Raw genomic sequence first — 57,671 nt, forward strand, 5'->3', positions numbered from 1 at the left:
GGACTTCAGGAAGCTAAGGTCAAAGCCATTATGGGCGGCAATGCATTGACCAGTGATCAAATTCGTGAGATTAGCACACCTGTAATAGTGGACAGCAGGGAAGTAGACGGTTCGTCTGAGGCAGGGGGAGCTGTGGGGACAGAGGAAAAAGAGACCTCTATGATTAACTATGGTTTGGTCTATGTACTGATGATTTTATTCTTCACCTCCTCCATGATGACGGGGAATATGATTGCTGCAGAGGTGACATCGGAAAAAAGCTCACGTATCATGGAGATTCTCATCACAAGTGTCTCACCGTTGACCCAGATGTTCGGAAAAATTATCGGCATTTTCCTGGTCGGCCTGCTGCAAATTGCTGTCTTTGCAGCCGTTGTATGTGCCAACCTTATGCTGCCGCATAATAATGTCATTCTTAGCTCAGCCGGGCTGGATCTGTCGCAACTGAATATCGCGGTGTTGGGTTATGGTCTGGTATTCTACATCCTCGGCTACTTTCTCTACGCAGTACTGTTCGCCGCGGTGGGCTCCATTGTTAGCCGTACCGAGGAGTTGGGACAGGCGATCATGCCGATTACCGTGCTGTCACTAGCAGCCTTTTATATCGGTATCTTCAATATCGCCGCATCTGATACGATTTTCGTAAAGGTTGCCGGGTACATCCCATTTTTCTCGCCAACCGTCATGCTGTTGCGGATTGGTCTGGAACGGGCGAGCCTGCTGGAAATCTGGCTGTCACTTGGTATTCTGGTCGCCTCCATTTTGCTGTTCGGTTGGCTGGCCGCCAAGATCTACCGTACGGGTGTCTTAATGTATGGTAAACGTCCTTCGTTCAAAGAGCTAAGAAAAGCTATGAAGGCTTACAAGATTTAAATTTTTAGCAATACATGTGAGTGTGTGGTGTCATAATTAATGAGAATGTATTCATAATTAATGAGAAATGAATATTTATACACTAGTATACATCGGTGGAGTTATTGTATGGTGTCCGAATATAAGAAGATGGCGAAGAAATAAACTATTTGAGGGGAATGATTTAAAATGACAAAAGAAAAGGATTAGTACTGTAAAAATAAAGTAATAGACTGGAGTCGTTGACTTAACAACGTTTTCGGATTGAAGAACCGTCAACTTTTGAGAAATAAGTTTTAGACTAATCCATTAAATGAAACAGCGGCAGAACAAGACCTGATAAATAAGGTCTTAGACTGCCGCTGTTGTTGTTAAACTAACGTTTCCCGTTAGTCTAACATTACATATTTAACTATTTATAAAGTTTTTTAAATCATTTTCTATAAAGTGATTTGGTTTCCATCCTTTTATTAGCTTATCTACTAAAAATGTATCTACCGCACTCAATGAAATTCCTAATAAAGTGCCAGCTCCTGAGCCACCTACTGTATTAAGTAAACCTGCACCTGTAAACAGCCCAACCTGATTGTTTTAGATGGTAATTTCTCAGCCCAAGTATTTGCATTATTAGCATTAAAGTATTCCTGTATTAAATTAGCTTCTGGGGGTAAATCACCAATAAACTCCTTGAATTTTCTACTATTTTCATATATAGATATATACTCTGAAAAAGTCTTTTCCCCGGAATTCAAAACTCCTCTAACATTTCCAGTTTTCAGTACAAAATTATTAAATGTTTCTATACTATTACTTCCACTAACGATTTTGTTATAAAGGGAATCAAATCTGTTCGCAATTAAGATAGAAGATGATGGGCTTAATTGGAAATCCGATGAGTGCTTTGACCATACTTCAAAGCTAGAAAAAGTCGAAAAATAACTTCCTAGAAATGAGAGAGGGTCAATTATCTCTTTACTAATATTATGTTCTAATTCATATCTTTTTAAAAGAGCATCATCTTCTATGATGTGTAATTTTAACTTAATATCTTTTGGAAGTTTCTTTAAAAGTAAAGGAGAGGACTATTCAACCCACCTTTTTCCCACAAGTAATCTAAGTATGGGTCTACATCATCTTCATCCATTGAGGTAAACATTATTTCTGTTTTATCATCGTGGTGGAAAGTTCTAGTAACTGGTACAACCCAGAAATAAACTAATTCAATATTTTCTTTATGTTCTTCTAAAAATGGAATAAATTCAGCGGGATGGACTTGTGAAAACAAACGATTTAACAGATTCTCATTGACGATTATTTTTACCTTATCATAAAAAATTGCTTTCTCTGCTATTGTCCCTAAATCGCAATCACTAGAAACACATATACTTTCAAACATTACAGCAACCTCCATATAATCCACATGGTATAATCTACCATTACTAATCTGCTGCATTAATTCAAGTACATTTATTCACAATCCATATAGTAATTTTAACATAAAGACTCAATAATAAATCACTCCCCCCTTATGAGGGATCAATATTTTTTACAATGCTACAACCATACTAGTTATTGAAATCTCATGGTTAACCTATCTGTCCGTTAGCTTAATGAAGCATCGTCAGTCTCTCTATTTTCTCAGTCTACAACTTTATTTGCTGAGTCTAACACTTTATTTTTTAGTCTAGAACGTTATTTTCTCCTGACAATTAAAATGCGCTGATGTTATTGAGTATTGTGGTACTACTGATTCTTTGGGATGGCTAATGAGTACAACAGGTTCAATACTAAAAGAAGCCAGGATAATGATGGGCTCGGAGTCTTAAGTAGGATAAGAAAGTAAATAATATGTAATTTCTCCGAATAGGTAGGTTCAATTGCGAACCTACCTTTTTTCATTGAATACAGTTATAGCTATTTCTATAAATAAAAAAATTATTTGTATTATGCGACATAAGGACAATTTATTTTTAAATATATCTTTTAAGAAAATCTAATATAAACGTATTATTTATATCAGATTCATTTAAGTATAAACTGCTACTTATAAGCCTAACTTTACGCAAATGCAATAATTAGAAAGGAGATAGGGCTGAATTGTGAAGAGGTTTTTCGTCTTTTTAAAAATGAGATCTACGCTAAATGCTTCTCTTAACTCATTTTAATTTAGTTACCAAAATACCTTCTACAGTTCGGGCGCTTACTCATCTGAAAAATTCATTACACATCAAAACTTAATTAACGCGAAAAACATAACTTATTTGGAGGAATATCATTGAAAATCAAAGTGCTGATTCAATTTCTTATTTATTTATGTCTATATTGTAATGATAGAAGTACACTATGGTTATTAACTATAAGGAGCAAAAAAATAAAACATAAGAATGTGAGAAAGATTAATTTTTTAGTTTTGCTATCTCTCTCATTCATACTACCTTGGTATCTGAAAATCTTATTCATCTTACCTTGCTTAAAAATAACAGTGTATATGCTCTGAATAAAAATGGTTCCCTGTATCTTTGTTACATACAACTTGATTAGGAAGACTTCGTGGAGCCTCTATGAACGATGCATGTCTCAAGATGAATGGTCTCATTCCGTCGATCCGGCTGCTCCAATCGAGCCAACAAGGACTCAACGACGCGTGTACCGAGTCCGTACGGATAAGTATGTACGGTCGTGAGCGGAGGATCGATAATCTTGGCATTAGCAATATCGTCAAAACCTGTTACCTCGATTTGTCCAGGAACATCGATGTGCAACTCCTTTAGCGCACGAATAACCGAAATTCCAATATCATCGTTGGCACAAACAAATGCTGTCGGAAGCTTTGGAAGCTGCTTCAACTGTTCAAGCATCCACTCAACAGATAGATAAGGATTGTTGTCCTCAAGCTTGATGCTGAACGTCTCTCCAGATGAAGCGCGATGCATCCGGAGGGCTTGATCGTAACCAAGCCAACGCTCATAGAAGCTTCGACAGTGATTGTGGTCTCCGATAAATCCAATCTCCGAATGGCCGCGTCCAATGAGAGAACGAGTAAGATTGTATGTCGTGCGGTGATTCTCCATCAAGAGGATGTCGAATTTGTGTGGAGAGTTCAACGACTCTGGCAAAAAATCGATAAATACCGTTGGAATGCCCGTGTTTAGAATAGTTTCAATATAGGCTTCTTGGAAGATCTCAATACAAACAATTCCGTTCACATTTGATTGGTTAATATTGGAGGGCAGTGTGCATGAATGGATATCCTCAGGATTGACAAGAGATAAGATCAGATTAAAGCCTTCAGCGCGCAGGGAGGTTTCCATTCCTTTAATCGTTTCAGAGTAGAAGCTGATGGCGTTAATGTCCCCTCGTGTAAGAAGAGCAATATTGCCTCCATTCATAAAACTGTAGTTTTTATATTTCATCTCCGCTGCTTTTTGGATTACTCTCTTTTTTGTGCCCTCTGGAATTTGCGGATGGTTGTTGAGGGCTTTGGATATGGTATTTCGAGACAGCCCCATTGCATCCGCGATGTCTTGAACCGTTACTTTCTCAGCCATAATAAGCTCCTTTTTATCCTGCTTCATAAAATCTTAAATGATAAACAAAAATTTATTCAAATGTAAATGTGAATGTGGTTTTTAGCTTGAAAACAATTCTTTGATCTTGCATACTGCTAATAAACATTCCCCTCTTATACTACACTACTCTTTGCCTTTTTTGTAGTAAGAGTTAGATAAAAAAGATTCTATACTATTAGGATAAATCGGTGTTCTTCTAAGAAAAGAAAGAGAGCTAGACCCCTTCTCGTGAGGGTTTGCTATCAAGGAAATATATAAACTTAAACAAGTAACAGAGTGAGTGGGATTTTCATTGCTTTTTATTTTTGAAAGCGCTATACTTTTGGCTGTATAAATTAATGTTTATAAATATTGATTATAAATGTAAACTTGATGAACAATTAAATGCACAAGTATAAGTATTTTGAGGGTAAGGATGGAGGTAAACTAAAATGAGCTCTGTATAACCGGCTGTGATTTTATTGAGCTTTTCCGCCGGATAGCCAAATTACAGATTCGCTACACAACTCCTAAGACGGGGTCGAAAATTACAAACACTGAGTATTCTGCGGCGGGTCTTGCCGTTCCCGTTGGCTGGGAAACCGATGTCAATGCAGCAGTTTATAGCGAGATTTAAATGGGGTGCTGCGTAAGGATTCCTACTGCTTGTAATATATCGTAGGTACGGGGGGGCGGTGTTAGTGTTTATTCGGAAGGTGAAATTATACATATACTTGTATATCCGAAGAGTGGACAAATGCTGACCAGACGGCATTCTGAAGATGAATTCGTTAACATAGGGACGCCTTGAAGGCCATTGAAGCCAGATGAGAAAAAGGACCACGAGCTGCCGTTGAACCATATCGCATTAGATATGGAAGCCTTCTATATTGCTGGTCCATAAACCCGTGTCATTTTACTTTTGTCAACTCACAAAATTTTTTGGGCGGCGTTATGCAGCTGCTGCTGATTTTCCCGCTGAACCGGTAGGTTGTGCTCCGGAACCTGAACGGTTATGTCAATTTAAGTGCCATTTTAGAGCATAAGGATGAGTATAGTGTTCCACCGGGCTCGGATATTATTGAAAATTAACAAAAAGGGAAAGAAAGAGGGGAGTCGGAGTTTGAACATTCCCAATAGTCTCGTTCAGATCCTAAAATAGAAATCACAAGTTCAAGCTCTATATATTTTATAACAAATTTAATATGCTATCCCGGCCAGTTACTGTGCTGTAACTGGCCGCCTTCTACTTTTTTGGTAGAAGATGATTATTCCGTAGAGTAGAAATGGAGGGGAATCGATGAAAAAGAAATTCAAAGCTGTGCTGCACATCCTCATGGTGATGGCTATTATTATGACTTCATCTGGAGTTTACGCCGCTAGTCCTGATACCGGCTGGGCTGCACGGGCGGAAGGTAACACAGGAAAATCGGAAAAGGAGGGTCTTTCTATTTTTGAAAACGTTATAAATCTAAATACAAATTTGACAGGATGGCAGGTAAAAGGAAATGGCAAGTGGGGAGATGCCGCAGAAGGGCTCCTGCTGACATCTGATCCGCAGGAGGACGTGATGGCCATCTCAGAAACAATAGCAGATGATTTCCTGTATGAAGCCGATGTTATGATCAAGGATATGCAAGCGGATGCTTCTTTGCTCTTCCGTTCCAATGAAGACGGATTGAATTCGTATATGCTTCAAATTGCACCGCAGTCCGGTATTATCCGTTTAAAAGATGCGGGCAGTGGAGCAGGTAAATTAAATGAAGAGCATCCGGTTTCGCTCAAGAAAGGGGAGATCTATCATCTCAAGGTAAAAGCTGAAGGGGCCTCGCTGAAAGTATATTGGGGAACTCAATATAAGCCTGTGATTGATGTTCAAGACAGTTCATACCGATCTGGCCGCCTTGGACTTCACGTCTGGGATGGGTCAGCCTTGTTCCAAAACATAACCGTTAGCGATCTGAAAGGGAATCTGGGTTTGGTACTTGTGAAAAAAGGACAGTGGCAGCCTGACCTCAGCGGCCAAAAAGGAACGTCTGTGAACCAGAGCAAGGCTCAGCAAATCTATAGCAGGCAAGCTGCTGACTTTGTATATGAAGGAACAATCGTTTTCCGCTCCGATGCTGCTGCCGCTCTAGCTTTCCGGTCCTCTACCGATGGAACACGTGGATATGAAGCTACTCTGGTGAAGGAAGGAGAGCAGGTCCGCGTATCGCTGACGAAAGCGGATGGAACTGCAATTGCAGGCTCAGAGCGACCTTATCCGAGCTTAGCGGGGGCGAAGCATTATGTGGAAGTAAAGGCAATGGGTAACCGGATTCAAGTTTTCGTGGACGGTTATACTCCACCAGCAATCGATGTAACGGATCATTCGTATTCAACAGGAAACGCCGGTCTTGTTGTGAAAAAGGGAAGCGCTTACTTTCAGGATGCCTATGTCACGGAGTCTAATAATTATTATACTGAAACCTATCGTCCCCAGTATCATTATACACCGATCCGTGGGTACGCCAGTGACCCGAACGGGTTGGTCTATTTCGAAGGTGAATACCATCTTTTCCATCAGGATGGAGGCACATGGGCCCATGCCGTCAGCAAGGATATGCTGAGCTGGAAACGTCTGCCGATTGCACTTCCGTGGAATGATTACGGGCATATCTGGTCCGGATCTGCTGTGGCGGATGTAACGAATACTTCAGGCTTATTTACGGATTCGGGCGGCAAAGGTCTGATCGCCTATTATACTTCCTATAACCCAGATGGTCCTAATGGCAACCAGCGCATTGGCCTTGCTTACAGCAAGGATCAGGGGCGTACGTGGCATTATGCCAAGAATCGTCCGATCGTGGTTGAGAACCCCGGCAAGAACGGGGAAGAACCGGGGGGATGGGATTTCCGCGACCCTAAGGTGATTCGCGATGACGAGCATAATCGCTGGGTCATGGTAGTGTCCGGTGCTGATCATATCCGGTTCTTTACATCGGCTAATTTGCTGGACTGGACGTTGACCGACAATTGGGGTTATGGAGATTATGTTCGTGGCGGTGTGTGGGAATGCCCTGACCTGTTCCCACTGGTCGTGCAGGAAACGTCAGAGAAGAAGTGGGTTCTCATGATCAGTACAGGGGCGAATTCGGCAACAGGAGGATCGGATTCTGAATATTTTGTGGGAAGTCTGACTGCAGAGGGGAAATTCGTAAATGACAATCCGGCAGGAAAGGTGCTGAGAACGGATTTTGGCAAGGAGTATTATGCATCCATGTCTTTCTCGGACATGACGGATGGGCGCAGAGTGATGTTGGCGTGGATGTCCAACTGGGATTATCCGTTCGCTTTTCCGACTTCGGGCTGGAAGGGGGGACTGACTGTTCCGAGAGAGGTTGCTCTGGTCATGACCCCCGACGGACTCCGTCTCGCCCAGGGTCCGATCAAGGAGATGGAACATCTGCGCAGCAGGCTGTTCTCTGTAACTGACAAGATGATCAATCCATCTTCTCCAAACCTGCTGAAGGGACTTGTTTCTGGAGCATATGAGATTGAAGCCGAACTGGAGATTCCGGCTGGAAGTAACGTAACAGAGTTTGGTTTTAATCTACGTGAAGGTGCGAATCAGAAGACTGTGGTGGGTTATAAGCCAGGCGAAAGTAAATTGTTCGTGGATCGCTCTGCTTCCGGAGCTACGGATTTCTCCAATCTGTTTACCACAAGACATGAAACGGGGATGAAAGCCGAGAACAAGCGGATCCAGATGCGGATTTTGGTGGATGAATCCTCTGTTGAGGTCTTCGCTAATGGAGGCAAGGTGGTTTTCTCCGAGGTCATATTTCCTGATCCGGCCAGTAGGGAGATGAGCTTCTATAATCAGGGTGGCAATGTGAAGATTGTTTCTCTGTCGGTAAACAAGCTTGGATCAGTGTGGAATTCGGATAACGATTCGCCACTACGGATTGCAATGGACACGGGTGACCGTGAACTAGGGATAGGGCAAAGCGAAACGCTGCGGGCGGCAGTGGAGAATGGGCCTGGCAATGGTGTTCACCCGCTGGAGTGGAAATCCAGTAATGCCAAGGTGGTAGGCATAAAGGGAGCCGGCGCTTCTCAGGCAACTCTTATGGCCAAAAAAGAGGGCGAGTCCGTCATTACTGTATCCACCCCGAATGGAAAGGCATCCGCCAGCCTTCTTGTAAAAGTCTCTGGCGGCGAGTTTCATACCAGTCTCAGCGGCTGGACCCCAGATCCGTCAATGGCTTCATGGGTACTCAGCAAGGATGGAATTCGTGGAAGATACTCAAGCGACGCGAATTATATGGCCCAGGAGCAGGCTGGGGATTTTACTTATGAAGCTGAACTGAAGCTTGGCACGTCCGGCGGGGCTGGTTCACTTCTGTTCCGTGCAAGCGAGGATGGGCACAGCGGCTACTACCTGAATCTAGATCCTAACATGAAGTCTATTCGCCTGTTCTACAAAATAGATGGACGATTCGAGGAACGACAGGTTCTGGCGAAAGTCCCGGCCTTCATCCAGCGAGGCCAAACCTATAAAATAAAGATTCAAGCGGAAGGCCCGCATATCGTGGTACATATGGGAGGACTGAAAATAATGGATCTGAAGGATGGGACCTTTGCCGAAGGTCATTTCGGACTTCATGTCTTTGGCGGCTCTGTCTCTTATCAGAATGTAAATGTGACAGGAGGGAAACCGGCCAAGTTGAGGGTATCAAGCCTCGTGAACGTAGCATTCCAAAAATCCATATATACAGCCCGCCTGGCAAATGGCGAAGCAGTTAGTGTACAGGATGCAAATGAAGCCGCGGATCAAAAATGGGTGTTTGTGCCGACCGGAGATGATGCAGGTTCCTATTCCATCCGAACGACCTCCGGACAGGCGCTGGATCTGGACGCGGAGCACAATAAAATTCAGCTCTATTCTTATTTGGGCTACAATAATCAGCGGTGGATTGTCCACAAAAATAGGGATGGTTCGGTTGTCATTATCTCAGTTTATCATAATAGGGCTTTGACCATATCCGAGGATGGTTCAAAGCTTACGTTAGAGACTCCTCCAACGGATGAAATGCGACGAAATAGGTGGAAAGTAAGCTCTGATTTTTAGTTCTATCCTGTAGAAAAGCCCCTTCGCTTGGCGTAGAGGGGCTTTTGGCAAAAGGCGGATTTGTTATTGTGTTCATGCAGCTTCAGCTTACTTCTGTCAGGTTAGGAAAATCAATTTCTTGCTGGCCAGGAAAGCGTCGAGCTTCTTTCGCTTTTCGTATCGCCAGCGAGTGATAGAGACTGAGTGATAGAGACATATGAACAAGACCCGTTGAGATGTCCATGCTGCAAGCACCAGATGTTGCTTGTGGTGATTTGGCATGCCGATTTGGACGGATTTTATTATTATGTGCAACGAGAATATAAAAAATCAAAAGAAATGGTGGTTAATAAATGATGATAAACCACGAGGCCAAGGGAACGAATAGGATAAAATGAAATGGATTTGTAGGAGCCAAGGGAAAAGAGCTTTAGGTATGGATAGACTTTGTGTGGAATGTGGGACGGAATCGAATAAACCAAACATAACTTAATGATGGGGGCATTATTAATGAATATGGATGATGAGAAATTACTGTAGTGCTTTCAGAATGAGACTTTTCCCCTTGTAAGAAACAATTTTTAGACAGGGGAATGATGTACTTTGAAAATTTCAGATCGAGTATTAAGGCTTTATCTAAATCACACTTACTTGGATTTGTGGCGGGGGCCTTACGGCGGTAAAAAGCACTATGACTAAGACGAAAGCCTCCAAGTGGGGAGTATTATTCTTCTGATGACCATACCTTTGATTATCAGGGCAAAGCTAACCCTCAGGACCATCCGGCAATTTTAAGTCACTTTATCGATTGGGAGTGGTTTTTCTTAGGTTGTGGGAACGATAGAGTCAATGGTTCTTCGGTCTTTGATGAAAGTGTTGAGTTCATTATTTTAGAGTTATAACAAATGGGTAAAAAGAAGCCCATTATCGTCGATACCTTTATGGAACCAGCATTTTTAAGAGGAATTTCTGCCTACAACCAGGTTTTCTTTGTGTTTGCCGAAGATGGACTAATTCGATCAGAGTATTTAGATCGAGATCACCTGAGAGGCATGGAGGATTTATTTCCTGTTTTATTTGATCCACAATGTACAAGAAGTGAAACACTAAATACAGTTGTTAAAGCTTCAAATCACTACCTACAATAAGCACAGCAATGTGAATTAAAATGTTTTATGAAAACATCTGAGTCAAATAAAAATGGAATATTATCGGCAATCGAAAATATTTTGGTCTGTCTTAAATACAAGGAGCTACTACATAGGATAGTAGTAGTTTCCTTTTGATTAAACTCCCTTGATATGATTTAGTTTCCTCACTTCACTTTCCAAGGAATAACTAAAAAGGTGCCAGCGACCCTAGGATCGTCGGGACACCTTTGCTGTTCTTACAGTTCGATTTTTGTTTCACCCTGTTGCTCTATGAAATGCTTAACTTCTTCCAACGATGGCAAGGCTGCAATCGCTCCAACTTTAGTGCACACGATAGCGCCGACTTGATTGGCAAGTGTTATAAATTCCTGCTGTTGCTCCCAATCGGAGGTAAATGCCTTGGGCTGACTCAGCTGGCTGATTTGATACAGCATAGCTCCGACGAAGGCATCACCGGCACCGGTAGAATCGATCGATTTAACAGTAATACTGCTGATTAGCGAACGGGAGGTACCGCTTGAGATGAGAGTACCTTCTTTCCCCAAGGTAACTGCCACCGTTTTGGCTCCCAACCCATGCAAAAGATCCAATGAAGCATTGCGGTCAGTCAGCCCCGTAATGATATTTAATTCCTCTTCGCTTACCTTTACGAAATCCGCATTGTGTATTCCTCTTCTGGACAATGTTATAAACTCCTCCAGCCTATCTTTCCAGAGGTCCCCCCGGTAATTGGGATCAAAGGAGGTAAATTGCCCATTGGCTTTCGCTTCGTCCAATAAAGACAAATACGCTTCCCGGAAAGGATCGGCGAGCAAGGCCGTTGCCGAGCCAAAATGCAGAATGGCAGCCTGTCGAGTCCATTCTCTATCAATGTCCTGCAGAGACAGCTGACGGTCAGCTCCGCGGTTGAATACGAAATCTCGTTCGCCGTTAGCGGCAAGGGAAACAAAGGCCAGTGTAGTCGGTGTTTCCGGATCAAAAAGAAGCATGGAAGTATCCACATGCTGCTCCTCCAGCGTTTGCTTCAGGTAGATACCGAAGGGATCAGCACCGATTTTCCCCAAGAATGACGCTTTTCCTCCGAGTTTGGCTACGGCTGCGCTTACATTTGCCGGAGCACCTCCAGCCTGCTTGGAGAAATGCTGACCCTTGGCAAGATTAACATCAATATCCGTGCAGAAAAAATCAATGAGCAACTCGCCCACACAAAGAACCGTTCTGTCATTTTTCACTTTGATTCACCTCTTGGTAGATTTAGTTTAGAACAGGGGTCGAGTCCCGGTATACGATATCCGTTGCAACATGAGTCACTCGGTATGGCATGGTATTGTCTTTGATTCTGGACAATAACATTTCGGCTGAAATAATACCCATCTGACTACTGTAAATATGCACGGTTGTAAGATGAGGCTCGACAACCCGGGATTCCGAAGCATCATCGAACCCGCAGACAGCAACATCTTCTGGGACTTTAATCCCTTTGTTTTTTAAAGATTTGATCACGTTGATGGCAATGAAATCATTGGCGCAAATAAAGACGGAGGGACACTCCCTCAGAGCATCCAACTGCTGTTCCATCCAGTTCTCCTCTATAAAGAAGTTGCGGTCAGGCGCTACAATGCTATGGGCAGGATCTACGGCGATTCCTGCTTCTGCTAAGGCCCTATTAAATCCGGTCCAGCGTTCATTGAAGCTTTTGCAGTGATTGTAATCGCCTACAAAACCGAAGCTTTCATAGCCATGATCGATTAATTTCCGGGTAACACAGTATGTGCTGTGTTCATTTTCCATTAATACCAGATCCGCCTTCAATTCTGGATACATCATATCCGCAGCGCAATCAATAAAAATGGTTGGGATGCAAAGATCTGTGATCAGCTTGCTGTATTCCTTGCTGAACATTTCGATGCAGAAAATGCCAGCCACATTCGAAGGTTCAAAATTGCCGGGTAGGGTCATCGAATTGATATCATTCTCACGGACAAAATAAATGGATAAAGTATAGCCCTGTTTGCTGATTTCCTTCTCCAGTCCGCTGATCAACAAAGATCCAAAGTGTGAGCTATTAGGAAGATTACAGGTCAAAAGTGCGATATTGCCTTGTTTTTCAGAAGCTGTTTCCATATAAGAAAATTGTTTGTATTTAAGCTCCATTGCTTTTTTGACCACCTTGTCCCTAGTAACGGTGGGAATACTCTCCACTCCATTAAGCGCCTTGGATGCAGTGTTTCTGGAAATTCCCAAGGCATCAGCGATATCTTGTATCGTAACCTTTGACTTTCTCGTCATATTGTTCACCTTATTCTCCGAATTAAGATTCTTCATATTTCTAAATATATAGTATTTTCATGTTTTTAACAATGTATTTATTCAAATGAACAATAAAGGTTTACGTTTGTTTATTTATATTGTGTATTTTTGATGTATTTTTGCTAAAAACATTATAATTATCTTGAAATACGCTTTTTGAATGAATTTTTCACCCGAATTATATTGACTAATTAAATGTACATCTGATAAATTGTAAGAGTGAAATATGTTCAAATGTAAATTGTAAGCCCATTCATTTTGGGAATGTGTAAAATTCTCGTTCTGTTGGAGGTGTGGATATTACAAGCAAGTATTTGAAAAACATCTTGGTTAATTATGTCAGAGAGATGACATAACATGGCTTATATTTTGTGTCGTATAACAAGCCGTGAACAGTAGGAGGGAAAATATTGGCAAATTTGATCGTTCAAAAAAGGGGATTAAAGGCTTCAGAAACAAAAAAAAGAAACCATTGGTTAAGCTATATGCTTCGAAATTATATATTGTATTTGTTTCTGCTTCCGTCCATAATTCTTACCGTCATTTTCAAGTATGTTCCCATGTACGGCTCGATCATTGCGTTTAAAAATTTCAGCCCAAGAAAAGGCATCCTCGGCAGCGAATGGGTTGGATTTGAACATTTTCAGCGGTTTCTTTCATCACCAAATTTTTATGACATATTAATGAATACGCTTAAATTAAGCGCTTACGGTCTTATTCTCGGCTTCCCAGTACCCATCATTCTGGCCTTAATGCTAAATCTGGTCAGAGGAGCGAAGTTCAAGAAGAATATTCAGCTTATTGTATACGCACCTAACTTCATCTCGGTTGTTGTTGTTGCCGGTATGCTGTTTGTTTTTCTATCGCCAGCTGGAATAGTGAACGCTTTGGTAACAACCTTCACCGGCAAGCCGATTGCTTTTATGACTGATCCTGCCTATTTCCGAACGGTATATATTTTGTCTGGTATATGGCAAACAGCGGGCTGGTCCTCTATCATTTATGTGGCCACCTTAGCCAATGTGGACCCGCAGTTGCATGACGCTGCAACAATTGATGGTGCTTCATTGATGAAGAGAATCTTCCACATTGATCTGCCAGCTCTTAAACCCGTCATGGCCGTCCTGTTCATTCTCGCTGCAGGAGGTATTATGTCGATCGGCTATGAAAAGGCTTACCTAATGCAGACGGCTCTGAACACACCTACCTCGGAAATCATCGCGACTTACGTATACAAGGTGGGGTTGCAATCCGGCGATTATGCTTATTCTACGGCAATCGGGTTGTTCAATTCCGTAATTAATGTATTCCTGTTGATTTTCGTAAATACCGTCGTCAAGAAGCTGAACGAAGGAGAAGGGCTGTATTAAAGAAGGAGGTATTTATGGATATTCATTACACCGGGAAGGACCGGATTCTGCTCATCATCAATTATATTCTACTTGGTTTGTTTGTTCTCGCTATTCTGTTACCGCTGGTTTATGTGGTGCTTTCGTCCTTTTTAACTCCAAATACCCTGATTACCAAAGGGTTTGCCATTACATCATCAGACTGGACACTCACGGGATATGCCAAAATCCTAAGCAACAGTGCCATGATCCGCGGTTTTTTTAATGCTATTTTTTATTCAGCAGCCTTTGCGTTCGCAACCGTATTATTTTCCGTCTTCGCGGCTTATCCGCTTGCGGTTGAAGAGTTGGTAGGGAAACGGTCCATTATGATCTTTTTCCTGATAACGATGTTTTTCGGTGGCGGTCTGATTCCTACCTATCTGGTGATTAAGGATTTAGGCATGTTGAATACGGTCTGGGCCATTATTCTGCCCGGCTCGATCAGCGTATTCAATATTATTCTGGCAAAGACTTATTTCCAGGGACTTCCGAAAGAACTGTTCCAGGCGGCGAGTATAGACGGAGCTTCCGAGCTCAGTATTTTCTTTAAAATCGTCCTGCCGCTTTCCAAGCCTATTATTTTTGTTCTAGCTTTATACGCTTTTGTCGGACAGTGGAATTCTTATTTCGACGCCATGATTTATCTGGATGATCCGAAGCTGTTTCCGCTTCAACTAGTACTGCGCTCCATTTTGATACAGAATCAGGTTCAGCCCGGCATGATTGCCGATGCGATGGCACAAGCGGAGCTTAAGAAATTGTCTGAAATGATTAAGTACTCTGCCATTGTCATATCAAGTTTGCCTTTGATTGTCATGTATCCATTCTTCCAGAAGTATTTCGAAAAGGGTGTCATGGTAGGTTCGATCAAATAACAAATCGGGGGAATAGAGATGAAAAAAACATTACTAACCTTGTCTGTGTTGGCACTTTCTACTTCACTGCTTGCCGGATGCGGCGGTTCGGGCAATAATTCTGCGGCATCCGAAGATTACAAGCTGGAAAATGTTACTCTGCCGCTTAAAGAGAAAGTTACTTTGCATTTTATGACTCAAAGCTCGCCGCTGGCACCTTCCGATCCAAATGAAAAGTTGATTTATAAAAGACTGGAAGAAAAAACAGGGGTGCATATCGATTTTACCAACTTCACCTCCGATTCCTTCATTGAAAAAAGAAACCTTGCTGTTGCCAGTGGAGATCTTCCAGATGCCATACTGGATGCCGGATATTCCGATTACGATTTGTTGAACCTCGGAAAGGATGGAACTATTATCCCTTTAGAGGATTTGATTCAAAAATATATGCCCAATCTGCAGAAGGTATTAAAGGAAGCGCCTGAGTACAGATCCATGATAACCGCACAGGACGGGCACATTTATGCCTTTCCTTGGATTGAAGAACTGGGTTCTGAGAAGGAGAGCATTCATTCTGTAAACGACATGCCATGGATCAATGTGGAGTGGCTGAAAAAGCTGGGACTTAAAATGCCAAAAACCACCGAGGATTTAAAAAAAGTTCTGCTCGCATTTAAAAATGGCGACCCTAACGGAAATGGCCAAGCGGATGAAATCCCGCTGTCCTTTATGCTCAATAACGGCAATGAGGACCTGAATTTTCTGTTCGGATCATTCGGTCTTGGGGACAACGGCGATCATACGGTAGTGACCAATGAGGGGAAAGTGGTCTTCACTGCCGATCAGGACGGTTACAAAGAGGGGATTAAATATCTTAATGAGCTGTATAAACTGAACCTGATCGACGAGGAATCATTCGAGCAGGATTATAACACGTATCTAGCCAAAGGTCAGAGTGAAAGATATGGCCTCTACTTCCAATGGGATAAGGCGAATATTTCAGGAGACAACGATAAATATGAACTGATGAATCCGCTCGCCGGACCAAGCGGTGAAGTCAATGTGACCCGCACGAACAATCTCGGCTTTGACCGGGGGAGAATGGTGATTACCAGTGACAACCAAAATCTCGAGCTTACGGCAAAATGGATTGACCAGCTGTATGATCCTATCCAGTCCGTGCAAGACAACTGGGGTACCTACGGCGACAAAACTCAGCAGAACATTTTTGAATACGATGAAGCGAGTCATATGCTGAAGCATCTTCCGCTTAAGGGAACGGCCCCTGTCGAGCTACGGCAAAAAACGAACATCGGTGGTCCATTAGCAATTCTTGACGAGTATTACGGAACGGTTACGACTAAGCCCGATGATGCAGTGGGACGGCTTAAGCTCATGAAGGAAAGACTCGTTCCTTATATGAAGGCTGACCATAATTTCCCGAAAGTCTTCTTCTCTCTGGAGGATCAGAAGCAGATCTCCACATTGGAAACCGATTTGTTTGCTTACGTTAACCGCAAGCGGGCGGAATGGATCAAGACGGGTAAAGTGGAAGAAGAATGGGCCGAATATAAAGCCGAGCTGTCCAGACTGGGGCTAGATAAATGGCTGGAAATCAAACAGAAAGGCTATGACAGATATCTCAAAGATCAAAGCTGAAACATTTAAATGGTAGTATTTCAAATTCATTTGCAAACGAGCAACTCAAATTATTATGTTAAATACCTTATCAACAATCAAGAGGAGAGCGGATACTATGAAAGAATTAAACCTAACGGACAACTATAGCGGCAGAAAGAGAAAAAGTAACTATAGTGAGACGTACAGGCCTCAATTTCATTATTCACCGGAGAAAAATTGGATGAACGATCCCAACGGCATGGTTTACTTTGAAGGAGAATACCACCTGTTCTACCAGCATACGCCCCATGATACGCAGCCTGATTTTGGCAACATGCATTGGGGGCATGCGGTAAGCAAGGATCTAGTGCATTGGACTGAGCTTCCACCAGCGATTCCACCTGGGGAGGACGGAGCGATCTTCTCGGGGAGTGCGGTGGTGGATAAGAACAATACCAGCGGACTTTTCAAAGAGGAAGGATCAGGATTGGTGGCCATTTATACAAATGAGGGCAACAAGGCTCAGCCTGGAAAACCGCAGGTGCAAAGCATTGCTTACAGCAAGGATAAAGGTCGAACCTGGACAAAATATGAAGGTAACCCGGTTTTATTTCCAACGGACACGCTAGACTTTCGTGATCCGAAGGTGATTTGGCATGATGAATCATCAATGTGGATCATGGTTCTTGCCGTAAGGGACCGTGTAGAATTTTACACATCTCCAAACCTGAAAGAATGGTCTTTTGCAAGCGAATTCGGTTCCGACATTCCACATATACACCGAGGGATATTTGAATGTCCTGATATATTTCGAATCCAAGTGGATGAGGATCCTAATACCACGAAGTGGATTCTGATGCTAAGCGTCGGGGATAGAAATGGTGTGAATCCAGACGATCCGGAACCACCGGCAGGCGGTTCTGGCATGATGTATTTTGTAGGCAACTTTGACGGTAAGTCGTTCACGCCAGATGAAGCGTTGGAATCCATCGATACTATCAAATGGGTAGACTATGGATCAGACTTTTACGCGGCCGTGTCCTGGAATGGCATTTCGAACGAAGACGGACGAAAGATTTGGATCGGCTGGATGAATAATTGGCGTTATGCTACCACGCTTCCTTCAAAGGAATGGCGTGGCAAGACATCAATTCCCCGGGAGCTACAGCTAAGGACTTATCCCGAGGGACTTCGCCTAATCCAAACACCCATAAATGAATTAAGTCAGCTAAGAAAACCGATTTTGTCTCTACAAGACTTGACGATTAAGCCAGATATGAACGTGTTGTCTGATATTTCCGCAGCCAAGGCAGAAATTATTGCAGAATTTGAAATCGGTACTGCTATGGAATTCGGGTTTAAAGTACGGAAGTCCGCCAATCAGGAGACGATCATCGGATATAATATCTCGAATGAGGAATTGTTCGTCGATCGGACGAAGTCGAGCGCCACTGATTTTCATTCAGATTTCACAGCAATACACAAGGCCACTATGAAGCCAGAGCATGAGAGGATACAGTTGAGCATTTATCTGGATTGGTCAAGTGTCGAAGTCTTCGGCAATCATGGAAAAACAATCATTTCAGACATGATTTTCCCGGACTTCGAAAGTAAGGGACTAGAACTCTACGCCATTGGTGGAGAACTGAGGGTCGTGTCGCTTCAGATCAATGATCTGGTAAGCATTTGGGGAAATGAGAATGTTTAGACAGTAGTTATGATTATCATTCCAATTGAAACGTTCTTACAACAGAACCCGTTAAGCAGCGGCTTGATTCGACGAAATGGTTACAGCCCGATTGCTTATATCCGTATCTAAACTGGTCTCCAAAACTAATTAAAGTATTATCTTATGCCTGGACACGTAACCTCCCGTCGGCTCACAACCGTACCGGGGGTTCGTATCCTTAGAAGTTAGCAGAAATCGAAAGACTAACACGGAGAATTTCATAATATAGTTTTACAGTGGTAAGAGGGCGTAAGAATCTTTCCTTGCATCTTACCTATAATAATATGATGATTGACAATAAGATCATATTCTTTTCCCAAGGGGGTACCTAGTTCTTGTTCTCAGTTCGGGACAAGAACTTGCAGTGGTTATGAAGTCGCCAATTTGGCGGCTTTTTGTTTTACAGATAAATGATATTGTCTCGTGTTAAGACAAGGGCAATTAAGCGTTTGAATTAAAATAATGGGGCTGGGTATGCTAAATTAGCAAATATGGAATTTCTTGATTTTCATGAAAGGGTGAGACCGTCATCATTCTGCAAAAGGTACTAACTTATCTTATTAAACCGGATATATGGTTAGGAACTTTTTTCCCATTTGCTCTTCCGTTTGGAGTATCAAGAGTATTTCAATGGTTGCATACAGGGAACGGGAGAAATTTACACTGGTTCAGCTTTGATCAAAAAAAGTTTCATGAAACAAGAAATACCTCAACTAGTCGTTCCTTTTACAGCAGATCTAAATCAAAATTTGCTGGTGATGAAAGAAATCATCGGGCATAACTCAGAGAGCCTCTGAAAAGAAATATTACTAAAGTTGAAACTGAAAGAAACCATCTGGCTAGACGTGAAGTTGAACTGTTGAAAGAGATAGATACTCTTAGAACGCAAAGAACAGAATACAGAAGAAAACTAAGAGCTAGATCCAAAGAGTTTGGGGCAGTTTTACAGTTCAGTCACAATTCCTAAGTTATTAACCCTTCTCGATGAAAGGCCTAAGCTTAGCAATGTGTTTGCATTCTATCAGTTAGATAAACTCAATAGAAGGTACAATAAACTAAAATTAGCAGCTAGAGAGGTATTAAAACAGGAAAGAATAAAAAGACTACGTGATGAAGCTTATAAGGAGAAAATGGCTGCTGGCTATAAAAAAGTTAACGGATATATCGTAAGTGATGAGAGATGACTGGTACCTCTATGATCCAAACAATATTGTATACCTCATAACAGACTCAAAAATTAAATTAATTGAAGATTTACCAGCTACTGCATCTTTGTATTTAATGATGGAACTGCATATGTTTTTTATATCCATTTTGAAACGGAGAATAAAAAAGAAAATGAGAAGTATATTGTAGCGATCGGTGAAGGATTAACCGAGATTCATAAATATATGTTGAACAAAGAAAGTTGCCAACCGGCATTTTTTGTGCCCTTTTTTGTATCTTTAGGGTTACTCGATGGTAAAATAATGTATACAAGTGGATGTATTTTTATGCATTTAAGCAATGTGGATATTCTCATTAATTATGACACCACACAGTGAGTAACGGTAATAATTGAGACTGATTTGGTTGATAACCGAGACATTTTTGGGTATATGTTTGAGACATTTTTAAACCAGTAGAAACAAAGCCCCTTGTTTCTATTGGTTTTTTGTGTTTCTATTTACTCTATATATCCTATAAATGTTAACATATGGTATTATCGATATCGAATCCAAATTACGATCATAATTGATACTTTTCGTAAAGGTGGTTTGGTTATGGATTGGAGAAGTTGGACGTGGAGTTTGGAAGATGAGTTAATAAAATCCCCAAGTGTTGTACAAATCTCTTCAACTGCAATTTTGGAATACATAAGATGAAAACCTGCTTGTTCTCCATGGATTCTCAGGCTACTAAGCCTGCTGCTACGAAGCCTACAGGAAGTAGACGAAAGAGCGCTGCTGATGATAAGAAGACCGAATAAGGAGAGCGTGCCATGGAAGTCCGATCCGGACAATTCGCGTAGCAGCCATTGGCAGAAAAAAAGGGTTGTCCCATAAGTCATAAAAATGACTAGGGACGTCCTGTTCTCCAATTGTAAAACAATAAGAAACCGTTCCTGGGTAAAATGGAGGTACCACCCGACCATTTGAAAGGATATGGTTTCTTTGTACATTCAATATACCATTATGAGATAAAAAGAGGAGTTACGCAGGACTATTCCTCATCCATGTTATGTGGCTTTGTGGCCAGCCCCTCAATTAATGTCTATTAGCTCTTAAACCTTCAATAAATATGCGGTGTAATCCATCAAGAACTCGTTGGCTTGTAAAGCCCTCATCTTGGAGATGGTAATCGATATTGTGAAGCACGGCCAGCAGGGCTTCAATAGTATATGAAATGTCCACCCCGGATACGTCTCCCTGCTCAACGGCCTCATTTAGCAGATTTCTGCTTATATTGCGCATCCATTGACATAACGGGGATTGTAACGGACGATGCCCGGTTGAGGCCCGGCTGACCTCACAGAGCCAAGGAACTTTCGCCTCTAAAAAAGAGACATATCTTACGATTACATGGTAAAGCCGGTCCAAGGCAGCGGTTTCTGGGGATTGATCAAGAAATGCTTGAACTTCATCAAACAAAGGTTGGTATTCTTCATACGCGATCTCCTGACATATGTCGCCCTTATCCGAGTAGCGGCGGTATAGGCTTGCTTGTCCTACTCCAGCAGTCTTCGCAATCTGATGCATATTGACATTGTCAACGCCTTTTTTGATGAAAAGTTCTCTAGCCGCCGCCAAAATTCGTCTTCGGTTTAACTCCTCTCTGGGAATTTTCAGAGAGACAGATTGCGATTCTGAATTCACCATAAACATCTCCCTTCATCATTAATTTAACTGTTATTTAACACGAAAAACGGACAATATGTCCGTTTTTCGTGTATAGGACATGTTGTCCGTCTTCATAATTATAATACATTTCGTGAAAAATTAAAAATACATTCATTTGGGTGACCGATGAGCTTTTTTTATCTCTTGGTATAGTGCTTTTTGTAAATTGGAGGCAAATGCGGTTCAATGCCCGATAGGTCCAGTTCCTTTAAACTTGCGATCGTATGAATAAACTGCTCGTATGCTTTTTTCTTGTCGCTCGTCGTATCTGTTCCGGTTTCGGTTGATGCTCTCCTGCTAACTTCAGAGTTAAGTTGCTTTTGATCCATAGATTACCCTCCATCAAATATAGTCAGGCTTACAAATCCGGATGTCTCTTGTGCCAGTCTGTATTCATTTCATAAGTATTGCCGATACCTAGTACTGTCGCTTCTTCGAAGGGGCGGCCAATCAATTGCATATTAATCGGCAGACCGGAAGGTGAGAAGCCGCAAGGCATGCTCAAGCTAGGCAAGCCAGTCAAATTGGTCGGAACCGTAAATGAGTTCAATCTGAATACACTAGCTTCATCATCTGCACGCGGCGCAGTGATCGGTGTTGCCGGCGTCAACAAGATGTCGATTCCGGACAATGCATTCAAAAAATCATTGACAATTAGTTGCCGGGCCCGCTGAGACTGAAGGTAAATGGAAGCCGGAATATCTCTACTGCTTTCAAGAAACATTCGGACGTCCGGTCCATACTGTTCCAATTCTGTCTCAAGCCACTTCTCGTGGTACGAGTACATTTCCGTCATCATAATGGCCATCGTCGCACTTCTAACATGTTTGATCAGGGGCAGGCTAACTTCGATGATTTCTGCTCCCAGTTCTCGGAATTTATTGATAGCGGCCTTCATCGCAGCTTCCACTTCTGGCATCAAATCCTCGTAATAGTAGCTTGTCGGCAATCCGATACGCACACCCCTGAGACCATTCGGATACATCTTGATACCTGGCGCAGGCAGATCGACAGTCGATTCATCCTTTGGATCGAAGCCAGACATCACATCCAAGCACAGGGACGCATCCATGACACAGCGGGTCAACGGACCCGAGTGGTCCAATGACCAGGCCATTGGAATGATACCATACCGACTGACCCGACCGTACGTCGGCTTCATCCCTACGACACCGCACAAAGCAGCGGGTATGCGGATCGAACCTCCGGTATCCGAGCCTGTGCCCAGATAAGTAAGTCCAGCCGCTAAGGCAGAAGCCGAGCCGCCGCTTGAACCTCCCGTTACAAGTTCAGTGTTCCACGGATTGAGACAAGGACCGAAGTGTGGGCTAGTTGTTGTCAATCCCGCAGCGAACTCGTGAGTCTGTACTTTGCCTAGCAGAACTGTTCCAGCCTCATGTAGCTTAGCTGCAACCGTCGAATCGTAATCGGGGACGAAGCTGTTCAATATTTTTGAACCGGCAGTTGTTCGGATCCCTTTAGTGTAATATAGATCCTTATGAACGATGGGAATCCCGTGAAGGGGCCCTTTGTACCGACCATGCATAATATCGCGTTCCGATTGCTTCGCTTGTTCAAACGCCAGTTCGGACGTTTGGGTAACGAAAACGTTCAGTTTCGGATTCAAACGTTCGATGCGGTGAAGCGCATGTTCTGTAATCTCTACCGGGGATATTTTCCTTGTACGGATCCTCTCGGCCAGCTCATGAATAGCAGCAAAGGACAGTTGGAAATTTAATTTACTCATCTATTCATCCTCCGTATCTTTCGGACATGTCGTAAGTCTACTAAACTAATTACCATAGCTTCCGCTAGGATTTGCTTTTCTTGCGAATAAGTATGTCAGGATTGCCAACAGGGAAATGGTAAAATAAACAACAGAAAAAGGCATCTTTAGATCAATCAGTCGGCCGACCAGCGCAGGGCCGAATGCTCCGCCTAGGAGATAGGCCAGTGTGAAAATACCCATCCCCACACCCAACTCAGCCGAACGGAGTGTCGTCGAAACTAAATTGCTGCTAGAGGTGAGGACACCGTTGAATCCAATCATAAGGATAATGATCAATAAAGCGTCGATCCATGGCGGCAAATGTACGGATACCCCCAGTAGTATAAATCCGCTGATGACGAGACTTTGCGATATGACAAGCACACGGGAGCTTCCGAAACGATCTGTCCAACTTCCGATCCGGGATCCGAGCAAGGCTGCACAGGCGGCACCGGGAAGCATCAGCAGACCGATTTTACTAGTTGGTAAATGAAAGGAATTCTTCATCATGACAGGAAGAGTAAAGGTTAACCCCGTGTTGCATACGAAGGTAAGGAATCCAATCCCTAGAATTCGTCGGTAAGGAGCATTTTTCATGAAAGATGCATCGATAAATGGATGTTCTTTTTTCTGAATATGAGTACCGAACCATAGAAGAACTGCTGCTCCTGCAATGAGCATAAACCAATAGTTCGTAACCCCTAGCAATACCAACGCCAGTCCCGCGGAGAACAAAACAGCTCCGAGAAAATCGAATGAACCGCGGTCGTGTTTCTTGTCAGGAACATACTTGAATATCAAAGGGATAACAAATAGGCTCAGACTGGACACGATGAACAAAGCACGCCAGCCAAAGTATTGCTCTACGAAACCGCCGAACACAGGCCCGAAGCCGGAAGCAAAGGCAATTGTGGCGGATAAGGTTCCCAGCACCCGTCCCTTGACTGTAGGCTTAAAATACAGGGTTACTGCCGCATAAGACAGGGGAGAGATGGATGAGGCCCCTGCTGCCTGCAGTAGTCTTCCAATGATGACTTGCAAGTATGAAGCTGCAAAAAAGCCGATCATAGAGCCGAAAGCTAAAAGGATTAAACCAATGACATACAGCTGGCGAAAGGAAAAGGACTCCGTTAACTTGCCGTAAGTACCGGCGCCGATAGCCATCAAAATGCTGTAACCGACCATAACCCAGCTCACCTGCGAGGAGGTCAGGGCAAAGTCAGCGGAAATCGAAGGTATAGACAAATTAAACATGGTCATATTGATGTTTCCGAAAATAATGAGCAAGCAAAGTGTCCCCATTAATTTCCGCTCATTGCCGGATAAAGCCATTGATTGAGTATCCATAGCCTGTCTCTCCATTACAGGAAGTCAGGAAAGGTGCGGCATTTTTGCGCCTGATCTCTATCGTGTCCCAAGAAAACATAGGACGGCCGAACATCCTGAATTAACTCCTGCATGCGAGTAATCGATTTGGCAGCCATCTCTTGATCGAATGTCAAGAACGGTACGCTATTCTCGAAGTTCTCCCGAGTATAAGCAACATCAATTGTCAGTAGCACTGGACCCGACTTTTCCGTTGTGACAAGGACTGATTGATGGCCAGGGGAATGACCCGGAGTGAATAAAATTTGAACCCCCGGAATCAATTCATGGTCACCCTCAATGATTTGATATTGTAAATCGGGCAGCCTGCACTCTAATGGAGAGTAATCCTCATTGTTTATGGCCGCATCATACTCTGCCCTTTGAATAAGGATCGGCGTATTGCGGAAATGCCCGTTTCCCCCAGAATGATCCAAGTGTAAATGGGAGCTAATGACCATTTGAATATCGTCAGGTCGATAACCGACACGCTTTAACACATTTACGATCGAGTCGTCGTCAGACATGTTGGGGACGACGCGCCCTTCACGTCTAGTCCCCTTGTAGTAATCGGGATTGTTGATAAAAGCGTCGGGCATTCCCGTATCGATGAGTATCGGCCCGCTGGTCGTTTCCAATAGAAAAGACCACACAGGCATTCCGACTAATTTCCCGGGGGCAAGGGTTCGATTAACTGCCGATTGATCTAGGAAACATTCACCTACAGATAAAAAATACAATTTTTTGATATGCATCCCAGTTTCACCCTTCGTATTATAAATTCGGACAGTTTGTCCGTTTTGTTTTGATTATATCGGACAAATTGTCCGATGTCAATTTGTCATCGGCGGTTGGGCATCGGCAAAAGCCTTACACCTGCAACAATACGCCAAGCTAAAGAATGTCGCCTAGGTGGAGTGCAAAGAAACAACGGGGCTGCGTTTGTACCAAATGCTAACGAGAGCACGACAGGAGATTACTGTTGTAATCTATAAAAACAAGGATATGCTGAATGCCTGTTTGAAGATAATGGGCTTAAAATGATTGATTGTAGTCAGGAGATAACAATGTTTCGGTTCAGCCATCAATCCGGCGGTAGAGGAGAACATCCGGTTTGAAGTGTTGAGAAATGAATCGGGATTTGAAATTAAGGTTTTTGATCGATTGGTAAAGTTAGATAAGGAACCTTTTTCGACTGTAGATCAAGGGGACTGATCCCATAACGTGAGACAAATCAAAACACCTTCAAGAGAATCAAGCCATGTCGTAAGATATGGAGATAACCTTGGAGGTGTTTTTACGTTGGCAACGAGAGTGAGTTACCCCCTAGAAAAATGCAAGCGATTGTGAGATTGGCAAGAGTTCCGGTAAGAGAGGTTATGGAGCAACTGGGAATACGAATAAGACACAGCCAAATCACCAGCTTCACTGACAGCGACATCTGGATTGAGATATTCACTCCGAATAATATTAGGATTTTTAATAGTGTGACATTTTGACACTACTGTATGTGACAGAAAAATACTTAGAATCATAGAGGCAGTTTAACACATTAACAATAAACGAGGAGGGGAGATTTTCATTGTGTATGATAAAAAAATAAAGAGGCGTGAAAGGGGAAACAGGTATGACCTATTTATGAAAAACAAACCAGTAACAAGAGTGTTTTAAGGAAAAGAAGTAATTTCTAGGGTTAACATACATGTGAAAAAAAAGGAATTTACCGTTTGTTAGGACACAATAGCGTTTGTGAAAATAATAATGAGTAAAGATAATTGCAAATCCACTCTTGCCCTAAAACAGCAAATAACTGCCGATACAATATGAATAGAGGAGAAGAATATCTTTATGAAAAAGCATTGTCAAATTGCATCTACAGGTTTAGTCCTTTTAATGGCTGGAAGTTCTCTGTTATACACAACACCAACCTCAATTGTAAAAGCGGAGTCCATTCAAAATGTATCTACTCCGTTACAAACAAGCACTCAAAGTGAACGTAATTCCGTCAAAGAAGCAATGCGGGATACATTGCAACTTGGATATCCTGGGATACTTGCTAAAACTTCTGAGGGTGGAAAAACATGGAGTTATGCTGCTGGGTTAGCGGACCTGAGCACCAAGAAACCAATGAAAACAGATTTTCGCTTTCGCATTGGTAGTGTAACGAAGACATTCATTGCAACAGTTCTACTTCAATTATCTGAAGAGAACCGCTTGAATCTAGACGACTCCATTGAAAAATGGTTGCCTGGTGTCATTCAAGGAAACGGATATGATGGTAACCAAATTACTATCCGGCAGATATTGAATCATACAAGTGGTATCGCTGACTATGTAAATTCAAAAGACTTTGATTATACGGATACAAAAAAATCGTATACGGCTGAAGAATTCGTAAAGATGGGGATTTCTCTTCCCCCAGACTTTGCCCCAGGAAAGGGTTGGTCTTATTCAAACACAGGATACGTAATACTGGGGATCCTTATTGAAAAAGTAACTGGAAACAGCTATGCGGAAGAGGTTGAAAATCGGATTATTGAACCGCTTGATTTGTCAAATACATTCCTACCTGGCAATTCAAGCGTGATTCCAGGCACCAAGCATGCCCGTGGCTATTTCCAACTAGACGGAGCAAGTGAGCTAAAAGACGTTACTTATATTAACCCAGGTAGCTCGGATGGAGATATGATTTCTACTGCTGACGATTTAAACAAATTCTTCTCTTACTTACTCAGTGGTAAATTACTGAAGGAACAGCAACTAAAACAAATGCTTACTACAGTTCCTACAGATAGAGAAGGAACCGGATATGGTCTTGGGATCTTTGAAACTAAGCTTCCAAACGGTGTCTCGATATGGGGACACAAAGGTAGAGTTCTAGGGTTTACCACTTTTGCTGGTGGCACACTTGGAGGCAAGCATACATTGGTCGTCAATTTGAACAGCTTTAAAGCTGATAGTCCTGATCCATTTAAAAATATTTTACTTGCTGAATTTAGCAAGTAGGAAAAAAGGAAAAAAATGGTTTAAAATGGGCTCCTTAGAGCATGTCAAAAAACTAACAAGTAAGTATTTTAGGAGGGTATTATGAAAAAGAAAATGATTATTGCACTTGGTGTTTTTGCTATAATACTGACTAATTTTGTAGGAAGTACTTATGCAGACTCGAAAACAGGAGTTTCTGTTACAGCTCCCTACAATACAAATCAAATAACGGAATGGTTAGAAATGCATGCAAAGCCTTTAAAAACAACTAATCCAACTGCATCTTTTAATGATTTAAAACCACTTAAGAATATGGTAGGTTCAGCTTCAATTGTAGGTTTAGGTGAAGCTACGCATGGGGCTCATGAAGTTTTTACAATGAAACAACGCATTGTTAATTATTTAGTATCTGAAAAGGGATTCATCAACTTAGTTTTAGAAGAGGGATGGGACAGAGCTCTGGAGCTTGATCGATATGTTCTTACTGGTAAGGGAAACCCAAGCCAACATCTATCACCTGTATTTAACACAAAAGAAATGTTAGATCTACTTAGTTGGATTCGACAATATAATGCTAATCCAGAACATAAATCTAAAGTGCGTATCATTGGGATGGACATTCAATCAGTAAACGAGAATGTTTATAATAATATAATAGAATATATAAAAAGAAACAATTCAGATCTTGTGCCTAGAGTAGAAGAGAAGATAAAAGGTCTCATTCCTGTAACAAAGGATATGACTACTTTTGAGGGCCTTACAAAAGAAGAAAAAGAAAAGTATATTTCAGATGCTAAACAAATCAGTGCTTTATTGGAACAAAATAAAAGTTATCTGAACGGAAAATCCAAAGAGTTCGCATGGATAAAACAAAATGCTCGTATTATTGAACAGTTTACTACAATGTTAGGAGGAACATCCCCTGATAAACCATCGGATTTTTATTTGAAACATGATATTGCAATGTATGAAAATGCGAAGTGGACTGAAGAACATTTAGGGAAAACCATAGTTTGGGGACATAATGGACACGTTTCGAAAACAAATATGATTCCATTTATATACCCTAAAGTAGCTGGGCAGCATTTAGCAGAATATTATGGAAAACGGTATGTATCTATTGGAACATCAGTTTATAAAGGACAATATAATGTTTATAATAATGATGGTGAATTTGGCCCATATGGAATATTAAAATCAGATGATCCAAACAGTTATAATTACATTTTTGGACAGGTCAAAAAAGATCAATTTTTTATTGATTTACGTAAGGCGAACGGAGTGACAAAAACTTGGTTAAACGAACAACATCAAATTTTCGCTGGAATAACTAAAGAAGGCCCTGCTATACCAAAAACTGTTGATATATCATTAGGTAAAACGTTTGATATACTTGTTCAAATTCAAAAAGTGAGTCCATCTCAACTACATCAATAAATTTGTAATAATGTGGCTTAACGAAGTGTTGTATTGATGATAGTGTTAAGTGTCAATAGAGGTGTTTAAAAAATGTCAGCTAGGTTATTCCATTAAAAGATCATTAGATGGAATAAATGTTTTCGAATTAGAGACGATGTTGGGTAGAAGCACATTATTATCAAGTTAACAAAATAAATCCGAATTGAAACAGCCTCTATCCTGCAGGTTCAATCTGACTGAGCACAACTTGCACGAGTCTGTTCATTTGTATCGGGTCTGCCCAAGGGCAGACTCTTTTTTGTACAAGAAAAAGTCCATCTTATAATCGTCAGCTTGGTTTTTTGTGAAAATAAGAGAAACAACTAGCAGCAATACAAAAAGCTCGAACCGTTCAGTTAGCCAAAGAAAATCAGAATATATCATTTTAGATGTGAAAACCACCGGTTTAGATGGCGACTCTGAGATCGTAGAGATTGCAATTATTGATCTTGACGAAAATCCTCTTTTTGAAACGTTAATCAAGCCGGTATCCCTCATTCCAGAAGAAGCGACCGCCATCCACGGAATCACAAACGAAATGGTTGAAAATGCTCCAAGCTCATCGCTAAAAGAAGAGTTGTAAAAGAGGATGCTAAAAATACGGGTTGAAGGAATACCTGAAGAGATTGATCAGTTTTTGGAGCACTTCGAGGACTATTACAGAGTGCTGAAGCGTTCAAAGGCCTATCAGAACAGAAACAGTGAATATGTTCGTGTTTATGTTGATGTAAGCAGTCCAAACGATCAGCCTCTAAAAGCTTAGAGGAAACAAATTGCGGTTTGTATCAATTTCTCTGGTATTACCCCATTTTAACGTACATATTTTTATATATTGATAAAAGAATCAAAATTGCAAATATTGGATTTTGGTATACAACTTTATTGTCCAAAATAAAGTTTTAGACTGATCCGACAAATGCAACAGCGGCAGATAAGGACGCGAAAATAAATTCCTAGACTGGCCGCTGTTGTGGTCAACATTCAACTATCGTGTCCTGTTAGCCTAATAACTCTGCAGTTTGTAAGAAAGCGTCCAGCCGCTCCTTTTGAAGAAGATGATGACGGTAATGCATCTCCACCATCGTGAACCATTCGACCGCGTTTAACGCGCCGAAGGCTACGGCCGGATGAGTCGCCTTTCGCTGCAGCCGCTCTGGGTCTATGTTCTGTAGCGACGCCCCAATCTCATGCATGCGGCGCCTTGCTTCCTCCAGCTTGGCGACAAGCTGCTCCTTGCTTTCTGGCTGTGGGGGCGTATATTGCAAGTCGGCCGGTACTTGAATGCGAACCGGTGGGAAGCTCCCTTGCTCAAACACGGCATGACCGGCCTCCGTCTTCCCGTCGCCCTCCTCGTTGCCGCCACCGAGCGCCATGCACTGCTCCGCAAGACGGAGCTGCAAGTTCAGCGTGGAATGAGGCAGATGCAGGTACATTTGCCCAAGCGACCATTCGTTCTCGCTTGGCTTGCGACACAGTTCCGCCAGACTATACTTGTCCAGCTCCCGAACATAATGCTTCGAAATCTCGTCGAACCTTACCAAAGTATCCTTAATCCCTATGTTCTTGTTCATCAAGACCATCTCCTCGAATACTGAATTACTCTCATCATATGAGAGGGTTCAAGAAAAAAGCATATTCGTAGTTTATACCTTTAATACTTTATTTTCCAGTCTAAGACTATATTTTCTAATTACACGGGCGCAGTCGCTAGCGCGCCGATCGCAAAGCTGGACTTCATTCCGGAAGAGATGGGGAGCGCAACTGCAGTCGCGCATGCGGGCCGCGCGTCGCCAGTCTATAACTTATCTCAGTCTAGTTCTTTAATGTTTAGTCTAAAAAATTATTATTCGCTAACAATTGACAATGAAGAAGTAGTACAACTTCGAGTCAATGAGTTTCCATTAATTATGAAAATGATCGTTGAATTATCATCTGACATGCATCTGGGGAAATGAGACTGCTTAGGCTTTAGTTTTCCATTATCATTAAAATTGAAATGATCTTATGACAGAGCCTATTAAGCAGTGGCACGATTCGACGAAATGGTTACAGCCGCAGGCAATACGGTGTAAGCTTCTTCAGGAGGATTTTTGCTCATTTCTATGATGTAATAATCAACAAATTCGCTATCATATCCTTGTTTTTTAGCGTCTTCTTTGACCAGTTCTTCTGTCGCCAAGGAGATTCTTAGAGGGAGACAAATCTGAAGAATAATCCATAAGAATGCTCAAGCATGTTTTTTAACATTTAACCATGTTAAAATGAAAAAAATTAGAGATATGGCATGGAGAGAAGGCAGGGAGAATCAATGAAACCAAAACTTAACGATGTTGCACAATTAGCAGGAGTTTCACCGACTACGGTTTCTCGCGTACTTAATAATCGTGGCTATATCAGTCAAGAAACGAAGGATCAAGTTCATAAAGCGATGCAAGAGCTAAATTACTTTCCAAATGATGTGGCTCGGTCATTATTTAGTAAACGAACAAATCTGATTGGATTAATCATTCCAACTACAAGCAACCCATTTTTCGGAGAGCTGACTTTTCATATAGAGAATATTTGTGCGTCATTAGGCTATAAGCTGTTGCTTTGTAACAGTTTGAATCAGCTGGATAAAGAGGAATCATATGTGGATATGCTTATGCGAAATCAAGTTGACGGTATTATCGTTGGTACACACAATCGGGGTATCGTAAATTATGAACAGAAGAACATTGCCGTCATTGCGATCGATCGCTTCCTATCCGATTCAATCCCAGTTGTAGGATCGGATAATTATATGGGTGGAAAACTGGCGTCAGAACTACTTATTGAAAAAGGGTGCAAGCATATCTTACACATAAATGGCCCTGTTGAATTGGAAACACCAGCAAGCTTAAGAAGAAAAGCATATGAAGATGTGATGGAGCAGTATGGTCGAAAGGCAATTACCTATGAAGTACATGATCCCTTCCACCAACAGAATCACGACGAACCGATTAAACGCTTGCTCGATGAACATCCTGAAGTAGATGGATTGTTTGCGAGTAATGACTTGGTGGCTGCGTCTTTTATTGCTAAAGCAAGAAGAAGAGGAAAACGTGTTCCTGAAGATATTCGCGTAATTGGATATGACGGAACAGAAACAACCCGCAATCTTCTCCCTGAATTAACGACAATTCAGCAACCAATACAGGAGATTGCGAGATCTTCCATAGAGTTACTTATTAAAGAAATTGAAGGTGGATTCAGTGATGTCCCGCGAGAAACCTATCTACCAGTGAAACTGATTGAAGCTAGTACGGCTTAATACAGTTTCCATAGTTTTCAGCATTGTGATAGAAGGTGGAGCTATCCTTATTAGAGTAATTGAAATCAAGAGGAGAGCTCTTTTTCTTTCGAAAATATGTCAAGCGGTTGACATATGAAAGCGGTTGACATATAATCGATCTGTAAATACGAAAGTGCTTTCATTTACATTAAATGTTCAACTTGAGGAGCGTTCGATATGAGAAAGTCAAAGAGCATGTACTGGAAACTAAGTGCCTATTTTTTCTTTTTCTTCTTTACTTGGTCAGCAAGTTATTCATTGTTCTCCATCTGGCTAGGGCAAGAAATCAGTCTGAATGGTGCTGAAACAGGTGTTATCTTTACTGTAAACGCTATCTTTGCGCTATGTATGCAACCGCTTTATGGCTATATATCTGATAAAATCGGATTAAAGAAGCATATTTTATTTCTAATCAGTTCTTTGCTCTTATTTGTTGGTCCTTTCTATATCTTTATCTATGGGCCGTTACTTCAATACAATGTATTTCTCGGTGCCATTGCAGGTGGATTATACTTGGGTATTTCTTTTTTGGCAGGGATTGGAGCCATCGAATCTTATGTCGAGAAAGTCAGCCGAAAATATGACTTTGAATACGGAAAATCTCGTATGTGGGGCTCGCTAGGTTGGGCAGCAGCAACGTTTTTCGCTGGTCAGCTCTTTAATATCAACCCTAACATTAACTTCTGGATTGCATCAGTATCTGCTGTCGTTCTGTTTATCATTATGATGACAATTAAAGTTGAAATGACAGATTCCGAGATGGAGCGAGCAGAATCCGTTAACTTTAAGCAAATCGGCCATTTGTTTGCAAATAAGCATTTGTGGTTCTTCATTTTATATGTTCTTGGTGTTACCTGTATTTACAATGTGTATGACCAGCAGTTCCCGAATTACTTTTCATCGACGTTCTCAACGGTTGCATTAGGCAATCAAGTTTACGGTTACTTAAATTCCCTACAAGTGTTCTTGGAAGCAGGCATGATGTTCTTAGCGCCTTTCATTGTCAACAAAATTGGAGCAAAAAAGGGTCTAATATTGGCAGGGTTCTTGATGGCGTTCCGGATCATGGGTTCAGGCTTAGTTATTGGACCTTATGGAATCTCAGCTATGAAATTGATTCACGCATTGGAACTGCCAATCATGCTGATCTCCGTATTTAAGTACTTGGCTGCAAATTTCGATACGCGTCTGTCTTCGATCTTGTATCTGGTGGGATTCCAGTTTATGAGTCAGGTAGGAGCTTCGATCTTCTCGCCAATCGCCGGTATGTCTTATGACATTAGAGGTTTTGCAAATACGTACGTGATTATGGGTGTTTTCGTATTTGTCTTTACAACAATCTCAATCTTTACCTTAAAGAAAGAACCGAAAAAGCTGGATCCCAAGCCTAACAAGCATATTGAAACAGCATAGGAGGAAGAAAGATGAACACATATAATAACAATACGAAGCAAGCTGAGGAAGCATTGAAACAGGCAGAAGCGAAAATGAACAAGCGGTACCGATTAGGTTATCATATTATGGCACCAGCAAACTGGATTAACGACCCAAATGGATTAATTCAATTCAAAGGTGAATATCACGCCTTCTATCAGCATCATCCTTATGATGAGAACTGGGGCCCAATGCATTGGGGCCACGTGAAGAGTAAAGACCTTGTACATTGGGAGCATTGTCCGATTGCATTAGCGCCTGGAGATGCGTGTGACCTTGATGGTTGCTTCTCAGGAAGCGCAGTAGATAATAACGGCGAACTGACATTGATCTATACTGGTCATCACTATATTGATCAACCAAACAATATCTTTTTCCAAAATCAAAATGTGGCAGTAAGCACAGATGGCATTCATTTTACAAAACTAAGGCAGAATCCCGTAATCGCTGAACCTCCGACTGATAGCTCACAGCATTTCCGTGATCCGAAGGTATGGAAGCATGAGGATACATGGTACATGATCCTAGGTAACAGCACGAAAGAAGATCTGCCGCGTGTTATTCTATATACATCTCCTGATCTTAGGACTTGGACCTATCATGGTGTGCTTCTGCAGGGAGATAAGAATATGGGCTTCATGTGGGAGTGCCCTGATTTCTTTGAACTGAACGGTAAGCATATATTTATGTTCTCCCCACAAGGTATTGATGCGCAAGGAGATAAGTACAATAACTTGTTCCAGACGGGATATTATGTTGGCGAATATAATTATGCTAATAATGAATATAAGCATGGAGAGTTCATCGAGTTGGATAATGGTCATGACTTCTATGCTGTTCAAACTTTTCTAGATGATCAAGGTCGCCGCATAGCGCTTGGTTGGATGGATATGTGGGAATCGGATATGCCGACGAAAGCAGACGGCTGGTGTGGAGCAATGACGATCCCACGTTTAATTACGTTGGGTGACAATAATAAAGTACTGATGACTCCAGTTGAAGAAATGAAGTTACTTCGTCAAAGTAAACATGTTTTGTATCAATATGGCGCTATTTCTGGAAGTTACTTCAAGGAAGTTGAAGAAGACTTGCTTGAAGTTAAGGTAGTGTTCGACCTCACGAAGTCAAGTGCAGACCTGGTAGGCTTGAAGTTTCGTGGAACAGGTCGAGAAGAAACGGTTATCACATATTCTATTCCGGAGCAGAAACTAATGCTTAATTGTTCTAAATCAGGTAAAAAGACAGATGGAGTACGTCAAACAGCCTTCAATGCTGAGGGACAGCTGACATTGCATGTATATCTGGATCGTTCATCCATTGAAATGTTTGCGAATGAAGGGCAAGCTACGATGACAAGTCGCATCTATCCGGGTGAGAAATTGCTAGGCATAGAAATCATAACAGAGGGTGGAGAGGCGCTAGTAAATGGGCTGACATATTGGAAATTGAAAGATATATGGCAAGCTGAATAACTCAATGAAAAGATTGCAGTTCATATTATGTATACAGTAAAAGGATATGGAACCTATATATATCTTGAAAATAACACTAACAAGACGATACTGGATATGCAGTGTCGTCTTTTTGAAAGGCTACATGTGAAAATTGGTTGTCTGACTTCCTTTTGCTACGATCTACGTTGTTCTTCCATTTCGTCATGATGTTGTTACCGCTCACTTTGAAAATGCTATTCCTTTACATTCAACAGGTCGATTATGGTTAGATATCACCATGATTGACCTGTTTTTTGCTATCTTCACTTTCTCACATTATATAAGCTTAATTGCAGCAATGTATGTACATAGGAAGATAGTTAGGGTGGACTACTGTCAATAAAATCGACACTCTGAAACGAGAATCATTATGCTGCATTTGCATGCTGGTTCGGTGACGACGGATTGTAATATTCAAAATAGGTTATGGGTTTTGACCATTCCATTTAAGCTTGTTACAATAGGATAAACTTACTGGAAATACTTCAATATAGAATGGTGTGGTCTAAACTTGCAACATGAAAACGAACTTTTGGATGTATGGTTGTCTTTGTCTCACATCCATTCCACTTTAAATGATAAGTTAGAACAAGCCCTGCTACAAAATTATGATTTATCTTTGAAGGAGTTTTATGTTTTAGGTTTTATATCCAATTCCGAGGAAAAAAAATTACGACTGCAGCAACTTCAAGAATTGGTGGGATTAAGTCAAAGTGCGACATCGAGACTCGTAGTGAGAATGGAAGCCAAAAACTGCGGGGCTTTACAAAGACATACATGCGAGGATGATCGACGAGGTGTGTATACTCGGATTACGGAATTTGGTGAAAATAAATTCCAGCGTGCACTTCAAACCTTTAATCAGGTGTTACAATCAGAACTTCAGAAAGATGGAGTGAAGTCACAATTTCAAAATCTTACGCAAAAGCTGTTTTAGACTTTGCGACCTGTGTATATCGTTCTTAGTTTCCTTAGGGTAATATATGGCTTGAACGTTGTGCCACGAAAGGCTCTTTACGGAAGCTAAGTTTATTACCCTACACGATTCAATAGTAATGTTATGAAGTGGAAAGTGACCATTTACATGATTGTGCATGCATATTTAAATTAGACTTTCAACCATGTACGTATAGAAACGCCCTTCCGAAACTAACTCCTCCTCATAAGGAGGAGTTTTATCATCTGGAACCACCGCTAACCCCCTTTGCTTAAGAAACAGAGGCCGTATTGCGCTTTTCCTTGGCGTTGCCGCGGTCGCGACGACTCAGCAGAAACCCGACCAGAGATGCTGTGGATTGTTGGAAAATCATCCCCAGTACAACGGGCAATGCTACCGGGGCCGGGAAATAGGTGATGGCAAGCACGGCTCCCGCGCTAATATTGCGCATGCCGCCGTTAAAGACAAGCGCCGTACGGTCTGCATTATTCCACCGCATCAGTCCTGATATCAGATAACCGATCGCATATCCAGTGGAGGCAAGGACGATTATGGATAGGCATACTCCGACAAGCTTAAGATTAAAATCGACCAGATAAGGCGCAATGACAGATCCGTTAATCATGACGACAAGAGCCATAGCCAGCTTGGAGAACGGTCCTAGCCGTGGTCCCCATACCTGCTTGATCTTCCCTTTGGTCCATTCGTTCAACACCATGCCGATTAGCGAAGGAACGACAATCATCCAGAATAGGCTCTGCATCATCGCCCAGGTATCGAGCTGCACATCCGCTCCGATCAGTAGGGACATGATGCCCGGCACGGCAAATGGGGCCAAAATCGTATCAATTAAAATGATCGCCAATGTCAGCGCTGTATTGCCTTTATAGATGTTGACCCACACGAAGCTGGAAATGCCCGTAGGGATAGCTGCACCAAGAATAAGTCCAGTAATCGTGTAAGGATCATCACTGAAGGCCAGATGTCCCAGCATCATGGCGAGAAGCGGCATGGCCAGGTGAAGAATAAACAGACAGGCGATCATCGGACCAGGATGCTTGATCACATGGACAAAATCCTTAAACCCCATACTGATGCTGCCCGCGAAGGTCATGAATGCAAACAGCCAGGGAGAGAGTTCGGTATATTCTGACAACGGCGTACCGATTAGGACGCCAATTAGAATGCTGATTGGTGTAATTAGCGGCATAGCTGCATTTAGTCTACGATTCAACGTGAGGAGCATACAAAACTTCCTTTTTTAACCTTAAGTATAGACCTTGCACCCGTGATTCGTAAATGATCTGTGACCTTGCGGTAGCCCGATAGAAGCAAATTTGAACGCTCCTGATGAACATAGATTAACCCTTCAAATTATTTCGATATTCCAAAGGAGAGCAGCCCATTATTTTTTTGAATAGTCTGGAGAAGTAGTAAGGGTCCCTAAAACCGAGTTGTATGCTAACTTCTTTAATAGAGGCATTCGTCAAATCCAAAAGCTGACTGGCCCTCTGTATCTTCATTCTTAAATAGTAATCGACAGGAGAGTAGCCGGTGGATTGCTTGAATATCAGGTTCAGATGCTGCTTGGATACCTGAACATGCCGACTAAGCTGCTCAAGCGAAACGGTGGATTCCAATTGTTCACTCATATAGCGTGTTGCCTTATCCACATGACTCTGGTACGTACTGTCTTCCTTGCGAAATGCAACCGATACAACAAAACTCAGCAGATAACGGACAGTTTGCGATACTTGAACTAAATGTATAATGGAGTATGATTTATTCAATAAAAGGTCGTAACACTGATGAAATAGCTCCGGTAGTTTGACTCCATCACTGGCAGATATCGAAATATACGTTTTAAAAGGCTCAAACAATGCTATAAAATCATCCATTTGGTCCCCTTTAAGATGAAACCAGTAAATTGTCCAAGGATCTCTATCGTCAGCCCCATAAGCATGCGGCATGTCTCTGGGAATGTACGCAAAGCCTCGCTCTGTCATGTCAATCGTTAGGCCATCCTTTGTTCGTATCCAACCTTTTCCGCTGGTACAGTAGATGAATATATGAGAGTCACATCCGTGCATTCTTTCACGAAAATGATGGCGGGCATGGCTGAAGCAGCCTATATCCGTAATATATAGATTTTTTGTAAGCGGATTCATATTTAATTTATCCAGTATATAGGGTGGAACGACATATAACTTTTCACCCTCAAATCCATCAGCTTTCTTATTCATAATCTATCCATCTCCTAGCCTTAGGCGGCTCTAATGATGAAATACGTATATAGTCCATCATAAACAGTAGATTGTCAATTGTCTGTAATGTCGCTTACTTGTAAGCTCTGAATATAAGAGCGACTATGAGGGAGTGATGGAATTGAGCATTTTCGACGCTAGGGCACGCGTGTGGGAGCAAACCGTGCAGATCCCCACGTATGGAATTGGCAAACCCGACAAAAATCCAATGTTTCTGGAGAAACGTGTCTATCAGGGAAGTTCCGGTCGAGTGTATCCGCATCCGGTCATTGATAAAATTGAGGATGAGAAGAAACTTGAAAATTATCAAATAGTTTTCCTAGAAAATAAATATTTGCGCATTGAGATCATGCCAGAGCTGGGAGGACGCATTTATCGTGCGGTCGACAAGACCAACGGTTATGATTTTGTTTATTATAACAGGGTCATCAAACCAGCGCTTGTGGGCTTATTGGGACCATGGATATCTGGAGGCATTGAGTTCAACTGGCCGCAGCATCACCGTCCCAACACTTACGGACCCGTTGAATACAAGTTGGAAGAACACGACGACGGAAGCGCAACGGTATGGGTGAGCGAAATTGATCGTATGTTCGGCACGAAAGTAACAGCTGGTTTTACACTTCAACCGGATAAGGCATACCTTAAAGTGGGGGCCCAGCTATATAACCGGACTGCCGAGCCTCAAACATTTTTATGGTGGGCCAATCCAGCCGTAGCAGTACATGAGCATACGCAATCTGTTTTTCCTCCAGACGTATCAGCCGTGTTCGACCATGGAAAGCGAGATGTATCCCGTTTCCCGATTGCTACAGGCACTTATTATAAAATGGATTATTCTGAAGGCGTAGATATCTCCCGATACAAAAATATTCCTGTTCCCACTTCATATATGGCCTATAAATCGGATTACAATTTCATAGGTGGTTACGACCATATGAAACAAGCTGGGCTTTTGCATGTGGCCAACCATCACATCTCTCCCGGGAAAAAGCAGTGGACATGGGGAAATGGCGAATTCGGCCAAGCTTGGGACCGCAATCTAACAGATGAAGACGGCCCCTACATCGAGTTGATGACGGGAGTGTATACCGATAATCAACCAGATTTCACTTGGCTTCAGCCGTATGAAGAAAAGACGTTCTCGCAGTATTTTATGCCTTACAAACATATTGGTATGGTCAAAAACGCTTCAATTGACGCAGCCGTTAGTTTGGAATTAAATCGCAGCGAAGGGACAGTACAGATTGGCGTCTATGTAACTTCGTCATTTTGCGAGGCTGTTGTGGAATTAAGCAGCCAGCGGGAAGTTTATATTCAAGAAACCTTGGATCTGACACCTAATAAGGCCTTGATACAGAAGACAGTTATTTTGGCTGAGGATGAGGATTATGATCTATGCTTAAGCGTCAAAGACGCGACCGGAAGGGAGCTGATTAGCTACCAGCCTAAGCAAAAGGAAGTTGAGCAGATGCCGGCTGCTGCCGACCCCCTGCCACAACCGGAGGAATTAAGAACGAACGAAGAATTGTATTTAGCAGGACAACACTTGGAGCAATACCGTCATGCTACCTTTGAGCCTGAGGCGTATTACCTTGAGGGCCTGAAAAGAGATAAGAATGACAGCCGTATAAATATGGCATATGGTACGTTGCTTCTTCGCAGAGGGTTATATGCAGAAAGTGAAGAGTGCTTTCGTAAAGCCATCTCGCGGATAACCTGGCGTAACTCTAATCCCTATGATGGTGAGGCCTACTACCAGCTTGGTTTGTCGCTAAAACACCAAGAGCGGATGGATGAGGCGTTCGCTGCATTTTATAAATCAGTATGGAGTGCGGCATGGCAAGACAGCGGGTATTTCTCACTGGCACAGATTGCGACAGAACAAGGGAACTATGAAGAAGCATTGGAACTCGTCGAGCGCTCGACAATCCGAAATGCTCGCAATTACAAGGCACGCAACCTGAAGTCGGCTATTCTTCGTAAGCTCGGCAGGAACGAAGCAGCAATAGCCTTTTCCAAGGAAACGATGAAGCTCGATATCGCCGATTTTGGAGCTTACCGTGAGCAAGCATTATCTTTAGAGGCTCTCGGGTTACGAGATGATGCTAAAACGGTCTTTGAAGAGCTGGAAAAATGGATGCGTGGAGATGTGCACAACTATATAGCGGTAGCATCGGACTATGCGGCGGCAGGACTCTATGAGGATGCAGCATGTGTGCTGGAAGAAGCTCCAGAGCAGGCAAAAACATACCCTATGCTGTATTACGTTCAGGCCTTCTGCTATGCTAAAATCGGCAAGCCTGAGCAGGTGAACAATGCTCTCGCTCAGGCCGCAGATGCAGTACCCGATTACTGCTTTCCTAACCGTCTGTTTGAGTTGGATGTGTTACAATTTGCAACTCGAACAAAACCGGGGGACGGAAAGGCGCATTATTACTTAGGTAATTTACTCTATGATAAGAAACGGCATCGGGATGCTATTTCCAGCTGGGAAATGTCTCGTTCCATTGACGATACTTACCCCGTTGTTCACCGTAATCTTGCTCTTGGATATTTTAACAAACAAGGCCAAGTAGAGAAGGCTCGCCATTCGTTAGAGCAGGCCTTTGCGTGCAATACTTCAGACGCACGTATTCTTTATGAGCTTGACCAGCTGTATAGGAAGCTGAACATCAAGCCCAACGACAGATTGAATCTAATGGAGAGTTATCCGGGAATCATAAAGCTTCGCGATGATCTGTTTTTAGAATATGTAACCGTTCACAATACGATGAAGCAGCATAAGATAGCGTTGTCCTTGCTGACAGGGAGAATATTTCATCCATGGGAAGGCGGAGAGGGGAAGGTAACGGGACAGTATAGGCTGGCCAAGGTAGAGCTTGCCAAGTCCGACCTGAGGTCTGGGCGGATTGAACAGGCTGTAAAGGGGCTGCGGGAGGCTTTAGTGTATCCAGAGAATCTTGGCGAAGGTAAGCTAGAGGGTTCCCAAGATAACGATATCTATTATTATTTGGGCTGCGCGTACGAGCTATTGAAATTAACAGATGAGGCAAGACAGGCCTTTTCCACGGCCTCTCAAGGATTGGGGGAACCCATTAACGCCATGTATTATAACGATCAACAGCCAGATATGATATTTTACCAAGGATTGGCCTGGCAGAAACTTGGTTATGTGAAGGAAGGCAATCGTCGATTCAACAAGCTCATAGATTACGCCGATAGGCACTTGTTCGAACCCGTGAAAATAGATTACTTCGCGGTCTCGTTACCCGACTTTCTCATCTTTGAAGATGACCTGAATATTCGTAATCAGGTTCATTGTACTTATATGAAAGCACTTGGTTTGCTTGGATTAGGGCGGCAGGACGAAGCTATCTTACATTTTGAATCGGTGCTTAAGCTGGAAGCCAACCATCAAGGAGCATTGAACCATATGGATTGGAGCTGGGAGGGGAAATCAATTGAGTAATCTCATGAGAAATGTACCGCGCAAATTGACGATCACGATGTGGGACTTCTCTTGGTATACCATGACGCAGGAAGGTGAGCCCTATAGCGATCTGGAAGCCCGTTTTAAAGAAGCGGTCGAAAGAGGCTACAATACGATCCGAATATGTGCAATGCCATTCATGTTGTTTACAGCGGATGGCAAACGCCCCGGACCCTTGGAGTTTGCTAACCTTGGGGAAGTAGGCCAGCGTACGCGTTGGTATAACTGTCGTGGAGGCGCAGTACTGGACGGGCATGCTCATTTGCTCGAACTGTTCAAACAAGCAAAGGCTCATAACTGTTACATTATGTTATCCTCTTGGGAATATCAGCAGAGTCCCAGCTTTCTGGCTCATGCTGAGCTTAGAGATGAACTAGCTGCAATTCCTCCTAAGGAGAGATTCATGGCCATTGCAAAATCAATGGATCAGTTGATCCGTTTCGTCACAGCAGAAGGCTACAGGAGTCAGATCATCTATACAGAGCTGCATAACGAAGTGGAATTTGGGCAGTTAAACGCCGTCGGAACGTCTGAAGGCATAGCCGAAACGAATGTACCGGCGCTTATTGAAGCCATGCAGCCCTACGTAGAAGAAGCGATAGAATATCTTCGCCAATGTCATCCTGATATGATGATGACAGCCAGTTATACGTTAAATGAAGCCTACCCCAAGGCTTACGTCGCGCGCAATATGCAGGTGGCCCATTTTCACCTCTATATTAAAGGGGTGCTCAATGAGCTTATGGAAGCGGCAGCGCTTTATGATGAGTTGGCGCCGTTCCCCAATCCATTCGTACAATCCCTATTAAGAGAAGACGCTCCTCCATTTGCAAAATGGACCCTGCCTCCGGGGCAGAATTGGCGGATGGAAGGCAATCCAGTCGGCATGAGACTTATTTATTTGCACGACTGGGTAGATCCCGATCAATGGGATTTATTTTTGTACGATCGGTATGGAGACCATAAAATGGCCATGTTGCAGAAGGCCGACACCCGATTGGAAGAGATTTATGAATGGACTCGTCATTCCGGCATTCCAATTGTCATAGGAGAAGGTTATGTAGGCTACACGCCGCTGCATGCCCAATTTGAAGAAGGCCCAGTCGGCAAATTTATCGCTGAATATGTGTTGCGAAAAGGAATGGCACTTGGGTTCTGGGGAATGACCCTCTGTTCTAACTGCGCTCCCCATCATCCATTCTGGAATGATATCGCTTGGCAGCGCAAGTGGAACCAATTTATCCTGAATTCAGATTAACGAGTGAGGGGAGTGAACTCCATGAGAAACTATCGAGTTGCGGTTAAAGACGATCAGAAGCATATTGTTAAAGGACATATCAAACTTGGCGGCACCAACCCAAAAGGAGAGGAGATCGGATTCACCAACTATTTTATGGAGAAGGACGGAGAGCCCTTTTTCGGTATTTGTGGTGAATTCCATTATGCCCGTTATGATGAACGCTATTGGGAAGACGAAATTATTAAAATAAAAATGGGCGGCGTAAACATCATTGCCACTTATATTTTTTGGAACCTACATGAAGAAGTTGAAGGTGTTTTTAATTGGAGTGGGAACAAGAATCTTCGTCATTTCATCGAGTTGTGCGGCAAACATCAGGTATACTCCATCATTCGGATCGGTCCCTTTGATCATGGGGAAATTCGAAACGGCGGTATGCCAGATTGGTTATTCGGTCGACCATTTGAGGTTCGTTCTAATGATGAGGGGTATCTGTTCTATACAAGAAGATTGTATAACGAAATCGGTACCCAGGTTAAAGGGCTGTTATATAAGGAGGGGGGGCCGATTATCGGCACCCAAATCGAAAACGAGCATCATCATTCATCTGCCCAGTGGGCATTGACTGTAGGAATTAATGATATGTGGCTAAACAGTGGAAGTGACGGTAACTCGCATATGTTAAAACTTAAAGAAATAGCTCTGGAAGCGGGGATTGATACTCCGATCTATACGTGCACAGGATGGGGAGGAGCAACAACTCCTGTACCTGATATGCTGCCGTTATGGGGCGGGTATGCCTATTGGCCATGGATCTACTACGAAGAGGGACGTTTGGAGGGGATGGACGAGCATCCTGCGACACCGGAATACATTTTCCGCGACAAGCATAATAACAAGATTCCAGAGAGTTACAATTTCGAGCCTCAATACGCACCTGAAGACTATCCGTACGCTTGCTGTGAAATGGGTGGCGGCATGGTTCAGTTTTATAAATATCGGTTCGCATTTCCCTACCGCAGTGTTCCAGCAATGACTGTCATGAAGGTTGCAGAAGGCTGTAATCTGATCGGATATTACATGTATCATGGGGGTTCCAATCCTCGGGGTAAGGTTAACCCGTTCACCAATGATCTAGCCACCCCCAAAATCTCCTATGATTTCAACGCCATGATCGGCGAATTCGGTCAAGTAAGGGAATCGTACCATAGAACAAAGCTGCAGCATTACTTTTTTTCAACGTTCCAAAAGCAATTCTCACTAACAAAGACTATTCTGCCAGGGGATACGTCCCAGATGGACCCTTATGATGTGGATACGTTACGATATGCAGTGCGATCCAGTGCTGGATCGGGTTATCTGTTTCTAAATAATTTCCAAGACCATGTCGAAAATGACGACCTGTGCGATTTTAATGTGAGCATTGAACTGCCCGAGGAAACGATTGTAATCCCTAGTCAAGGTGAGCTGATGTTAGGACGTGAAAGTTTCGCTATATTGCCATTTAACTTTAATTTAGATGGAATGAAGCTCAAATATGCTACGGTACAGCTGATAACAAGGATAGAAGAAGATGGAGAAGTATACTACTTTTTCTTTGTACCAGAGGGGATGAAGGGAAGATATGAAATTGAGTCAAAAGATATCATCAGTGCCACAATCGACAAAGGCTCGATAGAGCAGTTGGATGGGAACACGATCATTAAGGTTGCTGAAGAGGACGATAGTCTCATCCATCTGGTATCTGAAAGTGGCAAAAAAGTTGCCATCTACACGATGACTGATGAGCAAAGTCTTACATTTTGGAAGGTAAACATGCAAGGCCGGGACAGAGTCATTTTGACCAATGCCAATGTACTTGTATATGAGGGCGATCTAAGGCTGGAATCGACGGATCAAGAAATGGTATCCCTGAGTGTATTCCCTGATTTCAACGCCTCGATCACATCTATTACTGGTGGAGAGCTGCTAGACATAACAGAAAACAATGTATTTAAAACGTATCGTTTAAAGGCTCCTAAGCGAGAAATTCATTTCAATTTGAAAAGAATAAATGACGATAAACTTACTATTGATTTTGAGATAGATGCCTTTCACGGAATTAAGGAAGCTCTGCTGCGTATCGATTATACTGGAGATATCGGTTATGCTTTTATGGATGGCGAACTGATCAACGATAATTTCTGCAACCATACGACCTGGGAAATAGGCTTGAAAGCATTTGAGCATCGGCTCATCGAGCAAGGGTTGTACGTATATGTTTCCCCAATACGAAAAGGTAAGGTTCTCAACAGCAATACGACTATGGCTGGCTGGAAAGAGACGGCAAAGGAACGTATCGTAGATATCGGCGCAGTCAGCATCGTGCCTGTGTATGAAATTCGACTCACCGTATAACCCAGGAAGTGTAAGTTCAGAGACGCACAGTGGGTACTTTTAGTATAAAGTATAAAAATGTAAAAGCTCATGGTCGTTCAACCATGAGCCTTTTTTACTTTCTGATAGTACGTTTAGTAGATACCAGCCTTTTTCGATGTTTCTTTGATCCCGTTGCTTCCGTTAACTACAGTTTTCCCCCAATCCGTCAGATTGCCATTAGGTCCTGTTACAAGATCAAGGTAGGAAAGATTGGAACTATTACCATACCAAGACCAGGCTAACCAGCCTACTCCTTTGGATTGACCGTATCTCATGATTTCTGTCTCGTCGACGTCTGCTCCCTGGTGGTAACCGCCAAATTCGCCAATAATCAGAGCGAGTCCTTGGTTCAGAACGTTATCAATATTGGTTCGAACAGTTTGAACATCTTTACCAGCGAACTCATACATATGGATGGAAAATACCGTATTCTTCAAAGAATCAGCTGCGAATACAGATTTACCAAAGTCATTGATAGATTGAGGATATTGTCCCCATCCGGCACAATCGACGATGAGCGTATTTTTAATACCTGCGTTTCTCAGCTTGGGAATCGCTTGCTTGTATCCATCAGCCCAACCACTTCCATTCCAAGAACCATACCATTCGTTCGCTATGTTTACGATAACCCGGTCTTCCTTGCCGATTAGAGCATCCTTTATGCTAATCCAGTAGTTCACAGCTGCATCCAAAGAAGCGTAGTCGTCTTTGCCCGTAGCGTCATGAACTTCAAGTACAGCAATCATTTTATGGTTGGAGACGAGAGAAATAATATTTTTCACGGAATTAATATCATCCTTGGTGTACTGGTTTCCGTTAGAAAGGACAATTCGGACGGTATTAGCACCTGTCTGGGCAATTGCCGGGATCGCTGTATAAAGGTCATTTTTGTACCATGTGTGAGCATGATTGACGCCTCTCATAACAAATGGCTTGCCTGTAGAATCATACAATTTGGTACCGCTTACATAAAATCCTGAAGCAGCTTCTACCTTGGAGAAAACTCCTCCTAAACCAATCATGATGAGCAAGCCGATCATTCCAGACAATAGTGCTTTTCTTAACAATACCTTCATTTTTATTCCTCCCTAAATATATTATTCAACCTCCTGCTATACAGAGATGAAGTTAGGTATGTAAGTGTGTAAATAGCAGTAAGCTAAACACAAAATTAAGCGCTTTCAAATATGAAAAAAGTTATTTTTGTTATTCTATCATTTGTGTTTTTGTTATTCAATCGGTTATTTTGGTTATTTTTTTGTGTTTTTGAAGTATAAACACATGGATGTATTATTTAAGTGCGATTTTCTGTGGTTTCATTATATTTATTGTTTATGTTTGTTTAAAATTTAGTTTATATTGATAAAAACAACCTAACTATATTTCTGTGATATTCCGGATTTGTGTAGGTTGACCTAACGTTTTGCTTGGTTAATTATTTTGAACAAAGGTGAGATCTATCGGACAGCAATACCTAAGCTTCACCGCGATATTAAATTATAGTATGATATTCTTGTGAAAAATTTTACCAGAGTGAATAGGGGCAAGCTGATGAGAAAACCAATCATTGCAGTCGATATGGACGATACCATCTGTCATCTCGTCAAACGAGCCATATACCATAACAATAGTGAATTTCCCACTCATCCGCTTCGTTATGAAGAAATGTTAGATTGGAACACGGATCATCTACGTCATCCCAAAAGCACGCATGATGTATTTTATGGGCGACCGGGTTTGTTTGAGGAACTTGAACTGTTTGACGAGTATGTTGTAGAAGAAATGGAGGAGCTTTGCAATGCTTTTGATGTCATTATTGTGACAGCAGCAGAACCTAAGACCGTCGTAGAGAAATGGAACTGGCTTCAAAGACATATGCCATTCATTCCGATCGAGAACTTTTTCCCATGTAAACGAAAGAACCTGATTAACTATGATCTCCTGATTGATGATGGTCCTCATAATTTAGTACCTGCGCTAAAGGAGGGGAAAAAGGTGCTTTGTATTCCTCATCCATGGAATCTGAGAGCAAGAGAGCAATATGAGTTCCCCGTCATGACATCCTGGCAAGGAGCAAAAGAACGAATCGACTCCATTTTAGGAGTTCTGTATAAATAATAGAATTATTCGTAAAACAGCTGGCTCCTCTGGAACTGGCTGTTTTGCTAGAAAGAATAGCGCCTATGGCTGAAATAAAATGGTACAATTGCTATGCATTATCCATGAGGAGGGAACGTGTATGACCATGACTATGGGTCTGATTGTGAATCATCTGACCAAGGGAATAAGCCTACCCCACACCACCGTAGATCTGCTGGACCCAGGATCTGTAGATACTGAGGTGCAAGGAATTGTAACCGCTTTCTCCGCTTCACAGTACGTGATAGAACAAGCTATTTCTCTAGGTGCAAATTTTATCATTACGCATGAAGGCATTTTTTATAGTCATCAGAGGATGCATGAGTGTCTACTACATGATCCGGTTTTTTCGCAAAAATCTCGCCTCATTGCCGATGCAGGTATAGGCATTTATCGGTTTCATGACACCATACATCGTTATCAACCGGATGGAGTGATGGTTGGGCTTCTTCAGGCGCTTGGCTGGCACAATTACATGGTGAAACAGCAGCCGACGGCCGCCATTTTGACTATTCCAGCTATGAAAGTTAAGGAGATCGCTGAATATATCAAAGCCAAACTACATATTCGTTATGTACGGGTGGCTGGCGAGGTTTCCATGCCATGTGAACGAGTGGGAATTTCAGTAGGATACAGGGGAGGTGGCGATCTAGCCATTCCATTATTTCTAAATGAAAATGTAGATGTAGTCATCGCCGGTGAAGGCCCAGAATGGGAAACACCAGAATATGTTAAAGATGCTGTCTATCAAGGGCACAGTAGAGCACTTATCATGCTGGGACATGCTGAAAGTGAAGCACCTGGGATGAAGTATCTCGCAGATGTACTTTCCGCCCAATTTCCGATGCTTCCCGTACACTTTATTGAAGATCACCCGGTGTTTCAAATATTGTAATGAGAACACGTTTTTTGTGATGGTCATCCAGCACTGCTGTTATATCCGTTCATCCACTTTATGAAATGGAGGCGAGATCATGGGAAGCAGAGTGATTATGCCGTTCAAAACAGACTGGAGATTTATAGAAGGAAATTACGCGGGTGCTGAGAAAATGGACTACAACGATGAGCATTGGCGGCTCCTTCATGTCCCTCATGATTGGAGCATTGAAAAGTCCTTTGATCCACATATGCTGTATGGTGGCAATCAGGCTTATTTGCCAAGATGGTCTGTCGGATGGTACAGAAAGCATTTTAATGTGAAGCCCTCCTCTCCAAAACAGCGCGTATACATACAATTTGATGGCATTCACAGTAACAGTGAGGTTTGGATCAATGGGCATTTTGTGGGCAAGCGACCCTATGGATATGTTAGCTTTCAATATGATTTGACTCCATATATTCGGTGGGATGAGGAAAATGTGATTGCCGTCAAAGTGGACAATACGATTCTTTCACCTGACAGATGGTATTCGGGGGCCGGTATTTATCGTAATGTTTGGCTGATTTGTACGGATTATATTCATATAACCGAATGGGGGACTTACATTACCACACCTGAAATTTCGCCAGATGAAGCCAAGGTGACTGTCAGAATCCAGGTCACTAATCAACACGCGCATGCCGTAGAGTGTACGATTATGACTGAAATGCTGGACCCACAGGGACAGATCCAAGGAAAAGTGGAAAACCGAGTCACTCTTTCGAGCTGTGAAACGGGGGAAATAGAGCAAAAAACGCGAGTATTAGAGCCAGAACTATGGTCACCGGACAACCCAGTGCTCTACGAAGCCCAGACGACGATCTATTGCGACAATACAGAGGTGGATCGTTATTGTACCTCTTTTGGCATAAGAGAAGTGAAGCTGGATACACAAAAAGGTTTATTTTTGAATGGGCACAGCTTAAAGCTAAAGGGAGTGTGCATTCACCATGATTTAGGCTGTCTGGGGGCTGCTTACCATGATACAGCCATGAAAAGAAGGCTGCAAAAGCTGAAGGAAATGGGCTGTAACTCGATCCGTTTTGCTCATAACCCGATGGCGCCCGAATTATTAGATTTATGTGACCAGATGGGGTTCTTGGTGGTTGATGAGGCTTTTGATAAGTGGAAATCTCTTTTCTATGAGCATTTATATGATGAGTGGTGGGAAAAAGATCTGGAGGCAATGTTGCTCAGAGACAGGAACCATCCCAGTGTTTTCATGTGGAGCGTTGGGAATGAAGTGGAAAACCAAGGGCAGCCATCCATGCTAAAAATGTTGGAGCAGCTCGTGGGTTTCTGCCATGAAAAAGACCCAACCCGATCGGTTACATATGCGCTTGAGCCGCATAATACACCGATCAGCTTGCGTGAGGGTTCGATTGAGGCCAAAGTGGAGCATACTAAGCAGCTGGCACAACGAGTGGATGTTCTGGGGTTAAACTATCAGGAGCAGTGGTATGAGCACTATAGGGCAGCCATGCCGGATATGCTTATCCTTGGAACCGAGACGTTTCCATACTATCGGGGCAAGGATAACCGGGTTAAAGGTTATTTGCTTATGAATCCCTGGTTTGATGTCGCTAATCATGATTATGTGATCGGTCAATTTGTTTGGAGTGGAATTGACTATTTGGGAGAAACGAGCTATCCCTCCAAAGGGTGGTCTTCGGGCCTGATTGATACTTGCGGATTCCGCAAACCAGTATCTTATCTCCAACAAAGCTTATGGTCTAATCAGCCTGTTGTGCACATAGCCGCATTTAACGAACATATGAAATCGGAATTTAATCCGACATGGACAATGCACTGGAAATCTCCGGCCATGGAAGATCACTGGACATTTCCTGACTACGGTGGAAAATTGATACGGTTGGTTACCTTCACCAATTGTGAGAGTGTGGAATTGATCGTGAATGATGAATTATACGGTGAGAGGAAGCTAGTGGATTACCCTAATCATTTAATCCTATGGGAGCTTCCCTATACACCGGGCAAAATCCGAGCTGTGGGTCGTAATGGAAACGAGAAGGTTTGTGAGCATGAACTGACTACTGCCGGGACTCCTTATGCTCTAAAGTTGGAGGCCGATCGGACGGTTCTACCTGCTGATGGGCATGAGATATCTCATGTGGAAGTAACCGTCATAGACCCAAACGGGATCACTGTACCTAACCAGGATGTTGAATTAACCTTTAAACTGCATGGTGATGGCCGCATCCTTGGAATAGACAATGGGGACCTCACCAGTGATGAACCCTACAAGGGGAATGAGAGACGAACACACAGAGGAAGGTGTCTTGTGGTTGTACAATCTGGGAATGTGGCTGGTGAGCTGTTGCTTCAAGCATCAGCAGATGGAGGGTTACTGGGAGGAACCAGGCTGAAAGTGGAACAAGAATATAAATGACAATTCAAGGTTGATTCAGTAAAGACATTGTATTTTAGCTTACGTATTATTGTTACTCTTGACCAGCTTCTGGGCTGGTCTTTTTTATTTTTATATATAGGTAGGTTTCAGAATTGACATAAAAATAAGAAAGTTTTATAATTTCGGTATTAAAGAAATTAATTGAATAGTTTAATAGATGGGGTGTTTAATAGTGAACGAACGAGATTTCAAAGATGGGCTTTTCACCGAATACGCACGGATCGGAAAATGCTTGTCCAGCCCGAAAAGGTTGGAAATTCTTGATATTCTCATACAAGGACCCAAATCAGTTGAAGTTCTATCTAAAATGACTTCGATGTCCGTTGCCAATGTTTCTCAGCATCTACAAACTCTATATCAAGCTAAGTTGGTTCAATCCAAAAAGCAGGGAAACTTTGTGTATTATGAACTTTCTGATTCATCTGTTTTGCACTTTTTAAATTCACTGTATGACCTGTCTGAAAAGCAGTTAATTGAAGTTCAGCACATTAAGGAGCAATTTTTGGGTCAATTCTCGGATGTTGAAGGAGTCACAATGGAAGAATTGGCAATGCGGATGGAAAAAGGAGAGGTCACACTTCTTGATGTACGGCCGCGAGATGAATATGAAACTGCTCATATACCGGGGGCTGTTTCCGTTCCAATTGAAGAATTAGCGGAGCAGTTATCTTTGTTGCCAGCCGACTCGAAGATTGTGGCTTATTGCAGAGGCCCGTATTGCTTAATGGCGGTTAGAGCTATTGCATTGTTGCAGGCTCGTGGTTTCGAAGCTAGACACTTGGATAAGAGTGTTCATGATTGGAACGACTTTATCAGGGGAGGAAGTTAGCCTTAATGAATTTGACGAATGCTTCGCAGAAGAGGCAAGCGCTTATCAATTCCTATGCGGAATCTTCAGATAAGCAAAGAAAACTGTATCGTCGTACGCTTATCACCGTTATTTTCTCTCAAATTTTTGGAGGCGCCGGACTTGCTGCCGGAGTAACCGTTGGTGCGTTGTTGGCGCAAGATATGCTGGGTACGGATAAATTTACGGGGATTCCTGCGGCACTATTTACACTTGGTTCAGCGGCTGCAGCGCTCCTCGTTGGTCGGTTTTCCCAAAGATTCGGCCGACGAATGGGGCTGGGACTCGGTTTTATTGCAGGGGGAGTTGGGGCGATCGGTGTCGTTGTTGCAGCCCTTATGAATAGTATTACCCTGCTTCTAGTCTCCCTTCTTGTTTATGGATCGGGAACGGCTACAAATCTGCAGGCTCGTTATGCCGGTACAGATCTCGCAAGTTCAAAGCAGAGGGCAACAGCTGCGAGTATGGCTATGGTCTTTACAACGATCGGAGCGGTAGCCGGTCCCAACTTAGTTAACGTTACCGGAGAGTTTGCGTTATCCATTGGAGTTCCCAGTTTAGCGGGACCTTTTCTTTTAGCGGCGGTAGCCTATACATTAGCAGGCATAATATTATTGCTACTTCTTCATCCTGACCCTTTATTGGTGGCCAAAGCAGTTGCGAATCAGGCGGCACAAGGAAGCCAGTCGTCTTCTGATCTTGAGGCTACTCGTGATGGTAGAAAAGGAATTATTCTTGGCGCTTTAATCATGATAATAACTCAAATTGTCATGGTTGCGATTATGACGATGACTCCCGTACATATGAAGCACCATGGACATGGACTCGGCGAAGTAGGATTAGTCATCGGTTTTCATATTGGTGCTATGTATCTTCCGTCTCTAGTTACGGGTATTCTTGTCGATAAGATTGGTCGTATAGCGATGGCGATGGCTTCAGCTGTAACGCTACTTCTCGCTGGCGTAGTAGCTGCGTTGGCTCCCACTGATTCGATGGTTTTGCTTATTGTGGCGCTTTCTCTTTTAGGGATAGGGTGGAATTTTGGACTGATTAGTGGAACCGCTTTGATTGTAGATTCGACGACAATATCTAATCAAGCTAAGGTACAGGGATCGGTGGACGTACTTATTGCTTTGGCAGGAGCTTCGGGAGGAGCACTGTCCGGGATGATCGTAGCAAATTCAAGCTATTCCATACTTTCTTATGCGGGAGGAATTCTGGCGCTGGCGTTACTTCCTATCATGTTATGGATGCGTTCAAAGAGAGCATAGACTAGCAAAAAACGACCTTATGGTCGTTTTTTTGTGTTTACCTAACTGTCGGGGGGAAGCAGCCATAGTTCTCTTTTTGACAAATAGTTTGGATACGAATAGAATGACTAATTATGATATAACTTATTAAAACATTAATAAAAAGTGGTGATAAGTAGATATGTAAATGCCAGTAGAATCATCCATGAATCCTCGGGTAATTCGTAATATCTTGTTTTTGTTGTTCGCTTTACCGGGTGTAGCTTTTGCTTCCTGGGTATCTCGAACGCCTACTATACGGGGTAATTTACATGTCTCGACTGCCGAAATGGGAATCATTATTTTTGGATTAGCTGCATTTCTTTAGCGGGACTACTTATAGATCCCCCAGGCTTAGGGTTTTTAGGTGAACATGTTGGAACTTCTGCATGCCTTGATTGTAGTGCTTGTTGGCGTTATGGTCGCTGGTTTGATATCGGGTGCAGCCCAACCCATTGGAGTGAAAGAAAAAATCAGATTAAAAAATAAAGGGGATTGTCGCATGACTATGAAAACGGAAAAACAAAAGATGATAGATGGAGAACTGTATGTAGCTGCTGATCCTCAATTAACGAGTGAAAGAGAGTATGCGAGAAGATGTGTCCGTCTCTTTAATCAGACGACAGAGACGGATCGTGAGTACCGTGAAAAGTTACTTAAGGAGCTTTTCGGATCAACTGGTGAAAATATAGGCATGGAACCCAACATACGTTGTGACTACGGATACAACATCCATGTTGGAAATAATTTCTATGCCAACTTTGACTGTACCATTTTGGATGTTTGCGAAGTGCGCATTGGAGATAATTGTTTCCTGGCTCCAGGAGTTCATATTTACACAGCAACTCACCCCATAGATCCGTTTGAACGAATCGCTGGCCCAGAGTATGGAAAGCCTGTTAAGATTGGCAACAATGTATGGATCGGCGGGAGAGCAGTGATCAATCCTGGTGTTACGATAGGTAATAATGTCGTAGTGGCATCAGGAGCAGTAGTAACCAAGGATGTTCCAGATCATGTGGTTGTAGCTGGAAATCCAGCACGAATAATTAAGCAGATTGAAATCTCCTAAACAGCATACAGGCAAAGCATTTAATATTTGTTCCGATGATCCTATTAAAATAGCTCTTTATTTTAATAGGATCATTTAATTTAAAGACTAGTATGCTTATGGTCTTCAAGATTGAACTATACAGAGTAATAAATAATCATATTCATCCGAACTAGTGTTTCTCCTAGATTATAGTAAATGTGTGGACGGTCTGCTTTAAACCGGATTGAATCTCCAGCTTTAACTGTGTACATTTCTTCGCTGACTTTTATCACCATTTCACCCTCAAATACCGTAATAAATTCTTCTGTACCTTCACGGTGTGGCGCTGAACTCAGTTCCCCGCCTGCTTCAATCTCTACGGTGTAAACCTCAAAATTTCTACTTCCTTCATAGGGAAAAAACGGATACAACCGATAGTGATTATTTTCTTCAAGCACTTGCACCTTGGTTTTCGGAACGACTACTGCATCTGCAGGGGGTTCATTAATCAGGGCAGTGAAAGAGATTTTCAAACCGTTCGCAATTTTCCATACGGTTGTAATCGAAGGATTTGATTCTCCCCGCTCAATCTGACCAAGCATCGTTTTACTGATCCCCGTCAGATCGGCTAATTTATCTAAACTTAATTTTCGTTCATTTCTTAGATATTTCAAATTTTTACTTAAAATCAGATTAATATTCTCCATAATTATTCGCCCCTATTGTGCTTTATAAAGAACGTATTGTACAATCATAAAGTACAAACGTGCGTTTTAACGCACACTTTATACAATTATAACATACTGGAGTTGATTGTTGCATGCCGGTTATTCCGTTTCTTTCTTATGTGATTGTTACCAGCTTTACGCCCGGACCCAACAATATTATGTCATTAGACAGTGCCAGGCGGTTAGGTTTGAGAAAAGCATTTCCATTTTTGCTGGGAGTAACAGCGGGCTGTTTCGCTATTATGCTGTTAGCCTGCTATTTTAATCTTGCTTTGTATCATTTTTTGCCACGGGTTAAAATCTGGATGAATGTACTCGGTAGTCTGTACATGCTTTATCTGGCGATAAAAATAGCGAAGAGCAAACCTTCTTCTAAAAATAATGATCACAATGAAGGATATTCCTTCAAATCAGGATTGCTGCTGCAATTTATCAATTTAAAAGTCATTTTGTATGGTATTACGGTCATTTCAACGTTTGTTATGCCTTATGATGTATCGTATATAGAGCTTATTATGATTTCATTACTTTTGACCTGTATTGGTTTTATAGCTGTAGTGTGCTGGGCGATTTTTGGGGCTATGTTTCAGCGTTTCTTGAACAAGTATGAGCGCTCCTTCAATATCATAATGTCCTTATTGCTCCTTTATAGTGCACTATCGATATGGATGTAAATGAATACCGTTTCCATCATAGAAAAGAAAGGTTCCTGACTATAGGCAGGAGCTTTTTTTTCGTGTGAATTGAGCTTATTTTACGAGTTATAACATACAATCGGACAGAATGGATGAGTCTCCTGATCATTTAGCTGCAAAACGGGTATTACCTTAATAAATAAAGCTGTTGACAACTTGTATATACATGACTTAATCTTGTATATACAAGTTGTTGAAAGCGTTATATTATTTTTTACGCTATTTCATTTCGCAAGAAAGGAATGAGCATGAATGGAAGCAACGAATAGGACTTTGATTCCTCAAGATAAGGACTGGTGGCGAAAATCAGTAGTCTATCAGGTTTATCCCAAAAGTTTTAACGATACGACGGGTAAAGGAACCGGTGATATAAGAGGACTGACGCAAAAGCTGGATTATTTGCAAAAACTGGGTGTCGATATTGTCTGGTTGCAGCCTGTATATGTCTCACCACAACGTGATAACGGGTATGATGTAGCCGATTATTGCCGGATTAATCCTGACTATGGAACAATGCAGGATTTTGAAGAATTGAGCCGGGAAATTCGGGCGCGTGGGATGCACTTGATGATCGACATCGTGGTTAACCATTCTTCCACAGAGCATGTCTGGTTTCAGCAGGCGCGGCTTTCTAAGGATAGTGAGTACAGGGACTATTATATCTGGCGTGACCCAGCACCCGATGGAGGACCTCCGAACAACTGGATTTCCAAGTTTGGTGGACCAGCTTGGCAGTATGACGAGGCTACAAACCAATATTTCTTGACACTGTTTGATAAGACGCAGGCGGATTTAAACTGGGAAAATCCCAAAGTTCGTCAGGAAGTTGTTAATGTGCTGGAATTTTGGGCAGAGAAGGGAGTTAGTGGCTTCCGACTTGATGTCATTAATTTGATTTCCAAAGATCAGCAATTCTCGGACGACGATGGAAGCACGGCTCCTGGGGACGGGCGTAAGTATTATACGGACGGCCCAAGTGTGCATGAATACCTTCATGAATTACATGAGAAAGTATTCTCAGCGTATAACAGTGTCACTGTAGGGGAGATGTCCTCCACCTCACTGGATCACTGTATCCGTTATTCCAATCCAGAAAGAAAAGAATTGTCCATGACCTTTAATTTTCATCATTTGAAGGTAGATTATCCAAATGGACATAAGTGGGAATTGATGCCATATGATTTTGAATTGTTGAAGAAGCTATTCTCGGATTGGCAAACGGGCATGCAACAAGGTGGCGGCTGGAGTGCATTGTTTTTTAACAATCATGATCAGCCAAGGGCGATCTCTCGCTTTTTGGATGATGGCGAATACCATGCGGAAAGCGCCAAGCTGCTGGCAACCACGTTACATGGTCTTCAAGGAACACCCTATATATTTCAAGGTGAAGAGATTGGGATGGCCAACCCGCAGTGGGCAGATATTGAAGAGTTTCGGGATGTTGAATCTCTGAATATGTATCGTATCTTACAGGAACAAGGCAAAAGTGCAGAAGAAGCATTGAATATCATTCGAGAGCGGTCTCGTGATAATTCGAGGACACCGATGCAGTGGGATAACACTCGCAATGCGGGCTTCACTACAGGCACGCCTTGGATTAAGGTAGATGAACGATATCCACAGATCAACGTTCAGTCTCAGTTAGAGGACCCGAACTCGATCTACAATCATTACCGTCAGCTGATTCACCTGCGTAAGACGGTGCAGGTCCTTACTGACGGGAGTTATCAACGTTTGGACGAAGCTCATCCTCAGGTCTACGCCTATCAACGCAGCAATGAAGAGGAGACTTTGATCGTCATCTCTAATTTTAGCGGACAGGATGCGCAATTCCGTATACCGGATTCATTTTATTCATCATTAAAAAATCAAGCGTTGGGTGCGGCTGAGCTTTTAATAGGTAATACCCAGCACGTCCCGGAGCTAAAACAAGAGATCACTTTGGCCCCATATGCTTCATATATGTGGATTGTCCGTAGTCTTAGTGAATAGTATG

General features: G+C 42.4%; 43 protein-coding genes and 1 pseudogene (1 of these 44 cut by a window edge). 29 read left to right on the top strand and 15 right to left on the bottom strand.

The window, feature by feature from the left end; genetic code table 11:
• Window positions 1–873, top strand: partial view of an ABC transporter permease gene (locus tag ACYCS5_RS17850; protein WP_459759873.1) — the 3' portion only. 447 nt of this gene lie to the left of the window's left edge; 873 of the gene's 1,320 nt are visible here — the last part of the coding sequence; its start codon lies off the left edge, out of view; its stop codon occupies window positions 871–873.
• Window positions 874–1,915: 1,042 nt separating this feature from the next.
• Here the strand turns inward: ACYCS5_RS17850 and ACYCS5_RS17855 are convergent.
• Window positions 1,916–2,248 (bottom strand): hypothetical protein, encoded by a 333-nt coding sequence (locus tag ACYCS5_RS17855; protein WP_340954079.1) that lies wholly within the window; start codon window positions 2,246–2,248, stop codon window positions 1,916–1,918.
• Window positions 2,249–3,389: 1,141 nt separating this feature from the next.
• On the bottom strand, window positions 3,390–4,400 hold the full coding sequence (locus ACYCS5_RS17860; protein WP_029515929.1) for a LacI family DNA-binding transcriptional regulator: 1,011 nt from the start codon (window positions 4,398–4,400) through the stop codon (window positions 3,390–3,392).
• A 1,300-nt stretch (window positions 4,401–5,700) separates the two neighbouring features.
• Between ACYCS5_RS17860 and ACYCS5_RS17865 the strand changes: the two genes are divergently transcribed.
• Window positions 5,701–9,513 (top strand): GH32 C-terminal domain-containing protein, encoded by a 3,813-nt coding sequence (locus tag ACYCS5_RS17865; protein WP_459759874.1) that lies wholly within the window; start codon window positions 5,701–5,703, stop codon window positions 9,511–9,513.
• Between the two features lie 884 nt (window positions 9,514–10,397).
• Window positions 10,398–10,640, top strand: a complete 243-nt coding sequence (locus tag ACYCS5_RS17870; RefSeq protein WP_069010903.1) for a hypothetical protein — start codon at window positions 10,398–10,400, stop codon at window positions 10,638–10,640.
• Between the two features lie 239 nt (window positions 10,641–10,879).
• Here the strand turns inward: ACYCS5_RS17870 and ACYCS5_RS17875 are convergent, their stop codons facing one another.
• A complete protein-coding gene (locus tag ACYCS5_RS17875; protein WP_029515926.1) occupies window positions 10,880–11,875 on the bottom strand; it encodes a carbohydrate kinase family protein in 996 nt (331 codons plus the stop codon).
• A 22-nt stretch (window positions 11,876–11,897) separates the two neighbouring features.
• Window positions 11,898–12,932, bottom strand: coding sequence for a LacI family DNA-binding transcriptional regulator (locus ACYCS5_RS17880; RefSeq protein ID WP_029515925.1), 1,035 nt, complete (start codon window positions 12,930–12,932; stop codon window positions 11,898–11,900).
• A 506-nt stretch (window positions 12,933–13,438) separates the two neighbouring features.
• Here ACYCS5_RS17880 and ACYCS5_RS17885 point away from each other — a divergent pair.
• The 6 genes from ACYCS5_RS17885 to ACYCS5_RS17910 all read left to right on the top strand — a co-directional run bounded on the left by ACYCS5_RS17885 (window position 13,439) and on the right by ACYCS5_RS17910 (window position 19,731).
• Entirely contained in the window at window positions 13,439–14,323 is an 885-nt protein-coding gene (locus tag ACYCS5_RS17885; protein ID WP_230584986.1) for an ABC transporter permease, read from the top strand.
• A 14-nt stretch (window positions 14,324–14,337) separates the two neighbouring features.
• Window positions 14,338–15,219 carry a carbohydrate ABC transporter permease gene (locus ACYCS5_RS17890; protein WP_029515923.1) on the top strand — a complete coding sequence of 294 codons (882 nt, stop codon included), beginning with the start codon at window positions 14,338–14,340 and terminating at the stop codon, window positions 15,217–15,219.
• A gap of 18 nt (window positions 15,220–15,237) precedes the next feature.
• Window positions 15,238–16,857, top strand: a complete 1,620-nt coding sequence (locus ACYCS5_RS17895; RefSeq protein ID WP_029515922.1) for an ABC transporter substrate-binding protein — start codon at window positions 15,238–15,240, stop codon at window positions 16,855–16,857.
• A gap of 97 nt (window positions 16,858–16,954) precedes the next feature.
• Window positions 16,955–18,526, top strand: coding sequence for a glycoside hydrolase family 32 protein (locus tag ACYCS5_RS17900; RefSeq protein WP_459759875.1), 1,572 nt, complete (start codon window positions 16,955–16,957; stop codon window positions 18,524–18,526).
• A 629-nt stretch (window positions 18,527–19,155) separates the two neighbouring features.
• A complete protein-coding gene (locus ACYCS5_RS17905; RefSeq protein ID WP_141695469.1) occupies window positions 19,156–19,344 on the top strand; it encodes a hypothetical protein in 189 nt (62 codons plus the stop codon).
• A gap of 135 nt (window positions 19,345–19,479) precedes the next feature.
• Complete coding sequence (locus ACYCS5_RS17910) at window positions 19,480–19,731, top strand: hypothetical protein (RefSeq protein WP_069010904.1); 252 nt, start codon at window positions 19,480–19,482, stop codon at window positions 19,729–19,731.
• Window positions 19,732–20,793: 1,062 nt separating this feature from the next.
• On the opposite strand, the gene ACYCS5_RS17915 is transcribed toward ACYCS5_RS17910, so the two are convergent.
• The 5 genes from ACYCS5_RS17915 to aiiA form a co-directional block, all read right to left on the bottom strand.
• Window positions 20,794–21,405 (bottom strand): TetR/AcrR family transcriptional regulator, encoded by a 612-nt coding sequence (locus ACYCS5_RS17915; protein WP_069010905.1) that lies wholly within the window; start codon window positions 21,403–21,405, stop codon window positions 20,794–20,796.
• A 158-nt stretch (window positions 21,406–21,563) separates the two neighbouring features.
• On the bottom strand, window positions 21,564–21,755 hold the full coding sequence (locus ACYCS5_RS17920) for a hypothetical protein (protein ID WP_069010906.1): 192 nt from the start codon (window positions 21,753–21,755) through the stop codon (window positions 21,564–21,566).
• 29 nt (window positions 21,756–21,784) lie between these two features.
• Window positions 21,785–23,173: an Asp-tRNA(Asn)/Glu-tRNA(Gln) amidotransferase GatCAB subunit A gene (locus tag ACYCS5_RS17925; protein WP_069010907.1), complete on the bottom strand. Its 1,389-nt coding sequence runs from the start codon at window positions 23,171–23,173 to the stop codon at window positions 21,785–21,787.
• Between the two features lie 45 nt (window positions 23,174–23,218).
• On the bottom strand, window positions 23,219–24,541 hold the full coding sequence (locus tag ACYCS5_RS17930) for an MFS transporter (RefSeq protein WP_069010908.1): 1,323 nt from the start codon (window positions 24,539–24,541) through the stop codon (window positions 23,219–23,221).
• 14 nt (window positions 24,542–24,555) lie between these two features.
• Window positions 24,556–25,314, bottom strand: coding sequence for a quorum-quenching N-acyl homoserine lactonase AiiA (aiiA, locus tag ACYCS5_RS17935; RefSeq protein WP_318627612.1), 759 nt, complete (start codon window positions 25,312–25,314; stop codon window positions 24,556–24,558).
• 1,093 nt (window positions 25,315–26,407) lie between these two features.
• Between aiiA and ACYCS5_RS17940 the strand changes: the two genes are divergently transcribed.
• The 4 genes from ACYCS5_RS17940 (at window position 26,408) to ACYCS5_RS17955 (ending at window position 29,765) form a co-directional block, all read left to right on the top strand.
• Window positions 26,408–27,565 carry a serine hydrolase domain-containing protein gene (locus tag ACYCS5_RS17940; RefSeq protein WP_459759876.1) on the top strand — a complete coding sequence of 386 codons (1,158 nt, stop codon included), beginning with the start codon at window positions 26,408–26,410 and terminating at the stop codon, window positions 27,563–27,565.
• An 81-nt stretch (window positions 27,566–27,646) separates the two neighbouring features.
• Complete coding sequence (locus ACYCS5_RS17945) at window positions 27,647–28,981, top strand: erythromycin esterase family protein (RefSeq protein ID WP_069010912.1); 1,335 nt, start codon at window positions 27,647–27,649, stop codon at window positions 28,979–28,981.
• Between the two features lie 325 nt (window positions 28,982–29,306).
• The gene (locus ACYCS5_RS17950) at window positions 29,307–29,585 is read left to right on the top strand and encodes a 3'-5' exonuclease (protein ID WP_080658578.1); all 279 of its coding nucleotides are present in this window, start codon (window positions 29,307–29,309) and stop codon (window positions 29,583–29,585) included.
• A 6-nt stretch (window positions 29,586–29,591) separates the two neighbouring features.
• Window positions 29,592–29,765 carry a DUF3970 family protein gene (locus ACYCS5_RS17955; RefSeq protein WP_080658577.1) on the top strand — a complete coding sequence of 58 codons (174 nt, stop codon included), beginning with the start codon at window positions 29,592–29,594 and terminating at the stop codon, window positions 29,763–29,765.
• A 235-nt stretch (window positions 29,766–30,000) separates the two neighbouring features.
• On the opposite strand, the gene ACYCS5_RS17960 is transcribed toward ACYCS5_RS17955, so the two are convergent.
• Window positions 30,001–30,573: a DinB family protein gene (locus ACYCS5_RS17960; RefSeq protein ID WP_165148181.1), complete on the bottom strand. Its 573-nt coding sequence runs from the start codon at window positions 30,571–30,573 to the stop codon at window positions 30,001–30,003.
• 446 nt (window positions 30,574–31,019) lie between these two features.
• Entirely contained in the window at window positions 31,020–31,181 is a 162-nt protein-coding gene (locus tag ACYCS5_RS17965; RefSeq protein WP_250273189.1) for a hypothetical protein, read from the bottom strand.
• Window positions 31,182–31,310: 129 nt separating this feature from the next.
• On the opposite strand from ACYCS5_RS17965, the gene ACYCS5_RS17970 reads away from it, so the two are divergent.
• From ACYCS5_RS17970 to ACYCS5_RS17985, 4 genes are all read left to right on the top strand, one after another.
• The gene (locus ACYCS5_RS17970) at window positions 31,311–32,294 is read left to right on the top strand and encodes a LacI family DNA-binding transcriptional regulator (protein ID WP_029515909.1); all 984 of its coding nucleotides are present in this window, start codon (window positions 31,311–31,313) and stop codon (window positions 32,292–32,294) included.
• 198 nt (window positions 32,295–32,492) lie between these two features.
• A complete protein-coding gene (locus ACYCS5_RS17975; protein WP_029515908.1) occupies window positions 32,493–33,728 on the top strand; it encodes an MFS transporter in 1,236 nt (411 codons plus the stop codon).
• An 11-nt stretch (window positions 33,729–33,739) separates the two neighbouring features.
• Window positions 33,740–35,221: a glycoside hydrolase family 32 protein gene (locus ACYCS5_RS17980; RefSeq protein WP_459759877.1), complete on the top strand. Its 1,482-nt coding sequence runs from the start codon at window positions 33,740–33,742 to the stop codon at window positions 35,219–35,221.
• Window positions 35,222–35,753: 532 nt separating this feature from the next.
• Complete coding sequence (locus ACYCS5_RS17985; protein ID WP_039270457.1) at window positions 35,754–36,179, top strand: MarR family winged helix-turn-helix transcriptional regulator; 426 nt, start codon at window positions 35,754–35,756, stop codon at window positions 36,177–36,179.
• Window positions 36,180–36,450: 271 nt separating this feature from the next.
• On the opposite strand, the gene ACYCS5_RS17990 is transcribed toward ACYCS5_RS17985, so the two are convergent.
• Both ACYCS5_RS17990 and ACYCS5_RS17995 read right to left on the bottom strand, forming a co-directional pair.
• Window positions 36,451–37,425 (bottom strand): bile acid:sodium symporter family protein, encoded by a 975-nt coding sequence (locus ACYCS5_RS17990; protein WP_165148190.1) that lies wholly within the window; start codon window positions 37,423–37,425, stop codon window positions 36,451–36,453.
• A gap of 115 nt (window positions 37,426–37,540) precedes the next feature.
• Window positions 37,541–38,422, bottom strand: coding sequence for a helix-turn-helix domain-containing protein (locus ACYCS5_RS17995; protein ID WP_459759878.1), 882 nt, complete (start codon window positions 38,420–38,422; stop codon window positions 37,541–37,543).
• Window positions 38,423–38,558: 136 nt separating this feature from the next.
• Between ACYCS5_RS17995 and ACYCS5_RS18000 the strand changes: the two genes are divergently transcribed.
• From ACYCS5_RS18000 to ACYCS5_RS18010, 3 genes are read left to right on the top strand one after another with little or no spacing between them, the layout of a single operon-like run.
• A complete protein-coding gene (locus ACYCS5_RS18000) occupies window positions 38,559–41,915 on the top strand; it encodes a DUF5107 domain-containing protein (RefSeq protein WP_459759879.1) in 3,357 nt (1,118 codons plus the stop codon).
• Window positions 41,908–43,194: a cellulase-like family protein gene (locus ACYCS5_RS18005; RefSeq protein ID WP_459759880.1), complete on the top strand. Its 1,287-nt coding sequence runs from the start codon at window positions 41,908–41,910 to the stop codon at window positions 43,192–43,194. Before ACYCS5_RS18000 ends, ACYCS5_RS18005 begins: the two co-directional genes overlap by 8 nt.
• 21 nt (window positions 43,195–43,215) lie before the next feature.
• Window positions 43,216–45,573: a beta-galactosidase gene (locus tag ACYCS5_RS18010; protein WP_459759881.1), complete on the top strand. Its 2,358-nt coding sequence runs from the start codon at window positions 43,216–43,218 to the stop codon at window positions 45,571–45,573.
• A gap of 113 nt (window positions 45,574–45,686) precedes the next feature.
• On the opposite strand, the gene ACYCS5_RS18015 is transcribed toward ACYCS5_RS18010, so the two are convergent.
• Window positions 45,687–46,670: a glycoside hydrolase family 5 protein gene (locus ACYCS5_RS18015; RefSeq protein ID WP_165148202.1), complete on the bottom strand. Its 984-nt coding sequence runs from the start codon at window positions 46,668–46,670 to the stop codon at window positions 45,687–45,689.
• A gap of 475 nt (window positions 46,671–47,145) precedes the next feature.
• Between ACYCS5_RS18015 and ACYCS5_RS18020 the strand changes: the two genes are divergently transcribed.
• The 7 genes and pseudogenes from ACYCS5_RS18020 to ACYCS5_RS18050 all read left to right on the top strand — a co-directional run bounded on the left by ACYCS5_RS18020 (window position 47,146) and on the right by ACYCS5_RS18050 (window position 54,291).
• Window positions 47,146–47,712, top strand: a complete 567-nt coding sequence (locus ACYCS5_RS18020) for a 5' nucleotidase, NT5C type (RefSeq protein ID WP_459759882.1) — start codon at window positions 47,146–47,148, stop codon at window positions 47,710–47,712.
• Window positions 47,713–47,833: 121 nt separating this feature from the next.
• The gene (locus tag ACYCS5_RS18025; RefSeq protein WP_069010920.1) at window positions 47,834–48,628 is read left to right on the top strand and encodes a Nif3-like dinuclear metal center hexameric protein; all 795 of its coding nucleotides are present in this window, start codon (window positions 47,834–47,836) and stop codon (window positions 48,626–48,628) included.
• A gap of 79 nt (window positions 48,629–48,707) precedes the next feature.
• Window positions 48,708–51,062, top strand: coding sequence for a glycoside hydrolase family 2 TIM barrel-domain containing protein (locus ACYCS5_RS18030; RefSeq protein ID WP_029515897.1), 2,355 nt, complete (start codon window positions 48,708–48,710; stop codon window positions 51,060–51,062).
• Between the two features lie 193 nt (window positions 51,063–51,255).
• Entirely contained in the window at window positions 51,256–51,912 is a 657-nt protein-coding gene (locus ACYCS5_RS18035) for an ArsR/SmtB family transcription factor (RefSeq protein WP_209949381.1), read from the top strand.
• Window positions 51,913–51,917: 5 nt separating this feature from the next.
• Window positions 51,918–53,201 (top strand): MFS transporter, encoded by a 1,284-nt coding sequence (locus tag ACYCS5_RS18040; protein WP_069010922.1) that lies wholly within the window; start codon window positions 51,918–51,920, stop codon window positions 53,199–53,201.
• A 184-nt stretch (window positions 53,202–53,385) separates the two neighbouring features.
• Window positions 53,386–53,538, top strand: a pseudogene (locus ACYCS5_RS18045) (MFS transporter); the annotation flags it as partial.
• 183 nt (window positions 53,539–53,721) lie between these two features.
• The gene (locus ACYCS5_RS18050) at window positions 53,722–54,291 is read left to right on the top strand and encodes a sugar O-acetyltransferase (protein ID WP_029515893.1); all 570 of its coding nucleotides are present in this window, start codon (window positions 53,722–53,724) and stop codon (window positions 54,289–54,291) included.
• Window positions 54,292–54,407: 116 nt separating this feature from the next.
• Here the strand turns inward: ACYCS5_RS18050 and ACYCS5_RS18055 are convergent, their stop codons facing one another.
• Window positions 54,408–54,962 (bottom strand): helix-turn-helix domain-containing protein, encoded by a 555-nt coding sequence (locus ACYCS5_RS18055; RefSeq protein ID WP_081317545.1) that lies wholly within the window; start codon window positions 54,960–54,962, stop codon window positions 54,408–54,410.
• 110 nt (window positions 54,963–55,072) lie between these two features.
• Between ACYCS5_RS18055 and ACYCS5_RS18060 the strand changes: the two genes are divergently transcribed.
• On the top strand, window positions 55,073–55,654 hold the full coding sequence (locus ACYCS5_RS18060) for a LysE family transporter (RefSeq protein WP_069010924.1): 582 nt from the start codon (window positions 55,073–55,075) through the stop codon (window positions 55,652–55,654).
• A gap of 273 nt (window positions 55,655–55,927) precedes the next feature.
• On the top strand, window positions 55,928–57,667 hold the full coding sequence (treC, locus tag ACYCS5_RS18065) for an alpha,alpha-phosphotrehalase (protein WP_165148214.1): 1,740 nt from the start codon (window positions 55,928–55,930) through the stop codon (window positions 57,665–57,667).
• The last annotated feature ends 4 nt before the right edge of the window (window positions 57,668–57,671 follow it).

The organism is Paenibacillus sp. SEL3, from assembly GCF_054602585.1.

What these genes read in the sequence shown, in the direction of transcription:
- ACYCS5_RS17855 (WP_340954079.1), bottom strand. Translation starts at nt 2,248, where the DNA reads ATGTTTGAAAGTATATGTGTTTCTAGTGATTGCGATTTAGGGACAATA.
- ACYCS5_RS17860 (WP_029515929.1), bottom strand. Translation starts at nt 4,400, where the DNA reads ATGGCTGAGAAAGTAACGGTTCAAGACATCGCGGATGCAATGGGGCTG.
- ACYCS5_RS17865 (WP_459759874.1), top strand. Translation starts at nt 5,701, where the DNA reads ATGAAAAAGAAATTCAAAGCTGTGCTGCACATCCTCATGGTGATGGCT.
- ACYCS5_RS17870 (WP_069010903.1), top strand. Translation starts at nt 10,398, where the DNA reads ATGGGTAAAAAGAAGCCCATTATCGTCGATACCTTTATGGAACCAGCA.
- ACYCS5_RS17880 (WP_029515925.1), bottom strand. Translation starts at nt 12,932, where the DNA reads ATGACGAGAAAGTCAAAGGTTACGATACAAGATATCGCTGATGCCTTG.
- ACYCS5_RS17885 (WP_230584986.1), top strand. Translation starts at nt 13,439, where the DNA reads ATGCTTCGAAATTATATATTGTATTTGTTTCTGCTTCCGTCCATAATT.
- ACYCS5_RS17890 (WP_029515923.1), top strand. Translation starts at nt 14,338, where the DNA reads ATGGATATTCATTACACCGGGAAGGACCGGATTCTGCTCATCATCAAT.
- ACYCS5_RS17895 (WP_029515922.1), top strand. Translation starts at nt 15,238, where the DNA reads ATGAAAAAAACATTACTAACCTTGTCTGTGTTGGCACTTTCTACTTCA.
- ACYCS5_RS17900 (WP_459759875.1), top strand. Translation starts at nt 16,955, where the DNA reads ATGAAAGAATTAAACCTAACGGACAACTATAGCGGCAGAAAGAGAAAA.
- ACYCS5_RS17915 (WP_069010905.1), bottom strand. Translation starts at nt 21,405, where the DNA reads ATGGTGAATTCAGAATCGCAATCTGTCTCTCTGAAAATTCCCAGAGAG.
- ACYCS5_RS17920 (WP_069010906.1), bottom strand. Translation starts at nt 21,755, where the DNA reads ATGGATCAAAAGCAACTTAACTCTGAAGTTAGCAGGAGAGCATCAACC.
- ACYCS5_RS17925 (WP_069010907.1), bottom strand. Translation starts at nt 23,173, where the DNA reads ATGAGTAAATTAAATTTCCAACTGTCCTTTGCTGCTATTCATGAGCTG.
- ACYCS5_RS17930 (WP_069010908.1), bottom strand. Translation starts at nt 24,541, where the DNA reads ATGGATACTCAATCAATGGCTTTATCCGGCAATGAGCGGAAATTAATG.
- aiiA (WP_318627612.1), bottom strand. Translation starts at nt 25,314, where the DNA reads ATGCATATCAAAAAATTGTATTTTTTATCTGTAGGTGAATGTTTCCTA.
- ACYCS5_RS17940 (WP_459759876.1), top strand. Translation starts at nt 26,408, where the DNA reads ATGAAAAAGCATTGTCAAATTGCATCTACAGGTTTAGTCCTTTTAATG.
- ACYCS5_RS17945 (WP_069010912.1), top strand. Translation starts at nt 27,647, where the DNA reads ATGAAAAAGAAAATGATTATTGCACTTGGTGTTTTTGCTATAATACTG.
- ACYCS5_RS17955 (WP_080658577.1), top strand. Translation starts at nt 29,592, where the DNA reads ATGCTAAAAATACGGGTTGAAGGAATACCTGAAGAGATTGATCAGTTT.
- ACYCS5_RS17960 (WP_165148181.1), bottom strand. Translation starts at nt 30,573, where the DNA reads ATGAACAAGAACATAGGGATTAAGGATACTTTGGTAAGGTTCGACGAG.
- ACYCS5_RS17970 (WP_029515909.1), top strand. Translation starts at nt 31,311, where the DNA reads ATGAAACCAAAACTTAACGATGTTGCACAATTAGCAGGAGTTTCACCG.
- ACYCS5_RS17975 (WP_029515908.1), top strand. Translation starts at nt 32,493, where the DNA reads ATGAGAAAGTCAAAGAGCATGTACTGGAAACTAAGTGCCTATTTTTTC.
- ACYCS5_RS17980 (WP_459759877.1), top strand. Translation starts at nt 33,740, where the DNA reads ATGAACACATATAATAACAATACGAAGCAAGCTGAGGAAGCATTGAAA.
- ACYCS5_RS17990 (WP_165148190.1), bottom strand. Translation starts at nt 37,425, where the DNA reads ATGCTCCTCACGTTGAATCGTAGACTAAATGCAGCTATGCCGCTAATT.
- ACYCS5_RS17995 (WP_459759878.1), bottom strand. Translation starts at nt 38,422, where the DNA reads ATGAATAAGAAAGCTGATGGATTTGAGGGTGAAAAGTTATATGTCGTT.
- ACYCS5_RS18000 (WP_459759879.1), top strand. Translation starts at nt 38,559, where the DNA reads ATGGAATTGAGCATTTTCGACGCTAGGGCACGCGTGTGGGAGCAAACC.
- ACYCS5_RS18010 (WP_459759881.1), top strand. Translation starts at nt 43,216, where the DNA reads ATGAGAAACTATCGAGTTGCGGTTAAAGACGATCAGAAGCATATTGTT.
- ACYCS5_RS18015 (WP_165148202.1), bottom strand. Translation starts at nt 46,670, where the DNA reads ATGAAGGTATTGTTAAGAAAAGCACTATTGTCTGGAATGATCGGCTTG.
- ACYCS5_RS18020 (WP_459759882.1), top strand. Translation starts at nt 47,146, where the DNA reads ATGAGAAAACCAATCATTGCAGTCGATATGGACGATACCATCTGTCAT.
- ACYCS5_RS18025 (WP_069010920.1), top strand. Translation starts at nt 47,834, where the DNA reads ATGACCATGACTATGGGTCTGATTGTGAATCATCTGACCAAGGGAATA.
- ACYCS5_RS18030 (WP_029515897.1), top strand. Translation starts at nt 48,708, where the DNA reads ATGGGAAGCAGAGTGATTATGCCGTTCAAAACAGACTGGAGATTTATA.
- ACYCS5_RS18040 (WP_069010922.1), top strand. Translation starts at nt 51,918, where the DNA reads ATGAATTTGACGAATGCTTCGCAGAAGAGGCAAGCGCTTATCAATTCC.
- ACYCS5_RS18050 (WP_029515893.1), top strand. Translation starts at nt 53,722, where the DNA reads ATGACTATGAAAACGGAAAAACAAAAGATGATAGATGGAGAACTGTAT.
- ACYCS5_RS18060 (WP_069010924.1), top strand. Translation starts at nt 55,073, where the DNA reads ATGCCGGTTATTCCGTTTCTTTCTTATGTGATTGTTACCAGCTTTACG.
- treC (WP_165148214.1), top strand. Translation starts at nt 55,928, where the DNA reads ATGGAAGCAACGAATAGGACTTTGATTCCTCAAGATAAGGACTGGTGG.